This window comes from Bacillus sp. RE35 (assembly GCF_052146655.1).
Lineage (GTDB): Bacteria > Bacillota > Bacilli > Bacillales > Bacillaceae_G > Bacillus_A > Bacillus_A cereus.
This window is the reverse complement of the sequence record NZ_CP197377.1, coordinates 2,358,016-2,415,686: the sequence shown is the minus strand read 5'-3', so window position 1 is coordinate 2,415,686 and position 57,671 is coordinate 2,358,016. Positions and strand designations below refer to the sequence as shown.

Here is a 57,671-nt window from a genome sequence, read left to right as displayed (position 1 = left end):
GTGTGAGGGTCAACTATTTTTAACGATTTAAATAACAATTTAACATGTTATATTTATATAATTAAAAACCTATATTCCTGTTTTTATGACTACTGCAATTGACAATCCATCACTAGTTATTTTTCTCAAGACATTCATAAACCGCCATCATATCTCGGTTATCCAACTCACGTATGCGATTAAAAATTGGTATTTGTCCAACAGCTTCTGTTAATAAGCTTTCATTCACAACATCACTTACTTTTCCAGTTAACCATGTTTGTACATCCACGCCCTCGACAACTTCTTTTAACCCTTCGTCATTAATACCACTTGCATTACAAGTTACACATGGAATTGTTAGTTTAAAGACACCATCATGTAGATTATCTTCGGTTATCACTTTCTTACCTTTACAAAATGGACATGGATTATTCTTTTTAATTTTATTAATTTGGGTAACTAATTTTTTGTATCCAAACGCTTCGTATACATACGTAAGTTTTTTATATTTACCATTTGTGAAATACTTATCTATAATGGTTTCTCTCGTTTCATAAACATTAGGGAAATCACAAACAGTTACCTGATTATTAACACTAATGGATTCGATATTTCCTTTTATTTCGCTCCAGAATGGTAAGACATTTTGTAACACCATTTCATAGTTTGAAAAGCTTGCTTGTTCTAATTCAAACATTTTCAATGCAACTTGTGCTTTTCTTGGCAATAAAGAAACATCTTCTGTCAATACCATATCGCCACCAACAATAGACTTCAATTTAACAAGTGCCGGTAAATCACCAACTGTTTTCAATACTTCATTAATAGGCTGATTGATTATTTCACGAATATCTACGTTACCAAATTTAAGTGGTTTATGATGATTTAAAACCGTCCCCTCGCAAATTGGACATTTCATCATTTTTTTTGAACTTTTAATTTCTTCTTTAATAGGTGCTTTTGAAATAACAATATATCCACCAATAATTGTATTAAACCCTACCCATGTTCTACGTGTCTTTCCTTTTTTATCATAAAATGATTTTTCAAAATATCCGTACCAAAACGTATGCTTTTCTTCTTCTGACATATCATTATAGCTTTTTGACAAATCGTGACCAAGCTCATTTTTTATTTCTTCGAATAGAAATTCTATTTTTTCATGCTGATAAAATTTTAATACCTTCATGATTTCTGGATCGAATAGCCCATCCCAAAATGGAACACTTTTATCTTGAATGGCAATATCTTTATCAAAAACTTCAATTTGAAGACGTCCAGAACAAGATGGACAATGATTGTCCTGTGAATAGAAATCAAAACTTCTCGTATCTTTATTAATTGGATGAGCAGCTACAATATGATTAATTAATCCACCAATCTCATATAAGAAACTATATTGACTATATAAATGTCTTTCAAGATCAATAGCAATAACAGGTGCGATTGTATCAGATTCATATTCACCATAAATTAACCTAGCCATTGATGATAAACTTTTTAAAATACCGCCCTTATAAACATTTTCGGCATTTTTAAAATAGTTAATATGATTTCCTTCTAAATAGTGAACTCCTTTTTTCTGCTTAAGCATTGAAGAGATATTTATTTTCTCTGTGCTATTCACATTACTTTTTTGACGATAGTAATCCTCATGATTAACAACATCCAAATGCTCTACAGATTCATTCTGCCTTTTTCCAAAATCAACTATATAATCAGAGCTTTCTAACATGTAACGATTATGCTCAATCATAATGATAGAAACTGATTCATCTTGCAGAATACCTCTAATACTATCGATAAATTGATTTAAAATATTTTGTGATAAACCTTTTGAAGGCTCATCAAAAATGAATAATGTATGTGGATTTCTAGTGTTTGCAAATAATTCCGAAACTAAATGAACACATTGAAACTCACCTGTCGATAATGTTTGTGTTTTTCTCTCTAATGTTAAATAGCCAAGTCCTAATTTAATTAGTAGGCTCAAACGTTTATAAGCGATATCTTCATTTGGAAGTTCATCAATAATATCCTCAATCGAGCGCTCAAAAATATCATCAATGTCTTCACTATACTTTGTTAGTTTCTTTTTAATATCTAGGAAAGTTGCTACAGTTGATCGACTTGTAATTGATTGATTTCGGTCTTGTCCCACCATAACTAATTTATCTTTTGGATATCTTTTCAAAAAATCTGTAGCTAGACATTCATTGACAAGTGTAGATTTCCCACATCCTGATTCTCCTGTAACCGTTACAATCCTGTTTTTAGGAATTTGAAACTCCTCCATTTGGATATTACGGCAATATAAATCATAGAATGTATAATATTCTGTTGGTATTTCTTTATTTCGATCCCACAGTATTGACTTTGGTCTTGGTGATTCTTTCACAATTTTCCCGCCATATTTTCCGCTACCAGGTCCAAAGAACAATTGCTCATCAGATGTATCTAGTACTGTATCTGAATGATCAATAAGCCAAATTTGATTTTTACACCCTAATCGTTTAATCTCTTCTAAAATTTGTAATAAAGTTTCATGATCAAGTCCAACTGAAATCTCATCAATAATAATTACAGCATTTTCACTTACTGCCATGAATTCGGCCAAATAAAGTCGTGTTAACTCTCCACCTGATAACGTACCCATAATTCGATTTAATGTTAAATAACCAATGTTCATATTAATAATATTTTGCAGTATATGCTGTTTTTCTTCACTAATATTTAACTCTTTTGCTAGTGAAAGAATAGATTCAACACTTAAATCATTAATATTTGAAATTGAATGTGGCTTGGCCAACAAATCAATTTCATGTTGTTCAATTTCTTCACTATAACGTTTTCCCTTACATTTTTTACACTCAACATTTTTTGTAGTACCACGGCCTTTACAACCAGTACACCAGCCTAATTGATTATTAAATGAAAAGACCTCTGGAGAAAGATTAAATACTTCAGCAAGTTTTTCCCGAACCTCTGTAAAAACACCAGTATGAGTACCAATCGTTGAACGCGGATTAGACGAAATCGATGATTTTCCTAGAAAAAGTACTAAAGGCATTTCTTCCATCTTAATGGCACTAAAATTTGTTTCCATAATGTTAGGAAATAAATATTGATATTCAGCCTTTGGTAATAAAGAAACTAATCGTTTTTTTGATTCTTCACCAATTGTTTGGCAAAAAGTTGTTTTACCCGATCCAGATAAACCAGCAATTCCAAACGATTTATTAAACGGTATAGTTGCATCTAATTTATTTATGTTATTAGCAATTAATTGATTTACTTTCATATTAACCTCTATTCTTATTTATTCACAAAAGCATTTTTACAATATAATAATTACATAATTAATATTACCTATTATGCAATTATCCTCTCACTTCATGAATCTTATCCTTGTATATTTCAAACCACTGTTGCCATTCATCTTTAGAAAATTCTTTCTCTTCTCCTTCTAAAACGAAAGAAAAAAGATTTAAACAAATATGCCAACCAGCTACATCTCTCGGTGTATGATCTGTTAATTCATGAATGTACTCTTTAAGAAGTAAAAGAGTACCATTTTCCTCATTATGTATTTCAAATCTGACACGGTCTTTATCCCAAGTAAATTCAAGTACTGAGTTTAGTTGACACTCTAAAATATCAATATTTATGAATGAACCGTCCATCATGTCGAACTTTATTATTCCAGCAGTTTTAAGGCTTTCAATCTGTAAATTCGGCATCCATTTTTTCAGCTTACTGTTTTCTGTTAATACAGACCAAACTTCTTCTGCCGTATATGGAAATTGGCGTTCAAATTTTACAATATATCCATCAGTTAGTTTCCTAATTTCAGCTATCATTTTGATTGTCTCCTTATATAGAATATATGTTCCCATTTCATTTTACACGAATATAAATATAAAATAAATATTTATGTCAACGAAGTGTTAATTTAAAGTGAATGGTGCTGAGAAAAACTTAAATATTTTCTAAATCGAATTATATAATATTGAAAATTAAATATAGATTTATGTACAAATAAAAAAGCCGCATTTGCGACTTATGAAATCATAGGATTAACTCCTTTTTTTGTTGAATGATTAGCGCTTAATCGCATCGACAATTAGCGATGGAAAACCAAGTTTATCGCCTTTATTTCTAGAATCATACCTTTTCGAACGGAAAATAACACCGTCGTTTGCATCCCATTCGTTGTAATAAAACCGACCATTTTCATCACAATATTCAAGTAAAACTACCTCGAATCCAGCAGTTTCAAACATTTTCGTTAATGTTATATAATTATGAACGATTTTATGACTTGCTGCTGGATGATCTTTCGGACCGGGGCCCCCTATTTGAACTATATTTTGATATGCCTCATCCTGAAAGAATGCATCAGGGACTCCGCACCGAATATGACCAGATGGTTTTAAAAATTCATAACAAATTTCAGCTGCTCTTACACCTTCTTCAAAAGTAAGGTGTTCCCATACATGCTCAGCTAAAATAGCTGAAATAGAGTTGTATTCAAATCTTTCTTCCCACGTAGCTTTATCTAGTAAGTTAAGTTCATCTTCTTGCGTTTGAATCCAACCTGGATTATTATTAAACACTCCAGCTCCGACAACTACTTTAATTTCGTCTTGTTTTATTGCCACCATGTTCACCTCTTAAACATTTTAATTCATTAATATATTCTATGTTTACTATTATCCTTCCTCCTTTAACAAATTTAGTACCATGAGTCCAGTACAATACCGAACTCATGTCCTAAAAACTCTCTAACGTAACAATCTGTCTAACTCTATAAAATTAGTTCATAATATACGATTTTTCTTACAGAAATATAGCACACCAAACATTAGCATAATACCAATTACGTAAAAAATTGTTGTTCCGCTCCCACCAGTATTAGGAATTACCCAATTATTCTTCGCATTTTTCACTGTTATTTTTTTTGTCTTTACTGCTTCTGTAATTTCTATTTCTATTGGATCCCTAAGTAACATATATCCGTTTGGCGCTTTTATTTCTTTTATCGTATATTTTCCAAGTACTAATTGACTGGAAATCACCTTTCCTTTTTCATCCGTTGTTAATCTAGCCACTTCTTTACCCTCTTTATCTAAGACTTGAAATATAGCGCCTTGTAGTTTTAAATTGATATCCTTATCATCAACTTTCTCAATTTCAAATTGTCCAGTCGGATCTGGTAATTTCTTATTTCCTATTTTAATTTCTACTACTGCATCTTTTTCTACTTTTACAGTTATTTTTTCTTTTAATAATTCGTAACCTTTAGGTGCTTCTACTTCCACTAAGGTATAATTTCCTATTGGTAAGTCTTTTGATACTACTTCTCCTTCTTCATTTGTTACTAGTTCTCCAACTATTTTTCCTTTTGAATCTTCTATATGAAACTTTGCCCCTGCTAGTTTTTTATTTTTATCACTTATGTCTACTTTCACAAGCTTCATTTTCCCCATTGGATCTGGCAATTTCTTATTTCCTATTTTAATTTCTACTACTGCATCTTTTTCTATTTTTACAGTTATTTTTTCTTTTAATAATTCGTAACCTTTAGGTGCTTCTACTTCCACTAAGGTATAGTTTCCTTTTGGTAAGTCTTTTGATATTACTTCTCCTTCTTCATTTGTTACTAGTTCTCCAACTATTTTTCCTTTTGAATCTTCTATATGAAACTTTGCTCCCACCAATTTTTTATTATCATTATTACTATCAACTTTTTTTATTTTTACTTTTCCAGTACTAGGCTTGTTCCAATGTTGCCAGTTAAATTTGAAATTGTGAAATTCAAATCCACCAGTTTGTTGTACAGCGCCGACAAATGCTTGTCCATTAATCGAGCCGCCTTTTGTTTCTAATACAGCATTTGGGGCAAACACACTCCCAACGACACCATATCCCTCTGTTGTAATTTTTTTCGCATTTGGAAAAACCCAAATCACTTTCCCGTATAGCTCAGTAAACGGGGAATTAGGAGAATATGGTTGTGATGTAGGAATTATATCCGTAGCCCTTCCAATATTGTTCTTGTCATATAGAATAGCCCCATTTTTAAATGTAACCTCTGTTGCATCCGAATACATAACAATAAAATCTTTGTCCTTAGCACTCGGTAAAAATACATCTCTTATATCTAAATTAATTTTCCCTGTCAATTCTGATGAAACATAAATATTAGGATTGTTTATATCTTTTCCGATTCCATGACTCATATTTGGAATTGGGGTATTTGTTTTATATTGACCTGCATTTTTACTGACTTGGTTCACTATATTGCGAAATTCATTAAATTTCGCGTCAATTTCTAGTTTTTCTTTATAAACGATACGATCATAAGAGGATTGTATGATGCGATCTGGATCACTCTCTTTTGTCATTACGACTATTCCGTTTTGAATGATAAAAGATTCTTCTCTTGATTTCTTAAATTTTCCAGACAATAACAAGGACGGATATCCCTCATCAACCCATTTTTCACCTACTATATTAGATGTTCCCGCTGCAGCACCTACAATTGTATACCCCGATGCATCCATATCACCTTGAACTGCAATTGCTCCTTCAATGTCGCCACCTATTGCTTTATGGTTACCAAAGACAACAGCATTATAGCGCGATATATCACCTAGACCTTCTAAGTTTGTCGTGGATCCATATACTTCTTTTGGTACATATATGACAAAACTTACACTTAACATTAACAAAACAATAAAATGAATACTTACCAGCTTTAATCGTAGCCTCAATTCCTTTGTTCCCACCTTTACCGTATTTTTTCTATAGTCGAATAAAATGAAATTTTTATTAATGATGATTTACTTCAATCCCCTATATACCTTCTTTACTTATCTCTGAATTTACGGTCCCACTTCCCATTAATGCAGGATAAATACATACATTCTATCGAGTAAACCTTTTCTTATAAATTACGACTAGAAACACACATAACAATAGGAGTGGAACTATTACAGTCCACTTATTAAACATAAATATCTCTGTACTCACTTTTTGTTTTTCTTTCTCGTTTAACTCCACACGCTCACCTCGAACTAGCAATCTATTGGTGTTTACTCCATAAGGCGTACACGTAATTAAAGTTGTATAATCTTTTTTTTGTACAATTTGTAGATCGTCCGTTTCGTGTGGTAACACTACTTTAATTTGATCTACTTTATAAGCAAGAACTTTGTCTAAAGAATGAATATAAAAAAGATCTCCTTTGCTCAACTTATCTAAATCTGTAAATAATTTTGCTGATGGTAAACCACGATGCCCTGTTAAAATAGTATGCGTACTTTCTCCACCTACCGGGAGCGAAGAAAAATCTAAATGACCTATCCCGCGACCCAATACTTCCTCAGAGGTCCCTTGATAGATTGGCAGTTTTATATTAATTTTCGATATTTCAATATACCCCATTACATCTCCTAAATTTAACACATCAGCATACGCTTGATGATTACTTTTTTTTTCAGAAAATGGATCTGTAAATGTTTTCGCAGAAGTTTGAACTTGTTTATTATATTCGGCTGCTTCTTTTTCCCTACGTTCGACTTCTTTCTTTTGTAATGCTTTAATCTTCTTATCGTAAGAGCTAATCTCAGAATAATGTGCACGGGTCGCCAACCAATTACTAATAGTAGGATATAAAAAAATACCTAATCCAAATAAGAAAATACCTCCCAAAACAAGATTTCGTTTCATATTTCCACCTCTGTATACGCTTAAATATCGAAAAGAGGAAAGCATTTTGCTTCTCCCCTTTTCATATGGTTACATGTTCCTAAAATCTTAATTTCTAGCAAACTTTTTTCTAAAGAAAACAAATGCCGCTGTAAGCATTAAAGTAAGGCCTATTACAGTAAAAAGAGTCGTTCCTATACCACCCGTTACCGGAAGAATCCATCCACTTTTATTATTTTCAATCGTCAATTTAACTGTTTGATTATTTTCACTAATCTTTACATCAATGGGGTCTTTTAATAATTGATAAGATGCTTTTGTACCATCTTCTTTTGTATATGTTGGTGCTTTCGTTTCAAAAATTTGATAGTCTCCATATGGAATGTTAGACCATTTAATAACACCATTTTCATCTGATACACCTGTTACTTCTTTTCCTGCTACGACAACTATTTTTCCATTATTATCTTTAAGTACAAACTCTGCACCTTTTAATTTATTCTTATTAGCACCATCAATTTTTGTTAACTCAATTATTCCAGTTGTCGGAATAACAACTACGGGTTTAGATTCCTTTTCTCCAATTACATCATTTTTATTTGAAAAATGTATTTTTGCTGTATTGAAAATTTCCGAACCAGATGGTACTCCTTCTTTTACTTGAGATTTAATTTGCAAATGAAATTCTTTTTTACCATCTAATTTTGTGAAATCTTTTACTGTAGCTGTTACTTTTTGACCTTCTATAGCTACCTCTACAATGCTTGCATTTACTTCTGCTCCATCAATTTTCACGATTGGCTTTCCTTGAATCACTAAACGATTATCCAAAGTATCTGTTACCACATATTTTTTGTATTCCTTAATGTCTTCTGGAATTAATGTTTTAATATCATAATTATAATTAGTTAACGGATTGATTGGTAACGCTTCCAATTTTCCGTTAATCTTTTTATCAATTGTTGGTTCTTCATAGTTTTTCACTTCTAATTTAACTACTGTACCAGAAGTAATAGTTCCATCTTCATTAATTGTTCCGGAGTTCTTAACAAAAAACTCACGTTTAGTTGGATCTATTACATAGCCTTTCGGAGCTTTTGTTTCTTGGAAATAGTATTCTCCATACACCAATCCTTGCACGCGAATATGACCATTAGCATCTGTTACTAACTCTTTTTTCACTTCTGTACCGTCTTTTTTAAATAAAGAGAATAATGCACCTGCTAATGCTTTTTCATTTACACCAGTTTTTATTAAATCCACTGCACCACGTTTAATCTCATTTTTGGGATACATGTGAACATCATAGTTTAGCACCTTACCCTCTTTATTTGTTAATGGAATATCCACTGTATACGTATTGGGATTTAGATTAACATGTGGAGGTCCTGCCACTTCTTTCACCTCATAACGTCCTAGCGGAAGATCTTTTAATACAGCTTGTCCGTTATCATCTGTTACTACTTGATTTGGAGTGGCTCCCATTACAGGTTTCACGTCTTCTTTTACGATTTTCCCATCGTTTGAAATTTTTTCAAAAGAAGCAACCCTTTTTACTTCAAACGTTACACCTTTTAATGGTTTCACATCCTTTGGCACCTCTTGATTTGCAGAACCGTCACCTTCTAGTCCCTGCGCTCCATCTTTTTCTTGTTCATACTTATGAATCGTTAAAGTACCTTTAGATGGTGAATCTGCCTTTACTAATACACTAGACCATGTAGAAAATGTTAAGAATAACACTAAAAGCACACTAAATATTTTTTTCATTGCTCTTATCCCCTTTACTACTTCTATCATTTTAAAAATTTCTTTATTACTATTACCTTCTTAAAAGCAATAGTGTGCCAAGTATCAGATTTAAACGAATAACATAAAACATAGTCGTCCAACAATCCATTGTTTACAATCACTTATTCACTTTTCTTATCTTCTATTATTACGTTGTCTCTCCACATGATATATGTAATTTTCTCCCCTAAATTACACGTATATCCCTATTTCAAGAATCATTACATTTGTTACATAATAGCTTTCACCGCTAATTTCGACTATTCACTTACTGTCAATCTATTCATTTCTCACTTCCTATCCCTATTTAAAATCCAATCTTAATCATTTTTTAATACATATAAGTAATAACCAACAAATAAGTGTGACGATTCATATTTTACGTTACTGTCCAAAACTATTACCTGTATATTCAAATAATATGTGCTATTCATGTTAAATTATGGTATTATTCTTAGAAGTTTATAACTTTTATTTATATTTTTTTATTGATAAAGGTTTTCCGTATCTACTTATGAAAAAGGAATATATGTTTATTTAACTATTACGCATAACTGTAAGGAGGAAGAATATGACTAAAAAGCTCAGTCTAGTTGAGATAGAGTATATTTGCAATATGTTTTTTCAATCTTTCGAAATTCCAGTTTGTTTTTTAGATTGTAACAAAAATATTCTTTTAGAATTTAAATCAAAAAATGATTCACATTCGTTATATACATCAAAAATAGAAGAGTTACATATGCTTTTTCAGAGAAATGATACATATAATTCCCCCATCTTCAGAACTCACGAATATCTAGGGCACTTTATTTTAATTCACATAAAGAGCGATTATATGGTGAACGGTACTGTTATTATTGGGCCCTTGACACATGTGAATTCTTCTACAAGTAAAGCGGATAGTAACCTTAATTTTATTCCAAATTATAAAAGAACAAGAGACCATTATTTTTCATTGTCAGTCAAAGATCAAAATTTCTTTGTAAATATAGCGATATTGTTCTATAACATTCTCTATAAAAAAAATTCAGATGTAAGCACCTTTTCAAATAACAGTGACTCACTTCATATAAGTCATAGCAGCATCTTAAACGAAGATGTATATATTTCAATGCAAAAAGACGAATCCATTTATCATAATTTATATATAGAGCAGCAACTACTTAGTTCTATAGAACACGGGGATAAAGAAACCGTACTCAAATATTATTACGAATTCCAACAAGAGACTCTTTCATCTTTATCTTCATTCCATCAATTAAGACGTCATAAAAACATTTGTATTTCATCCATCACGCTCGCTACTAGATATGCGATAAAAGGGGGACTTCCATCTGGGATTGCTTACAAAATTTATGATTTACATATTCAAAGAACAGAAGATTTAAAAGACAAAGAATCTGTTTGGGATTTATTAAAAAATGCTTTTTGTACCTTTGCAGACCGTGTAAAGGCACAAAAAACACAGCAACATTCACAGACTATTGCTATTTGCAAAAACTACATTTTTAAAAATATTTACAATCCAATATCTGTTAAACAAGTTGCTAAATTTGCAAATGTGAATTCAGATTATTTATCTATATTATTTAAAAAAGAAGTCGGTATTTCATTAATTGAGTACATTCAACGTGAACGAATCGAAGAAGCAAAGAAATTATTAACTTTCACCACCTATCCTTTATCAGACATATGCGCTTCGCTTAATTTTAGCGATCAAAGTTATTTCACTAAAATTTTTAAAAAATTCACCAATGAAACACCTGGTAAATATCGAAAATCTCATGTTGTCATTTAGAGTGAAACTTCCATTAAAACAAAATGTTTTCAGTAACTCATCAATAGCAGATTAGAAGCACTCCCAGATTCATGAACTATAGGATTTATGCTTTTTCCAAACCAAAAAACACGTTACTATTCTTTTATTTTAATGAGAATAGTAACGTGTTTTTTATGTAATGTAGTTTTGTAGACAGAACATGATCCAACTACAAATTTTTATAGAAGCCAAATGCACCGCTTAACTACTAAAATCTTATTAAGTAAAAAATCCATATTTTGTTTTACTTACTTTCTACTTTATTTCTTTTGAATAATGAACTCTTTTCTTCAAACGAATGATCCCTACTATTATTTTTGTATCTTTCTAAATTTGCGAACAAAAGTGAGTACTGTGCCTGTAATAATCATCAATATGCCGATTGCTGCACTGTTAGTTGTACTTACACCCGTCTTTGGAAGCTCCTTATATGTATATTCTTTTTTATCGCTATTACTGTTGTTTGAGATATTACTCTTATTTTCCTTATTAGCAAGGCCATTAGCTTTGCTAGTTTCTTTATCTTTCACTAATACTTTTTGTATTGCATTTACCTCATTACCCACGGAATCTCTAACACTATATATTATTTCATAAGTACCAGCTTTAGTTGTATCTATAGTTCCTTCATACGCTACTTTAGAAATAAGGTCACCGTCCTCTTTATCAGTAGCTGATACCCCTACCAATGGATCAAATTGATCACCCTCAGTAATTGAAGTTGTAGCAGGTACTTTTAGTATTGGTTTATCATTTTTAACTTCTTCTCTAACTTTGACCGTTACAGTTTGCTTCGCCGTTACTTCATGACCTTTAGAATCTGTAACCGTGTACGTTAATACGTAAGTACCGGCTTTAGTTGTATCTACTTCACCATCAACTTTGATTTTAGAAGTGAGATCACCGTCTTCTTTATCGATAGCTAATACTTCTGCCATTGGAACAAATGAATCTCCAACATGAATTGTCGCTCCAACAGGCACTATTAATTTAGGTTCTAAATCTGATGTTTCTCCATTTCCCTCTACAATTACAGTCTGTCTAGCCGTTGTATTTCTCCCTTGGGAATCAACGACCAAGTATTCCACAATGTATGTACCTGGTTTTGAAGTATCTACATCGCCTTTATGCTTTACTTTATTTGTTAAATCACCATCTTCTTTATCAACAGCTTTTACATTTCTCATTGGATCAAACGTATCACCTACACGTAGTGTAATCGTAAACGGTACAGTTAACTCTGGAGCTTGGTTTTCTGCTGTTTTTTCGTTCTCTTTCACCGTTCCTGTAATTTTTGCCGCATCAAAAGCATTTTGGACTGCTTGAACTTCAATTGAGTTCGCTCCATATTTATTAGTTGCCACTTTAAGGCATGCCAATTTCAATTCAGAGAAATTAGAAGTCATATTTAATTCATCAGTATTTGCATAATAGAAAATATCAAACATTCTATCTTCACCAATACCATTTACATTTACACCGTTATGAGTACCACCTTGTGCCATTAAATACGCAACTTTATTAATAATACTTGAGTTAAAATGAACGCCTCCATAATCCTCTCCATTTAAATCATTATATTTACTATAATCATCCGGATACGGTAGTCCTTCTGAAAAATTAATTGCAGTTGGATTTTTCATATTACGAAAAGTCGATCCAGTTTGTTCTCCTATTGTCCAGTTAAATTCCCCATTATTTATGTATTTCTCTATAGCCGTTCCCATAATATCCGATAATGCCTCGTTAATTGCCCCAGATTCTCCTGAAAATTCAAGGTTAGATTCACTTGATGTAACTGCATGTGTAAATTCATGACCGGCTATATCGAACGCTTTTACCATGGGATCTCCATATAAAAGCATACTAATGTTATTAATATTAGTACTAAATGCATTCTCCCAATTTTCAGGATCATTTGTTCCTCCAGAATCCCATGCATGTACAACTGAAACTACTTTTTTTCCTTTATTATCAAAACTATTACGCTTATATTTTTCTTTATAAAAATCGTATACCTTTGTTGCTAAGAAATGAGCGCTTACCGCCTTTGGATCATTAAATGTTGTTGAAACACTAGTTGTTAGTATACCAGGATAATAACTTTCTTCATTTGTAATATCTCTATAATTTACATCATATGTCTCAATTCCTTGTCCTCTTGTGTAATCAGCAAGCGCATAATTCCCACTGGTCTGTTTAGAAATACCAAATGTACGAGTTACGCCTAAATCATCTTTTCCTGTTCCAGTTAATGATGTAAAATTGCTAGTTTTATTTTCCTTAACGGATTCAACATACTCTTCACTTATTTTCAAACTTGATTCTTGTACCATATCTTTTAACATTTCACCATTATGAGCATTCACTAAATAAGTTCCAGATACATAATTTGGTGTTGTAGCAGCAAATGTAACTTGATATGCATTGCTAGCCTGCCCATGATTTTCATCAACAAAAATAACTGCCTTAACTTCTGGCTCAGAAATAAATTTAGTATCGTTTCCGTACTTTTTATAAATATATTGTTTTGCTTCTTCTTTTGATAAATTAATAGGTTTCTTTAAATCTTCTTGTGTTAAATTTTGTGCGCTAGCTCCTGAAATGCTTTTAATAATACCTTTTTTATCTACGTGAGCAGTCAACTGGTGGCCATATACTTCTTTTCCTTCATATATTTGTTGCATGCGCACAAGTGTAGTTCCATCATAAGAACCACGTTTTTGAAGAACCTTGTAATCTACTCCTGTTTCTGCACTAACTTGTTTTGGAGACAAAGCATGCTCCGTATTTTCCTTAAGTGCATCTTTCACTACATTCTCTGGTGCCTTTTTTGATGGTTGTGTCAGATCACCTGTACGGAACGAATCCTCTTGAATTTCAACTTGCATTTGACCAGGTTCCTCTGCATGCCCTACTCCATATGGTGTTACACTTGTTAAAACGAATCCTGTTGTTAATGCAACTATAGCTATTTCTTTTTTATTTCCCATGATATTTACCTCGTATAAATTTCTATTATTTATATGAAACTGCTAAAATGTATACAATCTATTCCTAACATAAAAAGATGACTTTTGTAATCTACAAAAGCCACCTCTTCAATATGTAATATCCCTAAAATGTTTTTAATACATAATTTCTATACGAACAGAAAAAAGCATTCATTAACGAGCATTTTGCAATACTTTTATTAAGTCATTTATATTTTCAACTTTCTGCTGAAACTGATCAAGTCTGCTATGTAACAATGAAGGATTTTTATCTTCAGTTGAAATAACTTGTTTTAATTCGTTTTCTAATTTATCATACATATCAAAGAAATTATCAAATTCTACACTTACAAGCTCTTCATTTTCGCGATAGAATCTTTTTGCTTCTATATAAGTCATATATGATTTATTTAAAAATCCTAATGAAATTAAATATTTAGAAGTGTTTTCTTGATAAATAGCAATATCACACGCTATTTTAATATCAGAATAAGTCTTTTGAACGAGACAATGCAATTCAAAAATCTTAAACTTTAATCCATTATTCATTTCATCCCCTCCCATCGTATCTATTCTACATAAAATTAGAATATTATACAAAGAAAATTATTAGCATGAAATTGACAATTTAAAAAATAACTTAAGGATAAACAAAATCCCTCTCATTATAAATTATAGTTGCGGAGCATTTACCAACATAACAGCAAAATAAAAAGCGAAAAGAATAAATCTTTCCGCTCTTAGAGTAATAAATACATTTCATATTGCGCTAAAGAATTCTTTTCAAATCCACATTTCTTAAGAAAACCTTCCAGTAAATTATTGTTAGGAAACCCAATTGATAAACTTGATAAATTTAATTCTTCTCTTGCTACTTGTAATAATTTCATCCCAACACCAATATTTCTATAATCTTTGTCTACGAAAATAAAACTAATTTTACCTTGTTTATTTACACATAGAGAGCCTTTTAAGTCATTATCGACATATGCACCATAAAATACATTATTTGTTTTTTTGATATAATCAATATCATTTTGCCAATTTATATGGAAGTTTAACCATTTCTGAATTTCATCTTTAAAAGTTGGAAATTCTAATTGTTTTACTTCAATATCCTTACAATCTTTATTCATTATTTTAGTCAAATCATTTAAATTATAATAAGAAAGATCGTACACTTTTTCATAGCCCAACTTATTATAAAAATGAATCGCTCGGTCATTTCCTACAATGACTTCGAGAAAAAGTTGCTTACATCCATGTTGAATCGCCTCTTCTTTATGCAGTTCAAATAATTTTTGACTCACACCAATACCGCGGTAATTAGGATGAACCGCTAATGTTCCACAGCGCATAGTCTTAATACTTTCATAATCCTTTATACCACCTAGTATTACGCCAACAGGTTTGCCTTCTTCTAAAGCAAGAAAAGAATGTTCTAGCAAATTACCTTCTGGTCCCAAAAAACGTTGTATAAAATCCCCTTTTGAAACTTCCATTTTAATAATGTAATCTGAAAATCCAACTTTAAAAGCTTCATATACTAAATCAATATTTACATCACTACACCTTTTATATTGAATCATAATATAATTATGCCTCCAATTACTTATGTTAAAACCCTCTAACTATCTATTATTTACTACATTAATCTCATAAACACGTAAAAAGGCAATTAAATGCTCACATGCTCTTTCGCATGCTAGCATTTTAAAGATTTTTTGTTCTTCTTTCGTTTTATCATTTGCTTGATCTGAAGCAGCTTTTAAACAGAGAAATGGTTTTTTATTTATTTGACACACATAGGCGAAAGCTGCTACTTCTTGATCAACTGCCAATGCTCCATATACGGTATGGAGTAAATATCTCATTTCTGAACTACGAATACGTTGATCTCCGGATAAAAATGTACCGAAATGTATTGGATCATATGATCGTATTTTTTTTATTCTTCTTACAAGTGATTTTGTAGTTTCAATAGGTGCTGTTCTACCGTTATATAAATTAAAAACATCTTCCCCTGAGCCAGCTGCAGTAACATCGTGTTGTATTGCGTTTAGTGCCACTACAATATGACCGTTTTTCACCTTGTTTGATAAACTTCCGCATATTCCTGTCATAAACAACTCATCTGGCTGAAACTCACTAATTAACAATTGTACACAACTAGCGCAGCTTACTTTACCGACACCAGTAACAACTGATATAATTTCCAGCTCATTAATAGTATGAAAATGAAATTCCCAAGCTGCTCTTTTTTCAACACGTTCACTCGGATAATGTTGATGCAAATACGTCAGTTCTGGTTCCCATGCAGATACAATTGCAATACGTTTCATTACACGCTTCACTTCCCCTATTGTCATTTAAATAAGTTATCTATACTTTCTCGTTCATAATCTGGAATCCATTCTTTGTATTTCTTATATGAATCTCGTATTATTTCTTTATTCTTCGCAATTACTTCACATCCTCTATCATCATACATAAACATCACAATATCTTTCTTTGCATTTATGAGAAATACATCTGGATAAGAGATTTCTTTTTTTCGTCCAAATCGAAGATACAGATCAGAAAAATCCTCATGATTAGCAGCTTGTATCAGCGGTTCATATTTAATATCTTCCGCAAGACATTTAAAAGAAAATTGATATGTACAATATAAAGTGAAACTTTAATCAGTGGGGGGTCTTACTGCCCGGCAAATAGCGGGATAAATCTGCTTCTTCATCTTCAAATAAAAACGGTAACGTTTCTTATCTTATATGAAATCTTAAATCTCTTTTCTTAATATATTTATTGTATATATTTATTTTCTGTGAAGTTTTTATGTTTTCCTTTTTAAATCTATAAACATTTGTCACTACAAACACTACATCTTCTTTTGAAAATATGTCTTCAAAGTTGAGAAAAGTATTCCATATTTAAATCGTCGGTTCCTTCTACAATTTGATATTTATCTTTTCCGAAATCAAAATGTAAATGATTTTCCCACTGAGAATATAAGTAGGGTCCTAATGTAACTCCTGGAAATGTTTGATTCATATATTCTTTTAATTGCATTTCCTTGTCCTTTCTACTGTACAATTCTTTTTAAATCCCAATATGCTTCTTCTAGCCACGGATGTATAACTTTCAATGTATCTTTCCTTTCCCACAAATATGAAATATATACAAAAGCTGCTTTTTCCAAAGATTTTCCCAATTCTTTTTTTATTTCTATTAAATATGGTGGTGTCCCTTTTTGATCCCATTCTATTTTATCTGCAACAAATAATACTAAATCCATCTTCGTTGCATGTTTACGCAACGTTGTATGGCAACAAATTGCATTTAAAATCTCTTCATCTTCGATTTTAAATATTTCTTTTGCGATTACCCTCGATAATTTTTGATGAATAATCATAGGAAACTTTCTTTCCGCTTCCACTATTGCTACACCAAATTCTTCAGCAACTGCAATCCGCTCCTCGTTTGGAAAAATGCCACTAATATCATGTAAATATCCTGCAATTGCTGCTTTTTCTTTATCTACGTGAAACTTTTCTGCAATCTTTTTTGCCTCATTTGCCACACGAATTGAATGTTTATATGTAAACTCTTTATTATATTTTAGTAGAAAAGCTTTAATATCATTGTCTATTTTTCCAGTTGGAGTAAATGAATATATATCATTACATAACATAGAAAATCCCCCTTATAACTAACTTTCATTATAATGTAGAATCTAAATATCCTTGTTATTTTATATTCGTTATTAATCTTTTTACTCCTTTTTAATACGTTACATGAAATTTTATACAGAATCATCGCTACAAGTACATAAATGTTTGATATTATAGTAATGTTGATGATTTGTAAGGAAAGGAACTACACAATGAATAAAAATATATTAATTATTGATGATGATAAAGAAATTGTTGAATTACTTGCTGTTTATTTGCGAAATGAAGGCTATAACATTTATAAAGCTTATGATGGCGATGAAGCATTGCAAAAGGTTTCTACATATGAAGTTGACCTTATGATTTTGGATATTATGATGCCAAAACGAAACGGATTAGAAGTTTGTCAGGAAGTGCGTGAAAATAATACTGTACCAATTCTAATGCTTAGTGCAAAAGCAGAAGATATGGATAAAATATTAGGCCTTATGACAGGTGCTGATGATTATATGATCAAACCATTCAATCCATTAGAATTAGTAGCTAGAGTGAAAGCTTTATTACGAAGATCCTCTTTCCAAAATGCTACTTCGCAAAAGAATGAAGATGGTATTATTCGTATTCGCTCTGTTGAAATACACAAACATAATCATACAGTTAAAGTAAATGGAGAGTACATTAAACTAACCTCTATTGAATTCGATATTTTATATTTACTTGCGAGTAATACAGGAAGAGTATTTAGTTCAGAAGAAATTTTCGAACGCGTTTGGAATGAAGATGGTTATGGTTCAAATAAGACGGTAATGGTCCATATTAGCAACTTACGAGATAAACTTGAAACAGTAATAAATGGAGAAAAATTTATTCATACTGTTTGGGGAGTTGGCTATAAAATTGAGAAATGAAGCATTTGATATATTAAAAGATATTCCTAAATGGAAACTTATTTTTTGGCTTTTATTAGCTATCACACTCACTCCTATTACTGAACTAATTATTTATCGCCTCGTTACGAGTGTAATTGAAAGTTCACTTACTCTAACCGAACTCGGTAAAGAATTCATTCGAATTTTTGGTTATGAAAAGTATAAAGGGATTAAAGAGTCTTTATGGATGATGATTGTATCTTATTTGTTTTTATTTTCTATTTTTTCATCCTATCTTTACATTTTTTATCGTCACGAGAAAAAACTTTATTATGAAACTTGTATAAAAAAAATGATAGAAGAAATTCGTTATATTGCAAATGGAAACTTCAATCATAAAGTTTCTATTGTAAATCATAATTATCTAGAAGAATTAGCAATCGGGGTCAATGAAATTGTTGAACAATTAAAAGTCTCAATTGATGAAGAAAGACAAGCGGAACAAGCAAAAAGTGAACTTATTACAAATGTATCACATGACTTACGCACTCCCCTTACTTCTATAGTTGGATACGTAAATTTAATCCATCATGATAATTATAGAGATGAAGTGGAATTGCGATACTATATTCAAGTCATTTACGATAAAGTAACTCGTCTTAATGCATTAATGAATGACTTGTTCGAATATACACGTGTTCAAAATAAAGAATTAAGCTTGTATTCTGTTCCTATTGATATTGTAGAGTTACTTGGACAATTAACTGTTCAATTCCGCATACAGGTTCAAGAAGCTAATATAGAATGTCGGCCTTCTTTCCCGTCTCAAAAGCTCATGGTATTAGCTGATGGTGACAAATTAGTGCGTGTGTTTGAAAATCTTATTATAAACGCTATCGCTTATGGAAGCGAAGGTCGCTATATTGACCTTACTGCTTATGAAAGTAATAATATGATTACAATTGATATAACAAATTACGGACAACCTATTCCTAGTACGGATTTACCTCATATTTTTGAACGTTTTTATCGCGTTGAGAAATCTCGCTCTACAAACACTGGTGGATCTGGACTTGGATTAGCAATTGCAAAAAGTATAGTCGAATTGCATAAAGGAACAATTGAAGTATATAGTGATGACGAAAAAACAACATTCACTGTAAAACTACTCCCATACAAATGTTAATGTTACAAATAAAAAGTTCAATTTCTTACCATATAAGAAATTGAACTTTTTCCATAATTACCCTAAATTTAATAATCCTTTATAATTCTTTAGAAATTCTTTACCTTTTCTTTCTTCCTAATTAAGCATTCCTTTTTACAATACTATTATTGATGTCATAATAGGAGGATCGCTTATGCAATTCTTAAAGAAATTCGCTATTTTATTATTATCTTTTTTTATTACTGCACTTATCGTTTTATATTTTTATCTTTATGTAAATGGTCCGATTATTCAAGCTAAATCAGCTATTTTAATAAATGCTAATTCAGGTGAAATTGTTTATAAAAAAAATGAAGAAACCCCAGTACAATCAGCTGCTTTATCTAAATTAATGACAGAATATATCGTATTGGAGCAACTAAATGATAAAAAGATACAGTTAGATGACTTCGTACAAATAAGTAACGAAGTTTTCCGAGTAGAAACAAGCCCTATACAAGTAACATCGAATGATAAAACAACGGTTCGTGATTTACTTCATGCATTGCTACTGGCAGGGAATAATCGTTCTGCACTCGCTCTAGCAGAACACATTGCTGGAAATGAAGATAACTTTACAGTATTAATGAATAAAAAAGCAAAAGAACTAAAGTTATTACAACCATCTCCATTTCTAAACTCTACTGGAATTAATAATAATACAAATAAACAATCAACTACAACAGCGATAGACGCAGCTAAACTAGCAGCACGATTAGTAAAAGATTTTCCAGATGTATTGAATATTACGAAACTAACCTCTTACCAATTTACCTTCAAAGATTCCCAGGTTTTCAATACGAATAAAATGATATATTCCCTTAATGAAAACATTAAACTTCAAGGTGTTGATGGCTTACAAACTAGTTTTTCAACTAACGGTAATTATAGTTTTGTCAGTACAGCAAAACTTGGAGATACTAGACTAATTTCAGTAATATTAGATGCAGATGAAGAAAACATTTCATTTATTGAAACAAAAAAGTTGCTACAGTATGGTTTTGATCCTTCCTCGTACTCTGCACTCCAAGCTTTTAAAGACGCCCTTACATCTTGGACAATATTGCTTCAGTTTAAAAATTTAATTATACAAACTATAATGATTTTTTTAATCATTACCACCTTAATGTTTTTACATATACGTCAGAAAAAATCCGAGGATTTCAATTAAGAAATCTTCTTATATATAGAACCGACTTGCGCTTGAGATGCAAGTCGGTTTTTAATTCTATCATCCTCTTCCAAGCAAATTTGCTGAAACTGGTTGCAAGTTTAACTCTCTCGCCCATATAGATAGCTGACCAATATGATAAATTTAATATCCCATTACATGTCTTAAAACCTATGTTTTTTGAGGCATACATCCATCTCTGTTTCCTTTCGTTGTGTTCGTTTGTTTAGTTTAAATGGGTTAATCTATTAATTCTATTAAATCCAACAATTGAACTATTACACTTTAAAGTTCTACTCATATACTATAGTAGATTACTAGAAAGGAGGCTTAACTATGGATAGTTGCGTTGTATTTGTAAACGGACAACCTTTTTTAGTTCTTTCAGTAGCTGGTATTGAAATTGCTAGATTAGAGATTTCCCTTCAAGTAGCATTAGCTCTAAGAGTGCTTGGGATACCAATCTGTGATTAATTACCAAATTAATAAAAAAAGAGGGCATTAGCCCTCTTTTTTTATTTTCTTCTCACCTTTTCTTAAAAACAAACAAAATTTAAATTTTATTTTTTATATTGTAATGAAAATCCGAAAAATTAACCCATTTTATTCAATAAAAAAGAGCTCCACCCATACCTCATTATCCGTTTCTAAAAAATTAGAATTCGATTAATTACAAGAAAATTTAAATATACGAACGTTACATAAAATACTTGTTAGAATAGCTGTCCCTCACACTATTTATTTCGCCGACGTTATATAATCAAAGCACACAATGATTAACTTTTTATACGGCTTATTTTAAGTGTGCTAGCATTCTAGGCTAGATGATCATGACTGCAAAAAAAACTTCAAGTTCTCGTTTATATAAATCAGATAACGCTTTCACTTTTTGAATCGATTGATAATCTTTAAATTGCGGTTCTCTATCTTCTTATCCTTGAAGAGCACTAATCCAACTATACTCTACATCTACAATATGAAATAATGTTTCTAAAATACCCCCAGTTTGCAAAGTAAATCTTCCTCTGAAAGTTGTTCACACCACTTAAACCAATCATCTCTTACTTGCCAATTATATTGAAATAAAGTGTACACATTTATCTCTCTCTTACTTCAATTATCCACCTAACAGCATCTGTTATACATTTAACCATTGACAATCACTTCTCTTCGGCCAAGTTCCTCTACAGCGTGATTAATTATTTCACTTACAGATAAAGAACCATCCAATATGATATCTGAATTCGGCTTAACAGTATGAATTGCCTCTAAATAAGCTTTTCTCGCATATGTCATGTAATGTTCCAAATCATTATGTATTTCATCTATTGTACCTTCCTTAAAATCTCGCAAAATCCTTCTAGCCATCGCAATATCTAAAGGCGTATCAATAAATATAGTTACATCAATGAATTTTCGCATCTCACTATTTAAGTATGCAAAAGGATAATCTACAATAATATAGTCTAAGGTATTATTTTGTATAAGTTGCTCAATATCATGAATTAATGGTGTTAATACCCACTCGTCGTAATTCGCCCCATCATCAATCCATTTACAAATATCAGCAGGAGAGTTATCAAATGTATAACTATCAAAATATAGAGCTTTTGAGTTTTTAAACTTATGCTTTAATCTTTCTGTAATTGTAGTTTTACCTCCTCCCGAAACAGCTGCAATTGAAATTATTTTTGTTTTATTATCCACTATACCCACCAAACCCCTTTATTAACATAATATAATTATAAATTACTATCGTTGCTACTTCTTCCATTCATATTCTAACATACTCATTTCCCATAAATTCCAATACGTTTCTCCTACTCTTTTTGACTCTCTTAATAAGCCTTCTTTTACAAACCCTATTTTTTCGTAACATGAAATGGCCGATGTATTAAAATCATACACACCAAGAGTTACTCTATGTAGTTTTAATTCGTCAAAAGCAATATGAAGTACTGCTTTCATCATATGTTTTCCTATAGAACGTCCTCTCATCTTCGTATTACCAACTAATACTTTTCCAATTCTAGCGGACTTATTAATATTATCTATTTGGCCAAGCGAAATATGTCCAATAACGTCTGAAGTCTCTTCATCTACCACTTTGAAAGCGAGTGTATTTGCACTTTCTATATACTTCTCTAATTGCTGTTCATCTAAAGGAAATGTGAATGCATTTCCTGACCATTGTATTAGAAATTCTTCGGAATTAATCCAATTTATTAATTGTTTAAAATCAGATTTCTTAAAGCTTTCTAGTTTAATCACTTCCTTGCTCCTTTTGTACATCATGCTTTATAACCTCAAACTTATTTCTATATAAAGAATATATTCTCCTTTTATATAAAATTAAAATAAAGCCATTCATGTGAATGGCTTTACAAAAAAGCAGCATAATTATGCTTTGTTTGCTACATCAATAACATTAAAATCAAAGTCAGCAGTAACCGTTGTAACCGGTGGGAAAATTGCTTCAATTTTGCAAATGGAAATAATTACTCCAACCGATCCAGGAATAGCCGCAAGCCTAACTACATCACAACTTACAGACGAAACAGTACCTACATAAGTACGTCCCTCTGTATTAATTTGAACTGTTCGATTAATTAATTTCTTAAGTTCATCTCTAATTCCTTGTACACAAGAATTATCACATTTCTCATGCTGTTCTTTTTTACACTCTTCGAATACTTCCCAACAATCATCTTGTTTACATGTACACTTCTTTTTACAATTATTAAATCGAGAACCCAATACCTCACCCCCTAATCCTTTCTATTAGTAAAGTATGTCCACTAGCTTAAAAGGGTACGAGGCAAACACATAAAAAGAAAAAAACAAACAATTGTACCAAACTTTCTTTTCATTATTCATTATAAAAACAGACTTCTCCTAATTAAAAGCTTTTTAATGAGCGGCCGTGAATTTAGTCCTACTCCATTTAATGTTTAGACACCACTTTCTAAAACAAACCTTTTTTCTTTTAAATAAGACGCCCCTTAAAAACACACTAGATTTCCCCATTAACTCACATATACATAGACTTTATTTGTGGATTTCCCATTTTTCATTGTGAAATATACATTTAAAAAGCGTACTCGAAAATAAGATATTATTTGTAATCAGAACATTTTCTTCAACAAGTGTTTATTGAAAAATACCATAACTAGTAGTAGTTCTCTCCACTTTCTCTTAAAAATTAGCATAGTTTGTATGAATTCTATATCGAGTAGAAGACACTCTATCATATAAAGATAAAATAGTAGGTTAATAAACAAGCCATTTTTTTATTAAAACATAGAATAATATGAACACTATTGAAAGGAGGTAGAAATAAATGTCCTGGAAAAATGATTGCTGGAGTTCTCAGAAAAAGCATTGTTGTGATGATTGGTGGAAATCTAAAGAAAAGCATCATTGTGATGATAATTGGAGTTCTCAGAAAAAGCATTGTAATGATGATTGGTGGAAATCTAAAGAAAAGTGTCATTGTGATGACGATTGGAGTTCTCAGGAAAAACATTGTAATGATGATTGGTGGAAATCTAAAGAAAAGTGTCATCGTGATGATGATTGGAGTTCTAAACGAAATAAGTGTCGTTGTAAATGTTTCTTTATTTGTTGCCATTGTAAAAGAAAAAATTGGTAATATTTTTAATGTCAACGTAAAGGAAAGAATATGTCTTTTGGAACCAATCGGGCTTTTCCGGAAAGTTGATCCCTCACCTACTTCCTTGCTTTTGCTGAATTTTTAGATGGGGGCATTACTGCCCGGCAAATACTAGAATGTAATATATAAAAAGCTGACTGCTTATAGTCAGCTTTTTATATATTAACACGTAAAGGTTTAAACAGACATATAAGCAGTCACGCTTTGTCATCACCTTGTTGTTGTAAATTAGTATTTCTACATTGAATAGACATTCCATAATATCGTATTTTGATTAAAACTAAAAAACATACTTAACACTAATAGTAAAATTTTTCTTCTTCATCAAATTCACTTCTTTTCTTTTTATAAACATAAAAAAAAGGATCTCTATTTATATAGAGATCCTTTCTAACTTTATAATTTACTAGACTGTAACCCCTGAATAAACGGAACTACTTCAGGATTTACAAGCGATGATAAATCACCTAATTCTTTTCCTAAGTAAGCTGCTTTAATAACACGGCGCATTACTTTAGAATTACGTGTTTTCGGTAAATCTTCTACAACGTGGATGTCTTTAGGACACAACGCTTTTCCAATATGAGAGTTTACTAAACTCATTAATTCTTTCTTTAATTCTCCTGTGAATGTTACATGATCTCTTAACACTACAAAACAATGACAAACTTCACCTTTTACTTCGTCAGGTACACCAATTGCAGCAGCTTCGATTACATCGTTATGTTTCACAAGAATAGATTCATATTCAGCAGGTCCAATACGTTTACCTGCAATATTTAACGTATCGTCTGAACGCCCTGTGATGATATATTGTTCACCATCGTAAATGACCCAGTCACCGTGGACCCATTTATTTTCAAAACGCGACCAATATGTGTTTACGTAACGTTCATCATCTTCCCAGAAGCTTTTCGTCATACCTACCCAAGGTTTCTCTAAGCATAATTCTCCGACTTCATCTCGAATTGGTTTACCTTGATCATCCAGTACGACAGCGGCCATTCCTGGTAAAGATGCGTTAAAACTAATCGGTGCTATTGGCTTAATAAGAACATTACCGAAAATCCCACCAGAGATTTCAGTTCCACCTGAGTAGTTACAGATTGGGACATTTCCTTTTCCAACCGTTTCAAACAGCCACATCCATGGATCAGGATTCCAAGGTTCTCCTGTTGATGCGAATACTTCCAAACTCTTTAAAGAATGTTTATTGACATACTCATCACCTTTTGCCATCAATGCTCGGATTAACGTTGGCGAAATACCTAGATGAGTAATCTCATATTTATCAACTGTCTCCCATAACCGGTCTGCTTCTGGGAAGTCTGGAACACCTTCGTACATAACCATCGTTGCTCCATTAATGAGTGAACCGAATAATAGAAACGGCCCCATCATCCAGCCCATATCAGTTACCCATAATACACGATCACCTTGTTTAATATTCATTCCAAATCCTGCATCAAAAGCTGCTTTCAAAGGAAATCCTGCATGCGTGTGTACTGTTCCTTTCGGCTTACCAGTCGTTCCTGATGTATAAATGAGCATTAATGGATCATCACTTTGCATTTCCTCGGCATGTATGAATGGTTTTTCTTTTTCTAGCGTACTCCACGAAAAGTCATAGTTATGTGGTGTAAAATCATTTCCTGCATGACGAACGATAACAACTTTTTCAACAGTTGGGCAATGTTCACAAGCTTTATCTACTTCATCTTTTAAAGAAACAATTTTACCTCGGCGTGAAAATCCATCTGCGGTAATAATCATTTTTGAACCTGCCGCTTGCACACGTGTCATGACTGCATCAGACGCAAAGCCTGAGAATATTGGTGAAATAATTGCTCCGATTTTCATTACAGCTAGCATCGCAACAACTGTTTCTGGAATCATCGGCATATAAATTGTTACACGGTCACCTTTCTCAATACCCGCGTGTTTCAAACCATTTGCAACACGACTTACCCAGTTGTCAAGCTCTTCATATGTAAATGATTTTGAAGTTCCATTTTCCCCTTCGTACTGAAGTGCTGGCTGTATTCTCGTCTCTTCATCCGCAAGCCAGCGGGATAAAGCTGATTCTACAACGTTACATGTTCCGCCATTATACCACTGTGCAAACGGTGTACCATTTTCTAAATCTAACACGTCTGTATAAGGTTTCATCCATTGATAGCCTATTGCCTTTTCTGCCTCTCCCCAAAACCAAGCTGTTTCCTCGATAGATTTATTATAAAAAGTTTCATAATCTTCATATCCCAATGATTTCATCCAACCATATAAACGTGTTTTTTCCTTGTACTCTTCTGTTGGAAACCAAACTGCTTGTTTCAATGTTTTCCCCTCCTTAACTTTTTGAGCAAGAAAGCCCTAAATAGGGCTTTTAAACTGGATATACAGGATGTTTACGATCCGTGAATACTTGATATTTACTCATATACATTTCGAAACGTCCTTTTAATTCTTCACGTAAATTGTTTGGATGAACAATACCATCAATCACCATCTCTGATGCTAAATGATAAATATCAATATCTTTCTTATACTCTTCACGTTTTTCAGCAATGAAGCTAGCACGCTCTTCTTCTGGTAAAGCTGCAATTTTATTTGCATATACAGCATTAACCGCAGCTTCTGGACCCATTACCGCAATAGAGGCTGTCGGTAATGCCAGGCAACAATCTGGTTCAAATGCTGGACCTGCCATCGCATATAAACCAGCACCATATGCTTTACGAACAACGATAGAAATCTTCGGTACAGTTGCTTCACTCATTGCAGAAATCATTTTTGCACCATGGCGAATAATACCAGCACGCTCTACTTTTGTTCCAATCATAAATCCTGGTACATCCGCAAGGAATAATAATGGAATATGATATGCATCACATAAATTAATAAACTTAGCAGCTTTATCAGCTGAATCATGGAATAATACGCCGCCCTTCATACGCGGCTGATTTGCAATAATACCAACAGGCTTACCATCAATACGTGCTAAGCCTGTAATTAGCTCTTGAGCAAATAATTTTTTTACTTCATAGAATGAACCTTCATCAATAACTCTATTAATGAGATCTTTCATATTGAAAGGAGCATTTTGATTTTCTGGAATGATTTGTTCTAACGTTTTATCGAATTGTTTCGGTTCTTGAGGTGTAACCAATGGAGTCTTTTCTAAGTAGTTATTTGGAAAATATGAAATGTATTGTCTTGCTTGTGTAATCGCATCTTCTTCTGTCTTGCATAAAACATCTCCGCATCCTGATACAGAGCAATGCATACGAGCTCCGCCCATCTCTTCTAAAGTTACCTTCTCACCGATAACCATCTCAGCCATACGAGGAGATCCTAAATACATAGATGCATTTCCTTCTACCATCATTACAACGTCGCAAAAGGCTGGAATATAGGCACCACCAGCTGCAGAAGGTCCAAATAATAAGCATACTTGAGGAACTTTACCTGATAATTTCACTTGATTATAGAAGATTCTTCCTGCACCACGGCGCCCTGGGAACATTTCTACTTGATCTGTAATGCGCGCTCCAGCAGAGTCGACTAAATAAAATAACGGAACACGTAGTTTTTCAGCTGTTTCTTGAATACGTAAAATCTTTTCAACTGTGCGTGATCCCCATGATCCAGCTTTTACAGTAGAATCATTGGCCATTACACATGCAGTACGACCATGTATTTTACCCGTTGCCGTTACAACGCCGTCCGCAGGTAAGCCTGTTTGTTCACAGTTAGCAAATAATGCATCTTCTACATATTCGCCATTATCAAATAGAAGCGCTAAACGATCTCGAACAAATAATTTTCCTTTTGCTTTATTTTGTTCATGATACTTTGGTGCGCCGCCTTGTTTAATCGTTTCAACTCGTTCTTCAAATGAATTAGATTGTTGTTTTTGATCTAACATATTTACTCCCCCTTATACGTTGGTGTGCGTTTTTCCTTGAATGCTTGTAATCCTTCTAATCTATCTTTCGTATGGATTACACCTTCATACGCTTGTTTTTCCATTTGTAATCCGGTATGTAAATCAACTTGAATACCATTTGAAATTGCCTCTTTTGCTAATCGAACAGCAATAGGTCCATTACTAGCAATTTTCTCTGCTATTTCAATCGCTTTCTCTTCAAGTAAATTAGCTGGTACAACAAATTCTACTAAACCATATTCTTTTGCTTCTTGCGCTGAAATACGTCTACCTGTATAAATTAATTCTTTCGCTCTACCAACACCAATTAATCTCGGTAAGCGCTGTGTACCACCCGCTCCTGGTATAATTGCAAGTGTCGTTTCAGTAAGACCAAGACTTGCAGATTCAGCAGCAATTCTAAAATCACAAGCTAAACTTAATTCCGTACCACCACCAAGTGCGATTCCATTTATAGCAGCAATAACTGGCTGTGGTAATTGTTCAACCATCTCCATAGTCGTGCGAATCATACTAACAGCATGGCGAACTTGTTCCTCATTCATACCAGCACGTTCTTTTAAATCAGCACCAGCACAAAATGCTTTTTCACCAGCACCTGTTAGAATAACTACACGCGTATTGGACTCTTCACTTATTTGAGTTAATATGTTTTGTAACTCTTCTAATAACGCTAAAGATAATGAGTTTGCTTGTCTTTCACGATATAACGAAATCTTTACAACGTGAGGTGTTACATAATCAACTGAAATGTTTTGTAATTGTAGCATCTTCTCACCTACTTATCGTTTTATGTTGAAGCGCTCTATACACATGACTCGGTAATTGGATATTTAGCTTACTTTGAATAAATTGACTAGCTCGCAATAACTTTTCTTCGTCTATATTCGTTTGAACTCCTAATTTATGGAGCATATGTACTAGGTCATCAGTAGCAACATTACCTGATGCTCCTGGTGCATAAGGGCAGCCCCCGAGTCCACCACAAGAACTATCAAATGTTGTAATACCGTATTCTAATGATTTAACTACATTTGCTAGAGCCATTCCATACGTATTATGAAAATGCATGGCAAACTGCGAAGCATCATACTTCTTTAATAGATGTTCTAATACTTGTTCTACTTGTAATGGATTCGCTACACCGATTGTATCCCCAAGAGAAACTTCATAAATGCCGTATGAAAATAGTTGATTACATAATTCGTCAACTGCTGTGACACTTATATCCCCTTCATAAGGACATCCAAATACAGTAGAAACATAGCCTCTTACCTTTTTCCCTTCGAATAATGCCTGTTTTGTTATATCTTCGATTACAACTAACGCTTCTTTAATCGATTTATTAATATTACTTTTATTATGAGATTCACTTGCTGATAAAAAAACATTCACCTCATCTACATTTTGCAAAAAAGCTCGTTCCAAACCATTTTGGTTCGGAACAAGCGCAGCATATGTAACATTTGGATCTCTTTTCAGCTCAGAAAACACATCATTTGCATCCGCTAATGCTGGGACCCATTTTGGGTGAACGAATGAGGAAACTTCAACATACGACAATCCTGCTTCTGTAAGTAGTTGAATCCATTTTACTTTATCTTTTGTGCCAACAATCTTTTTTTCATTTTGTAAACCATCACGTGGTCCTACTTCTTTAATGACAGCAAAATTAGGTAGTTTCAATTCGCTTCCCCCTATATCTCCCTATTCAATTTCTAATAATACATCTCCTTCATTTACAAAATCGCCTTCTTGCACATTAATTTTCATAACTGTGCCGGCTTCTTCTGAAATGATTGGAATTTCCATTTTCATAGATTCTAAAATGACGACATCCTGCTCTTCCTCTACTGTATCTCCTACTCCTACAACAATCTTCCAAACGTTTCCTGCCATCGATGCGTATACTTTCGTCATCATTTTTTCCCCCTTAATATTGTTAGATCTTATTTTTTAACGAGTTGTTTCGTTACAAAACCCGTTGTATAAATACCCGCTTTGAACACTTCGTCTTCCAAAACTTGCAGTAGCATTGGCGTGTTCGTTTTAATACCTTCTACTTTCAATTCTTCTAGAGCATCATGTAATTTCGAAATTGCTTCTTCACGAGTCTCGCCATGTGCAATGACTTTCGCAATCATTGGATCATAGAAAGGTGTAATCGTTACATGATTTTCTAAGAAGTGATCAATTCGTACATTTGACGGTAATGTTAAATCTGTAATTTTCCCAGGTGACGGGAAGAATGTTTTCGGATCCTCTGCATAAATACGAGCTTCAATGGCATGACCACTACGTTTTACATCATCCTGAGTAAATGATAGTTTCTCTCCACTTGCGATAAGGAGTTGCTGTTCTACAAGGTCTAATCCCGTAATTTCTTCTGTCACTGGATGCTCTACTTGTAATCTCGTATTCATTTCTAAGAAATAGAAATTTTTCTGATTATCTACAAGAAACTCAACTGTACCTGCATTTGTATAGCCAAGTGCTTTGGCAGCTTGTACAGCAACTTCTCCCATCGCCTTTCGTGTACCTTCATCTAAAAATGGTGAAGGTGCTTCTTCGATTACTTTTTGATTTCGGCGCTGTACCGAACATTCACGCTCCCATAAATACACTGTGTTACCATGTGTATCTGCTAAAAGCTGAATTTCAATATGATGCGCATCTGCTATATATCGCTCTAAATACATTTCTCCGTTACCGAAGAAGTTTTGCGCTCTTGTTTTATTACTTTCAAACGCTTTGGTGAGCGTTTGCTCAGTTTCCATCAACTGCATACCAATGCCTCCGCCGCCTGCGGATGCCTTAAGCATTAATGGATAACCAATTTGTTTTGCAATTTCAATTGCTTCTTCAGCAGTTTCAATATTTGTAGTAATACCTGGGACTACTGGGACATCTGCTGCTTGCATTGCGATACGTGATTCAATTTTACTTCCCATCTTCGTAATGATTTCTTCTGAAGGACCGATAAATACGATTCCTTCTTCTTTGCAGCGAACCGGAAAAGACGGATTCTCTGATAATAAACCATAACCCGGATGAATGGCTTCTGCATTTGTCTTCTTAGCTATTTCAATAATTTTTTCAAGGTTTAAATAGCTTTCTTGAACACGCGGTCCACCTACTAAGTAAGCTTCATTTGCCATTTTCACATGAAGGGCATTTTCATCTGCTTCAGAATAAATAGCAACAGTGCGAATGCCAAGTTTTTGACAAGTTTTCATAATACGAACAGCGATTTCCCCGCGATTCGCAATTAATATTTTTTGAAACATAGTGATTCCTCCCTTTTATCTACATCCTAAATGTCTAGCAATTACGAGACGTTGAATTTCAGAAGTTCCTTCACCAATTTCTAATAGTTTCGCATCACGAATATGTCGTTCAACTTCATATTCACGCATATAACCATATCCACCATGAATCTGTACTGCTTGATTCGCAATACGGCTTGCTGCTTCCGATGCAAATAGTTTTGCCATTGCCGCTTCTTTGCCGAAAGGTTTATCGTTATCTTTTAACCAAGCTGCTTTATGTACTAAATTGCGTGCTAGCTCTACTTCAGTCGCCATATCAGCTAATTTAAATTGAATCGCTTGGAAATTAGAGATTGACTTTCCAAATTGTTGACGTTCTTTCGCATATTGTAATGCACGTTCAAAGGCTGATTGCGCAATACCAACTGCCAATGCTGCGATTGAAATACGCCCTCCATCAAGTGTATATAAAAATTGTTTAAAGCCTTTATTTACATCACCAAGAATATTTTCTTTCGGTACACGAACGCCATCAAGTACGATTTCACAAGTATTAGAAGCGCGAACACCCATCTTATCGTAAGAACTTGAAATCGTTAATCCTTCACTCGTAGTAGGCACGATAAATGCAGAAATACGTTTTCTACCATTCTCTTCAATACCGTTGACAGCGGTTACAATAATTGTATTTGCATACTCTGCGTTTGTAATCCAACACTTCTCACCACTGATTACATACTCATCACCATCTAATACCGCTTTCGTTTGAGTACCACCTGCATCTGATCCAGCATTCGGCTCCGTTAATCCGAAGGCACCTAATGTTTTACCTGACGCCATTGGAACTAAATACTTTTGTTTTTGTTCTTCTGTACCGAAATAATAAATTGGAGAAGCACCTAATGAAATTGTTGCAGCATAGCTTAAACCGGTGCCACCACAAGCGCGACCAATTTCTTCAACTGCTAACGCATACGATACCGTATCGCCACCTGAACCTCCATATTCTTCTGGGAATGGGATGCCTAATAATCCTAGTTCGCCCATTTTTTGAAATGTTTCATATGGAAACTCTGCAGTTTTGTCATAATATACAGCTTTCGGTGCGATTTCCTTTTCAGCAAAGTCACGTACCATTTCTTTAATCATTTGTTTTTCGCGAGTTAGAGTAAATTCCATTCCGCTACACACCCCTTATCGAATATTGAGTTTCGACAGCGTGCGAGTTTCTACTACAAACATAACAACTTAAAAGACAAGAATATTAGTTAGACAATTGCTACAATTCTGTCATAACTTAATTTTAAAACAGATTCTGTACTAATGCACAAAAAAATTCCTACATTGTTCTACAACAACATAGGAGATTTTGTGTCGAATTATGTAATTTATTGTTTAATAATCTCTACCTTTTCCCGAATCAGAAATTTCTACTAATGCTTCAGGGTATGGTTCGAAATACGTTTGTCTTAATAAATACTTTTCATCAAATCGAATAGCCCATGATTTTAATATTGTAAGTAAACTACTAAGTGGTATTTTCTTTTCTGCATACTTTTGTAACAGTTCTATAAAATGATCTTTTTCTTGTTTTTTTAACTTTGTTTTAAAATATCCAAAAATGTGCTCGCATACATTTACATTCGATGTATAACGGGGCGCACGCATAAATAATTCATATAAAGTCTTCTCATAGTTTTCAAATACCACTTCAATCTTTTCATTTTTTTGATTTGCAATTATACGACCTAATTCCTTTTGTTTCACCTGATTATATGCCATAAATAAATATTTATTGTCCGACTGAAACGATACAAGTTCTTTCATATTTTTATTGTGTTTAATCATTTTGTAATATGCGATTGTAAATAACCTTGTAAAGAAATGCTCTCTAATAATAAAATTCGACAATCTACCTTCCTCTTCAATAGGAAGATGCGAAAATTTTTTTACTACTGCTCCGCCAAATAAGCCAGCTCCTTTTCCCTTTGCTGGCGCTTTTTCAAAACCAGAATAAATTTTCACATCACGCGTACCACAACTTGGTGAACGATTCTTTAAAATAAAACCATCTACATCCGGTATCGTTTGTAAAAAGTCATTTGAAAACTGCTCCATTTTTTCAGTTACATCTTCTCGTGTCGACGGTTGCACAAGTCTATTCTCACCATTTTCTTCTACAATTCGTATCGTTTCACGAGGAGTCCCCAATCCAATCTCCACTTCTGGACAAACAGGTATAAATGTAACAAATGGCTGCAAATTTCGTATTGTTACATCTGGAATCATCTCTCCATTATAACGACAAGCATCAAATTCTAAACATTTACTTACGACGATTGTAGGTTTTGCAAATTGTCGCATCTTATTACCTCCTTATTGCTAGCCCGTATAATATAAATTGTACTAAGATTAACATTTTAAGCAAAGTTTGATTCAGTTATTTTTATGAGAAATATATATCCAATGATATATTAACAATCATTCAACTCTATTTTCTATAAATGTGCGCCCTATTAATGAGGGTTTAGATATTGTGAAATGAATAATACACACATGCTTCGGAGAAATTAATGATTAAGAAAGGAGGGATTGTTATGAAAAAGAAATTATCATCTATTTTAAGTGTTTTAGCACTATCTATTATGTTTTTAGGTACATCTACGCAAGCTGAATACGATGGAAATAATATGAATAGAGTTAATAACACTGATATTTCAACTCGAGTAAATGACAATAACTTAGACAGAGTTAATAATGATGTAAGAACTCGAAATGTAAATACAACAAATGATTTAAATGATAATCGTGATAAAAATAATAATTGGGCTTGGCTTGGTTTATTAGGACTAGCAGGATTATTAGGTCTTAGAAGAAGAGACAAAGAAACACGCTGATTTAGAATGTTTTTAGTAAACAAGTACTTATTTATCAAAAATATATAATGAAAATAAATCGCCTTTTTAAAGGCGATTTATTTTTACTTAAAAGTAATGTATGTAATTCACACTTCAACGATTAAAATCGTGGAGTTAATCCATACAATATAAATTGAATCGTATTTTCAATTTCCGCTTCATCATTCCATTTTTCTTCAGGCAATAATAAAAATCGTGTTAATAATAAACCTAATACAGCTGATAAAGTAAGACGTAGTACGGAAGATGGTGGTATCTCAATAATTTCCCCTTCTTCTTGAAATTTCACAATCAACTTTTTGAAATGTGAAAACAGTTCTGTTTCTACTAATTGCTGTATTTCATTTTTCAGTTCTGGTTGGAATGGCACCTCTTGAATTAATATTTTTATCATAGGAAAGTGTTTTTGAGCAAATTTAAACCTATTATGAATTACAACCCTTAAAAGTCCTTCGTATGATTCATAATCCGATTTAAATATTTCTTTTGCAAAGGTTTGTACGAAAAATGGTGCAGCGAACTTAGTTAAAGTTGGCATTACGACCGCTAGTAATAAATCTTTTTTTGTTTTATAGTAGCGGAAGATGGTTCCTTCCGCTACACCAGCACGCTTTGCAATTTCACTTGTTGAAGTTGAAGCGTATCCTTTTTCTCCAAACATATCAACAGCCGCCTCTAATATACGCATTTGACGTTCATTTCGTTTATCCGTATTAGTTGCAGCTATTAATTCCTCCAGCCAATCCTTCTGCATTTATAAAGCTCCTTTTTGTCATTATTATATTTTGCGATGTTTCTTTAAAGCAAATACATTTCCTACTGCAAATAATATTGCAAAAAGTAATAACACAGTAAGATCTAATGCAATCTCTGTAAACCCTTGATTCCGAATCATCACTTGTCTCATTGCGTCAGCGCCGTATGTGAGTGGAAATACTTTCCCTAACATTTGTAGCCACTTGTTCATAGATTCCATTGGAAACAATCCAGAAAAGAAGATTTGTGGCACAATAACAAGCGGTATAAATTGAATCATTTGAAACTCATTATTTGCGTATGCCGATAAAAACGTACCTAATGTTAGTGCAGTTAAAGAGAGCATACATGTAATAAGTAACGTTAGCCATATGGAGCCAGCTACGTATAAATCTAAAATATAAACGGAAAAACTTACGATAATAATGGATTGTATAAAGGCAAAGATTCCAAAACCAATAATATAACCTGCGACTATTTCCCATCTTCTTACTGGGGTGGATAATAACCTTTCTAGCGTACCACTTAAACGTTCTCTTACGAAAGATACACCTGATAATATAAATACAAAGAAAAATGTAAAGAAACCAATTAATACAGGACCAAGCCCATCAAACATCGTAAAGTCTTTAGAGCCATGTAAATAATTTACTTCAGGTTTCATAATCGATACATCATTCTTCTCTGTGCTTTTTTGCAATACTTGAAGTACAGCACGATTTTTTGACGAATCACTACCTTCCAACAGAAGTTTCATTTTTCCATTCTCTATTCGAAATACTGCATCTACCTTTTGTTTTTCCAACTCAGAAATCGCCTTTTCCTTACTGTATTCATAAATTGACGCTTCTTGATTTTTCATCACTTTTACTATTTGAGCGGGCATATCAACAACAGCAATTTGCGGTATATAGTCTTTCTGTGTAAACACTAGTGACAAAAGCCAAAGTAATAACATCGGTGCTCCAAACATCATTGCTAACGAACGCTTATCTCGAAAAAATTGACGAATAATACGTATGATTACACCAGTAACTCTCATGATGGCACCACCTCTTCTAGCAAAAAGACATCTTCAATCCGTCCAGATGACACGCGTTTTTTCAATTCTTCAGTTGTTCCAACCGCAACTAGTTTCCCTTCTCTAATTAACCCTAGACGCTCACAAAATTCAGCTTCATCCATAATGTGCGTCGTTACAATAATCGTTGTGCCTTTCTTTTTAAGATCATAAAATTTTTCCCAAATCGTTTTTCTAAGAAGCGGATCTATCCCCACTGTAGGCTCATCTAAAATTAATATTTCTGGTTCGTGAAGGAGCGCTATTGCTAATGATAAGCGTTTTTTCATTCCACCTGAAAATTGTTGTACTTGCTTTTTCATATACTGTGACAATTGTACAAGTTCAAAAACCTCTGCAATTCTTGTCTTTTTACGTTTTCCCTTTAGTCCATACATCGTTGCTATAAAATCTGCATTTTCATATGCTGATAATTCTTCGTATAATGCATCCGCCTGGGCCATATAACCAATTCGTTTCATCTCATTTAAATTAGGCATATTAGTATTATTAACAAGCACTTCACCTTTCGTTGCCTCATTAATACCTGCAATCATTTTAATGAGCGTTGTTTTCCCCGATCCAGAAGGTCCAACAAAACCAAAAATCTCTGCTTTTTCAACTTGCAATGAAAGATTGTGTAACACTTCTTTTTTTCCAAAACTTTTTGATACAGTCCGTAAAATAATTGAAGGTTGTTGCACGTTTCATCCTCCTTTTCTAATAAAAATGAGTGAGTACTCACTTTTATTTTACTCTTGCTTAATTATATGTCAAACTTCGTTGATTAGTATGTATGTTCAATCACCGATATTAAACAATGAAACAGAGTCGACATTAGAATTTCATTTCCTAAAGTCGACTCTGTTTCATTTAAACTATAAATTTCACTTTACGTTTTTAAATTCATATACTTCCGAATTCTAGCAACGTCTAAAGAATATTCGATAACTAATTGCTGTAACGGTAAAATAACTGTGTCAGGATATAAATGTGCATATTGTAATGTTTCTGCATATTTTTCTAACCTTTTTTCTAAATACTTTATTATTTGATCAGGATGACTTACTAATAAACATTTACAATAATAATGGATTTGTTCCTCAATCGCCGTGTATTCTTCAATTTCATATTCTTTATGCATGTGTACACCCCTTTAAGTTTTTTATATGAATTATTTATCACAATTTTCACTCGACAAATTTTAAGTTTTTTGATTATTTACACTATAACAAACACTGAGGGTCAAATTTTGTTACTTTATGTAACGTAGAAAATTTTTAACAAAATTGTAATGTTTACTCCTACAAAATACAGAAAGCCCCTTTACTCATTTTTGTATAAAAAAATCGTACAGCTTAATTTAGCTGCACGACTACAATTTCTGGCCTATTCAAAATCCTTTGCGGAATGATACTATTTCCTAATCCTCTACTCACTACCATTGATGTATTTTGTTCTACATATAAACCCGCTGTATATTTAGGTAAAACACCTTGATTTGGAGCAACTAATCCACCGATAAATGGCAATCTAACTTGCCCTCCATGAGCATGTCCCGATAAAACCAAATCCAACCGCTCATTCGTATATTCCTTTATAAATTCAGGCCTGTGGGATAATAATACATTATATCTATCTGGCTGCATTTCAATTTTTGCTTTTTTAATTTCATCTATTATAATATTTCCTTCATCACGGTTTCCAGTACCAAACTCTGGATCATCAATACCTAGCAAGTTTATCTCTTGCTCACCCTTTCGAATGCCTACATGTTCATTCCTTAAAACATTGACACCATATTTCTTCAACTCTTTTTCTAAACTGTTATACTTTCCAGACCATTGTTCATGGTTTCCTGTCACAAAATATACAGGATATTTCTTTACAATTTCTCGTATTAATTGCATACTAACTTCTGCATCGTATGATTTACTGTCAATTAAATCACCCGTAATCGCAATAATATCTGGGTCTATACTTTTTATTTTTTGAATTAACACATCTTGATTATCGCCAAATTTTTTATTGTGTAAGTCTGAAATTTGTAGAATTTTATACCCTTTAAAAGAGGATGGTATTTTACTAGAGGTTATTTTAACCTCAGTTATACTTATTAAATTGTTCTGTAAATATAAAAAGATTGTAAAACCTACTAATATACAAATAATCATTACAATTCTATTAATCTTCTTTTTCATATTTTCTCCTTTACATTCTCATCAAACACTTCTATATGCTAACTGAATTATATTATACTTTCTTGAAATTTATTTAAATTAATAAAATAATACAGTACATGAAATTTCATATGAGATATGTCATATATATTCGTTATATTTTTACTTTTACCTTTTTAATAATAAGAATACAAAAACGACTCTTATCACACGAAAAGAGTCGTTTTCTAACTTTATACTTTTAATACTTTCATGTTAAAAATGCGAAAACTAAAATACTATTACCTAAGAGCCTTAACTATAACTTTAGTTGCCTCTGCAATGAGTTGATTATCATAAGTTGCCTCTTTCTCATCTTTACTAGATAAAATTGCGATGATAATTGGTGCTCTATTTGGAGGCCAAACGATAGCAATATCATTTCTTGTCCCGTAACTGCCAGCACCTGATTTATCTCCAACTACCCAGTCAGTTGGTACGCCTGCACGAATAAGTTTGTCTCCTGTAGCATTTCCTTTCATCCACTCTGTAAGAATTTTACGTTTTTCAGCAGGAAGTGCATTTCCGACCGTAAAAGCTTTAAGATTCGTAGCAATAGCTTTCGCTGTACTAGTGTCACGAATGTCTCCTGGAATAGCTTCGTTTAATTCTGTTTCAAAGCGATCAGACATAGTAATCCGATCCCCCATATGCCTAAGCGCTTTTTCATATCCTTTAGGTCCTCCTATTTTATTAAATAAAATGTTCCCTGCAGTATTATCACTTGAACGAACAGCTGCCTCAGCAATTTCTCCTAGTTTCATTCCAGTATCTACATGTTTCTCTGTAACAGGTGAATAATCCACTAAGTCTTCTTTCGTATATGTGATTACTTCATTTAATGAATCAATTGAGTTTTGCTGTAGTAATACTCCTGCTGCTAAAGCCTTGTAGGTTGATGCGAAGGCAAATCTTTCGTTAGATCGATAAGAGATTGTTTGATTTGTACCAGTATCAATCGCATATACACCTAATCGAGCATCAAATTTTTTCTCAAGTTGAGAGAACTCTTTATGCGTCGCCTGATTTTTATGTTTCACTTGTCCAGTCTTTTCTTTCGCTTCAACTTGCAGTGCCCCTCCTGTAAAAGCTTCTAGGCTTGTAATACTTAAACCTAATATACCAACGCATATTCCTATTTTTAGCATCCTCTTATTTTTCAAAATCATCATTCCTTCCAAATTTTTAGTACCTTTTTATACGTACACATAATAGACAATCACCGAACCAAATTTGTTCCATAAACTGAAAAAAATTTTATAGCTAGTATGAGAGTTATTAACAAAATAAGAGATAGTAGCTATGATCGCCGCTATCTCTTATTTCACATTTCATTTTTTCTTATAAATGGCTTTATACAAACAGGTTCTCTTCCCTGAGAAAAGTATCTTAATTTTGCTTAGAACTACCTGTACTAGTAGATTCACCATGTATACGTTGCTGTTTCAAATCAAAGTATACATCTAAAACTTCCTTTCCAATTATAGAATTAATTCCATTTTTATCATCATGAAGCCATGGAACTACTACAGAAAATGCTACTTCTGGATTATCATATGGAGCATATCCAATTAACGTTAAGTTGTAACATTCCATACGTTCTCCTTTTGCATTTCTGCCAATCGGGTCATCTCCACCATATACAGTTTGGGCTGTCCCTGTCTTTCCTGCTGGTTTATATGGCGCGTTTTTGAAATACTTCACGCCAGTTCCATCACCTTCTTGGAATACCCATCTAAACCCTTCTTTTATCCGATCAATATGTTCTTTCTTCATATCAATTCGATTTAATACGACAGGCTCTATGGACCGTATAACTTTGCCAACCTCTTCTTTTATTGATTGTTCTCGTATTTCTTGTACAATTTGAGGTTGCATTCTATAACCACCATTCGCAATCGTTGAAATATATTGTGCTAATTGCAACGGCGTATACGTATCATACTGACCGATAGAAAAATCTAGTAAAAAACCAGGTTGACTATCTACTTTTCTCGTTTGTCCAATTATTTCATTCGGTAAATCAATACCTGTTGGGACACCTAAACCAAATTGCTTGAAATAATAGCGCATCGTATCAAATGCTCCTTGTTTAATATCCAATGAGCCATTTGGTACGTAATTAACTCCCGCAATTTTTAAAGCTGTTTGGAACATGTATACATTCGAAGATACTTGTAAAGCCCGTAAATCATTAATATTACCAAATCCGGATACATTCCACGATTTCTTAGCTTGTGTACCTTTAAATTTCATCGGCGCGTCATAAAATTGATCTCCTGGATGTATTGCCCCTGTCTCATATCCAGTTAATAAAGTAGCACCTTTTACAGCTGACCCTAGCTCATACGAAGTTGTCATGTTACCTAATGCCAAATCCTCAACCTCTATTCTTCCTTCTTTTTCTACAATCTTTTTGCCTGCCATTGATAAAATTTGTCCGTTATTTGGATTCGTCATGACAACAAAAGCTCGATCGAGCAGTGGCTCTGAACTCTTAAAAGCTCTCAAGTTTTTCTCTATACTTTCTTCCACTTTCTTTTGTAATTCCATATCAATCGTTAATGTTAAACTATTACCACTTTTTCCTTTAGAGATTATTTCTGTGCTAACAATGTTTCCTGATTTATCAGTAATATTTTTCACTTCTTCTTTTGTGCCGTGTAATACATCTTCATATCGTTGTTCAATATAACTTTTTCCAACACGATCATTACGGTTATATCCACGTACTAAATAAGAATCTAAATTTTCTTTCGGTAATCCTTCTTCACTACTCGTAATATTTCCTAATACAGAACGAAATAAATTACCATTTACATAATTACGTTCCCAATCAACAGTTGCATCTACTCCTGGAAAATTCGCAAGGTTTTCACTTATCCGCGCATACTCTTCATCTGTTACATCTTTTTTAATAATTTGTGGTGTTAGTTGATAACCTGAACTCATTTTACTTTTAATAGCTAACACCTTTAAATCTTGTGCTGTTAATTCTGCTAATTCTACCTCTGTAACACGACCTCGTCTTAAGTCTTCTATTTTTTTATCTAACTCTTTTCCCTCTATACCCTTTTCTTTAAACTTTTCTATATCTTTCTTAGTAATCTTTGTCTCCGCACGTTTCAAATTCAACCGCATCCAAAAATCTTTTTTATCGATATCTGTTAATTTATTTATATCTTGTTCAGGCATTTCAAGTACTTTCGCCAAGTCTTTTGCTGTTTTTAAAATATCTTCACTCGTAATTCCCTTCACCCTTGTATACGTAATTGTGCGAAGAGATTTATTATTAACAACTGTTTTCCCTTCTCGATCTAAAATTTGTCCACGTGGAACTGGAATACTAGTTATTGCATTTTGACTACTTTCCACTTGGTTCTTATAAGCCTCTCCCTCAACGATTTGTACCTTTCCTAGCTGCATAATAATAGCTGAGAATAGTAAAAATATGCAAAGGAACATAATATTTAACCGAATAGATATATATGTCTTCTGTTTCTTTCCTTTTTGTTCTTTCATAAATCCTCCATATAATTCTTCCGGAACTCCTCACTAATACTTAAACGTTCCCTATATATTTGAAACCATTATTCGGTTATAAATAGTGTCTTATCTTTTTTTCTAAATCTTTGTAAGTATTAATTCCTTTTTGTATAGCCGCGTAATTGATAAATCTCCCTTCCTTTTTTCTCACTTGTTTTTTGTCGCTTGCAATGTGACTCATATTATATTTTACACATAGGCTTGCTAGTAACTTTTCATATTGATTATTCCTTTCTTCATGTTGTAATACTTAATAGACAACCTAAACAATACAGTTGTTCCACATTTACAAAAAAAATAATTAAATATAAGATGAAGTAAGCTACATAAGGGAGGGTTATATGTTACATACAAAAAGATGGAGATTATTTGCGGTTCTTTCTATTGTAGGTTTGATTTTACTAATTTTATTAAAAATCAACTTCATTTCAATTACTATCGCAACTTCTTCAGCTGAAAGAGGAAAGATTTTTGATCGAAATGGTGCAATACTAGCTACAAATAAGAAAGCTAAGTCTCTATATTGCACTTCTAATGATGAAAAGCTATCGAAACAAGATACATCAAGCACATTAGCTTTTTTTAATCAATTTTCAAGCGAGTTTCAACATGATATTTCTACAGAGAACATAAAATCTCAATTACAACAATCTTGTAAAAAGCAGACTATGAATGATATACCGTTATACTCTGATATAACTGAGAATGAACTTGCATTCATAAACAAAAACAAACCCAATAATGTAATAATTAAAGATGAATGGATTCGATATTATCCTAAACACGAAATTGGTTCACAAGTAATTGGGTATGTAGAAAATGACCTTAATTCAAAGCATATGGCTGTTGGAAAAAGCGGGATTGAGCTGCAATATGAAAATGATTTAAAAGGAAAACCAGGTAAAACTCTTATTTTTAAATTGAATAATAAAAAGTTCTTATGGAACATTCAAAAAGTACAAAAAGGAAAAGATGTACGGCTAGCTTTAGACTCTGAGTTGCAGCAAAAGGCAGAAGAAGCATTAAGATCGCAAATTAAGAAAACACCTGATGCTAAAGCTGGTTATGCTGTAGTGAGCGATGCAAAAACTGGCGCGATTTTAACTATGGTCAACTCGACAGTTTTTGATCCAAATATATTAAATACACATGTATCTTCTAGAAAAGAAAATATTAAATCTCTTTCGCAAAATAAAGCGATTCAAAAATTAAAGTATGGTGAATCTTATGTAAATATGGCTTCTACTATAAAACCACTTACTATTTTAATTGGATTAAACGAAAAACTTTTTCAACCCGAAGATACTTATTTAGATAAAGGTACTTTTCAGTATGATAATCAAAATAACATTACGAATGCACCTGGAACACCAACAGGTGAGATTACACCGAGGCAGGCTATCATTAATTCATCTAACACATTTATGACAGCAAAAGTAGCTCTACCATTATTTAACCAAAATAATGGAAATGTAGAAAAAGTGGCACATATATGGACAGATTATTTAATGCAATTCGGCCTACGTTCTAAAACCGGGATTGATTTACCCTTTGAAGAAGACGGTCAGTATGAATTCCATCCTTCTAATAAGTTTGAAAATGGAATCTCCGCTTTATTAAATGCCTCGTGGGGCGGAAATGAAGTGCATACTCCTCTTCAACTCGCTCAATATGCAGCAACATTGGCAAGTAAAGGTGATAAATATAAACCTCAAATCGTAAGTGCGATTATTGGTCAAGATGGTAAGGAAACCAAAAAGTTTAAAACCATTTTAGAAAGTTCAAATCGTTACCCGATGAACTTTTGGAGTGTCGTGCAAGGTGGAATGAGTCAAAATATAGAGGAAATTAAAAAGTTGCCCTTTGACGTCGCAGGTAAAACAGGTATTACAGGTTTTCCAAATGAGCAAGAAAGAATGATAAATCATTCTCTTTTCATTGCATATGCTCCTACTGAAGATCCACAAATTGCCGTTTCTGTCGTTATTCCTGGCAGTAATTCCGAAAAAAACATTGCCGCTCTCGTTACATCAGAAATTTTAGAGTACTGGAATACTCTTCAAAAAGAGAATAAAAACAAAGAGGAAGGTTCATTAAAGTGAACCTTCCTCTTTTACCATATAGAATCTATATTTATTATTTTCCATATACCTTCATTATTCTTTTCGAACATAAATGAATATTTAATATCAGTTAAAATGTACTCTTTCTGTACATATCCAGTATTACCGTTAATTGTCGATATTTTTATATATCCATCATTCTGCACTTTTTCTGGAATCCAAGCTTTTACCATTTCATTAGATACTTCATATAAAACTTGTGATTCTCGCTTTGGTTCTGCTAAAATTTTTGTTTTATTTCCAGTAACAGTTGCATATATAAAATGTGCTTGCTTTGGTTGGTTACTTTCCGTCAATCCACTTGGTACTTTATATACTTGCTTTGTATCATTTCCAAACTCTCCCCCCATTGTAAGGGCGACTTGCAACTCATGAAAAATATCTTCATCAAACTTCAGTTCATCCTTCTTATAACTCTTCCCTTTAAATAGAACTTCATCATTTAACGCTTTGTACAGGTCATTTTCATTTTTTGAGTTCGTACTTTGATATAGTTCATTCATAAATTGTTTTAATGATGGATCTTGAGCAGACTCATCTTTTGTTTTAGGCTTAATTTGAGTACTACTTTGTACTGGTGATTTATTATCATCAAGCCAAGGTTGTTGAACAATAAAAAATAACATTGTACAAACTAAAACAACTACAATAGGTAATGCTTTTTTACGAAATGGTCTTTTATGTTTTACAAAATCCACTTCATTATTTTCGTATATAGACTGCTTTATTTTAGAAATAAATTCTTCTTCATCTTTACGATTCTCCATTGGGCCTTTTTTTATTTTTCTATACCAGTCAGGATTTTGTTTATTGTTCATCACTACTACCCTCCCCTATTAATTTTGAAACCTTACTTCTCGCTCTACTTAATCTCGATTTTACAGTTCCAATGGATACTCCTAATGTTTCAGCCATTTCTTCATATGATAATTCATATTTTGCGTCCAATATAATTATTTCACGGTGCTTTTTAGGTAGTTTTAATACAACCTTCCACACCTCATTCATCTCTTCTTGGTTAAAAAATTCTTGTTCTGCTGACAGGGATTGCTTATCGTCACTAAAAAATCCTATTAAAGATATCCTTTTAAAATAGGAGGATTTCAAATAGTTTATTGCCGTATTTCTTGTGATTTTTAAAATCCACGTTTTAATAGATGACTCCTTTCGAAATGAATTCCAATTTTTAAACACCTTTATAAATACATCTTGCGTGATATCATCTGATAAGTGTGGATCTTTCGTAATAATAAATGAATAATTCCATACATCTTGCCAATAGTCTTTTATAACATAGTCCAGCTCATCATGATTACACTTTTCAATAAACGTCTGTTCCATTTCCACACCTCAAACTTATTTGAATAAACATAAAAACTGCCCTCACTTTTATTATGGTTTCAATATATAGACAAGATACAAGTTTCATTTGTTCCATTGTTTATCTTTTTTCAAGCAGAATAATACTACTAAAAAACAAGTAAAGCATACAATGATAAAATTCTACTCATGAAAATCTGTTTTTTGAATTTAACGTAACACTCCACTTGTCCATTTCAACTTGCTATACTCTTCTATTTACCATTAGCAATGCCAACTTTTCAGAAATGAAAATTAAGATAAGGTATTAACTTTCTAGAGTCGCAACAAAAAAGCATTCTCGATTAGAAAGAATGCTTTTTCGAAATTTCATTGCTCTATATTTTCCCCAATTTATATCTTTGAGTTAAGCAAACATGTAATAAATGTAGTCAAAAAATTCACCTTATAATTAAGTATTATTTCTGAAATACATGTTTTACTTTTTCACCTGGAACGTTACTTCCCCCTCTTCCTTTTACATCTTCAATCATCATTGTAACAATCATGTCTGGCGCATTTGCATCGAAAGCTGCGAACCATCCCAGTTCTTTTCCGTCTGCTTCTTTCGACTCTTTCAGTTCTGCTGTACCAGTTTTACCAGCAAGCGTTACACCATCAACCTTTGCAATTCTCCCTGCACCATCAGGGTCATTAATGACTTTGATTAATGCACTCTTTAATATTTCTTGATTCTTTTTAGAAACCACATTTTCTTTCCAATTCCCTGCTACTTTTGCTTCTTTTAAAAGATGTGGCGACGGAATATTCCCTTCATTCACAATCGGTGCATATGTTAATGCTAAATGAAGTGGTGTCATTAATACTTGTCCTTGTCCATAGCCTGTGTCTGCTAGTTGGATATCGTTTCTTATCCCATCTCTTGCAATGATTGAAATAGGAAATTCGTATTCGATTAGTAATTTTTCATGAAAACCGTATTTCTTCAGTTCATTTACATACTGATCTTTTCCTATTTTCAAAGCTTGTTGAGCAAAATAAATATTATCAGAGTACTTCATTGCCTTATCAAAATCAATTGGACTTGCATCCTTTACACGCGTTACATAGTAATTTCCCCAAGATGAATCTTTTGTCCACTTCAATCCTTGAATTTTAAATTCTTCCTTCGGATTTATTGTGTTTGTTTCCAAACCAATTGCACCTGTGATCGTTTTAAATACGGAACCTGGTACAAATGCTTGTGTAAAGCGATTCGTCATTGGTAGTTTCGAGTCGTTACTCCATGCTTCTCGTTGGGCTTTCGATGCTCCTCTAACTATTATATTTGGATTATAAGCAGGGCTACTTACAAGTGCGATTGTTTCACCTGTTTTAGGATTGACCGCTGCACTAGACCCTGCTTCAGTTTTCATCTCATTAAAGATTTTTTCTTGAATTGCAGCATCAATTGTTAACGTAACATTTTCTCCTTCTTTTGCTTCTTTTTTTGCTACGTTTTTAATCTCTTTCCCCTTCTCATCTTCTATAAATACGCGTCCACCCTTTTCACCACGCAATTTATTTTCTAACACTTTCTCTAAACCAGTCTTACCTACTAAATCATCTGCTTGATAACCTTGTTTTTGAAGTGATTTTAACTCCTCCGCATTCACCTTTCCTATATATCCAGTTAAGTGTGCCGCTGCTTCACCTAATGGATACGTACGAATATTTACTGGGTGAGATGAAACTCCTTCTAATTCAATATAATCATTCTGTCTGGTTCCCTCTTTTAAAATGCCAATTGGTACAAAGGAGTCTGGTTTTATCCATTTCGCTGTGAGCTTTTGTTCGACCTCTTCTATAGACATATCAAGTAATTGTGCTACTATTTCTTTCGTTTGCGCTGCTGTTTCGCCTAGTTTCTCTGGAATAATTCCAACCTCAGTCGCTTTACCATTCGTTGCAAGCCCTTTTCCATTTCGATCATATATTTCTCCGCGTTTTCCTTGCTCTATTTGCATACGTACTTTGTAATCTTTTTTCATACCTGGGAAGATGAAGTCTGGTGTCCAATCTATTTCCCAAGACTCTTTATCTTTCACAAGTTTTGCTTCATGGATGAATGAAACTGGTCCTACATCCGTATCCATCTTAACTTCAAAAAGAAAAAGCTCTTTATCTTTCGTATTCTCTCCTTTCATTTTAACTTTTAAATTATTAGCTCCAATCCCCTCATAGATTTTTTGATATTTTTCTGTGAATTCTTTTTTAGAAATCGATTTTTTGGCATGGTCTGATAAATGATCATACATATTTGCAAATTTTCTATCATTCCATAAATTGATATATTCTTCAAATGCTTGTTTTGGTGGTTCGTTTTTATTACATCCTACCAACAAAACTGCGAAACAAACGAAAAGCAGCATCCATAATTTTTTCAATTCAATCTTCTCCCTTAGTTAAAAATGATGATTCCTTTCGTAATTTATTTAATAAAAAATGTTTTAACGCTTAATAGACAGTGTAAGTAATGACATTGTTCCATATTTACAAAAAAATTAATATCTATGTTCATTTTAATACAAAAAAGGCAGGCATAAATATATGCCTGCCTTCCGTTCCCAAAATCAATTACACCCTAAAACAACGTGTGGTTAACCAAATCCAGATACTCTTCTACACCCTATTTTTTACTTTTCTAAAATAATTCCTGCTATTTCATTAGCATATTTTTTAGAGTCAAATCCATCATAGTTACTTAGTACTACAACAGTCAAATATTCTTTTGGAAACCGCATGAAGTATGAACGATAACCTGCCCAGCTACCTGAATGTTCCAAGTATCGACAGTTAAAACCTTCTGCAAGCCTTAGCCCAAAAGCATAATCTTCATTGTCAATAATCGTTTCCCTAGTTGGAGAAATTTCCGGACCTATTTCGCTCATTCTTTTAACAAGTTCTTTTCCGCCAACGGTACCTGTAGTTAAATTTTCTCCCCACTTTACCAGGTCTTCGACTGTTGCATGAACTGCCCCATCACCTGTATGTTCCCAAGGGCTTTCATAGACCATATATGCTCCTTGTTCATTCTTTGAATACCCCCTAGCAATTGATATAGTAGTTGGGTAGCAATCTACAATTGTTGTGTCTTTCATATTTAAAGAATCAAAAATACGTTCTTTTGCAAACTGACGTAAAGACTTCCCGCTTACCTTCTCTACCACCAATGACAATAAAAAATATCCTGTATTGCTATACTCAAATTTTGTGCCAACAGGGAACCTTGCAATTTGATGACCATTAAGGTGTTTTAGCGATTGTTCCACAGTTAATATATCAGTAAATTCAATATTTTCCGCATGAGCCAATTCCATATAATCAACTAGTCCGCCAGTATGATGAATTAGATGCCTCAATGTTACTGGTTCAGCATATGTTCCTATAGAAGGGACAAACTTTACAATTGAATCATCTAAACTCAATCTTCCCTCTTGTTCTAAGAGTAATATAGAAAACGCTGTAAATTGTTTAGAAACTGAGGCGATATTAAAAACGCTCTTTGTGGTTATCGGTAGATTTTCCTCTATAGAAGCTAAGCCAACTGCACCTTTATACGTTACTCCGCTATCAAAACTGGCCATATATGCAAAGCCAGGAACTTTTGGTGAAAACTTTTTTAATAATTGTTTAATCAATGTATGCGTCTTTTCATTATATGTATTATTCACCTTAATCACATCCCCTTCTCTTTGAATGGTTAGGAATACAATAAAAAATACTATATATATAAAATGTCAAATTCTCCTTTCAAAATTTAAACTTTTTAATGCATTATGCCAAGTACTAAAGGAAAGCAAAAATTATTAAAGAAATTAATAGTCTACCTTAGGATTGCTCTTAACAGGTTAAAAGCTTTTACAAACAAATTTTAGCAAACAATGTCTTCCCCCTCTTTTTTTATGACAGTTTTTTGATTGGAATGAAAGCCAATAGAATTAATTATTGAAATATACAAAAAATCTTAATATAAACAATATTTTACAGCGCTTCTTCTATAACGTAAATATTCATTTTACTTTATTTTCCACATAACAAAATATTCTACTTGAGAAATTATTGTTCCATGAAAATTTTTTCCTTTTCACCAAATGGAAGAAGAATCCTGACTGTTAGCGCTTTTCGTATTACTCAAACCTGATAACAAGCATGCGTTCTCCGTCAAGTGTACTTCAGCAAAAGTACTAAATCCTGGAGTGTCACCTGTATGCCTCCCAATCGGAACACAGGTTGGAAGCTTAGTTTCATCCTTATAAATAAAAAAATAGGGGGAGCCTATCGTGACAGACTCCTCCTAAAATACAACTCTCGTATACATATCGGAAATGAATTTATTTTACTAATAGTGAATATTCACCATTTTTATCATCAAATTTATGCACATTCAGATAATATTTCCCTGGTTTCGCTACGAATTTTCCCTTTATAGTATTTCCTTCATCTTCACCACAAGCTACATAATTTTGCATATCTGATTCATGATAAAGTACCCATGTCATCCCAATATTTTGTTCATTTACCACAGAAATCTCTACTTCTTTTGGATCTGTAACATTAAACGTATAAACATCTGTTTGATCAGGAGTAACCAGATTTCCTTTTACAAGCGTATTAAACGGGAGTATCTTCTCTTCTTCAAGGGACCCGCCTGTTTGCGGATCTTGTTTTACAGTAACTTTTGTCTGTTCTATACTTTCTTTTCCTCTACTATCTTTCACAGTTAGTTCCACAGTATATGTTCCTTTTTCTCCATATATGTGGGTAGGATTCGCTTTTGTACTTGTTATACCATCCCCAAAGTTCCATAGATAAGAAATAACTTTTCCATTTTCACTTGTTGTACCATTGCTATGGAATTGAATTTCTTCATTTACTATCCCGCTGTATGGTCCATTCATATTTACTATAGTAGTCGTTTTTTCTTTTTCCTCTGTCGCAACACCATGGAAAACAATATCATATTCAAATTGATTAGCTGCATTCACACGATAGTTTACAAAATAGGCTGTAACTGTTTTATAACCGCTCCACCCTTTTTGGGATAACTGCTCTAAAGTTTGATTTACTTGTTTACTCATCGTTTTCCAATCTTCAGACTCACCTTTTGATATCCCACCAACGTACGTGCCTTCCACGCTAAATGTGTTAAAGAATTGCGACTCATGTTTTGTAATTTTTGCATCTTTTATATTTGCTACATCTACAATTTCGTTTTTCACTTCAGCTAACGGCTTTGGTGCGTGTTGAATTAAATAATCATTTGTTACTTGAGGTACATTATATTTACCTTGATTATCAGTCAACTGCTGCATATATGCTTGATATTCTGCATTCAATTGTGTATTTTTGCTTAATAATTCACGATACGCATCATAATTTTTCACATCGTTTGCACGGATTAAATCTTGAAGCTTATCAAATGTATCAAATTGATGATTATACAAATAAGACTGTAGTGCAAAAGAATACTTATAAAAATCCCAAGATCCATATTTGGCGAACAAAGTTTGCTTTGCTGTATAACGGCTTGCTGGATCAGATGATAAGCCACTTATTATACTTTTACGTGGAACAACATTGTTTGTACGTGTAGATCCTGCAAAAAATTCTGCATTCCCTTCTTGGAACCAAGTTAACCGTTCATTTTGATACATTTCTCCGCTTCCAAATAAACCAGGAACCTCATATCTTCCTTGTAAATAATGAGTGAATTCATGACGGAACAACTCTTCTAAACTATAAATACTCTGCTTTGGCGTACGCTCATATGTAAAGAAAGTCCCCTTCTCTTCAATATAAATTCCACCGTTGTTTGTTTCATATCCATATAATTGTCTATTTAATTGATATTCATCTGGATTATTATAAATTACTATTGTTAGTACATCATCAGCATTACCCGGTTCTAGTGCTTTATCATTTCCAATTACACGGTGATATTGTGCTTTTACTTCCTTGGCTGCCCAATATAATCTCTTAATTTTTTCTTCTGTTACTTTATCTCCCGTCTTAAAGACAATAGATCCGTCATCAAATATAATTTTTTTCAAATACGTAGAAATATGGTTTAACCAGTAATCAATGATCAGATCTTCTTAACTTAAGTAAACCTAAATCTATTTGTCTCCATACAGAAAGAGATAAATAGTTTTGTTCCTATTCATGAAATAGTACAATATATGCAAAATTACATATCTAATTAATTGCTTTTAATGTTATATTTTAATAGCGATGAATGCTATTATTTCATAAGTTGTCAACAAGCGTTATGTATGTATGAGAAAAAGGAAGGAGCCAAATAGGCCCCTTCCTTTTTCTACTAATTAACTAAATTACTCTCTGGTAAAAATTTAAATAGTAATGCTCATTTACAGGCGTCTCATTATGCATTAAACATGCTAACTTAGCTTGCTGTCGGAAAAAATAAAAACGATAGCATTAAGTTATTAAGAGACAAAAATTCATCAACACGAAGACAGATTTGTCTTGGCTAGATAAATTTGGTGATAAATACAGGAAGTAACTCTTACGATTCAATGATTCTTTTTCCTGCCTTCTACCCTTGCCACTTCTGTTTCATGACTTGTAAATAGAGATCTTCAAACTCGTTAAAAGGGACGCGAAAAACACCTAATGTATCGATATAAGCAGAAATCACATCTTTTTCATTAAAATGGATACCTTCCTGTGCTAAGTCATAGCTATCATTAAGGCTGTATAAATCAAAATATTCTTCTTCCCAATACAGGCCTCTATTTACTAGTAATCGAGTAGAGCAAGTAATAGCTTGTTTAATATTCCATTTCTGAGCTACTAACTTTTCATTTAAGACTGAAAGAAGGATGTTTACCGAGGGGTTTTCATCAACTATGCGGCTATATGACAGTAAAGCCGATTCTATATATATCAGCTTTGCTTTAGACATTAAAGATATCTCCATAATTTCATATGGCGGGTGATCATTTGCTTCAATCAACCTATCGCACCATGAAATAACCTCCTCTCTATTCCAAAGTCCGCAGCCTAGTCCTAATGCATACAAGTGGGCTAAAGTTTGATAAGATTTCAATATGGTTCACCTTCAATTTAACTGTATAGTGGTATTGCATTCATTTTGGAAATAATCACGCTTAGTAATAAATATAATAAGCTGCCCAAACGGACAGCTTATTTGCATTAAAAACGCTACACATGAACTTTTTCTTTTTTTCGACGCACAAGCCACCAAACTAAAGATAGCAGTACTAGGGGAAACGGAAATATCTGAATAAACAAAAATACTTCCCAAAAATCGTGCATCGTACTACCAGGGGAATCTGTTGCCATCCCGCCAATAAAAAAAGACAATGGAATGACAAGTATATTTATACCTAAGCTAATCATTAGGAATGATAGATTTTTCTTCCAGATTACTGGTAATGCAGCCGCGATTAATAAAACCAATGCAGTACCCAGTATAAGAAACAGTGCTCCAAATAAAAATACAAAGTATAAAATAGCATTGATTAAAGGTTCCACAATAGCCCTCCTAAGGATTCATTCTATAGAAACACTCATGTTATTTAGAAAGTCAGGATGCTATACCTCTTAGTTGTCTTTCAATTTCTTCATCGCTATAGTCTTCATTTATCTGCTTAGAATACTTAATCTACTTGCTTATATTCTGGACTGCGTTAGGACATATGTTTCTATTGTACAACCAGCTAGCAAGAAACCCACACTTATCCCTGCTAATACGGTACCTTTAAAGGCTCTGTTCATATTCATTTGCCCCTTTTATCTTTTCGTATTTTTTCTCCATCCATAGACAGTCCATTATGAACGTTTTCATTATAAGTATTGTCTGCTCCTTACTATCTGTTTCGGCCCTGATTCTTCTCGTTTACCGTTTCAGTATTACGCTTCAATTCGCATTATCATCACATAAAAAGGACATACCTATTCATATATATACCTTTATTATTTTATATTGAAATAAATAATGGTTCAAAGTTATTTTGTGAAAATTATACAAAAATTAACAATTCATCAATTACCCAACAATAGATAATATGGATAAAGAAAAAATACTAGAGAATATCACATTGTAGTAGTCTCTAGTATCTTTTCATAGTATTTTAGCGGCTATGCAATACGGAGGGATAAAAAAGGACCTCTTACGGAAAGATAAGAGGTCATCAAAAAGATAAAAATGTTGTATTTGAAACACGCGAGTTTCTAATTCACATCATAACACAATATATTTGTATATTCAATATATACATTAAAGATAAAGAATATTACATCATTGAAGATTACGGTGAACCAGGAGATAGTGTTGAAAATGAACCTACTTTGCGCAACATTTTCCCGAAAAAGTATGCGGATGTAGCACCTGCTAAGACATTTTGAATAATCTTTGCAGCTGCTACATCAACGGGTAATTTATTGTATTTCCAATCTAGAGAATCAATTGTCCAATCCCATACTTTTAAAACTAGTGAAATAGATCTTTTTAATTACATACTTAATTTATTTTTTAATGTCCAATATTTTTCTCCATTAGCTTCAAAAGAGAATTCTACCCATCCATTCGGATCTTCACGATAAATAAAGATGGTTGTTCCAGGAGTTACTGTACCAACTTTATTCTCCTCGACAGCTACATCTGGTCTACTTTTAATTTTTAAATTAAATGGATAAGGTACCTGATAGTAAGTAGCTGATGATACAACATTTGAGCTTGAACCGTCTGCATACATTTTATATGGAATTTCATTAGATAACGCGTCGACATCTAATGTTTCAGGATTCTTTGGTAATTTTTTTGCATATGTATAGTCTTCTACACGAAACGGTTTAATACGTTCCATAATACCCGCAATTTTCTTAGCCCAGCCTTTATCTGATGCATATTTCACGTTCATGCCAGTTAATGTTGACCCGTTATAATACATACCACTTTCTTCTAAATATCTTTCTCGTACATAATTAGCGTTATAAGCAATACTATCGCCGTAGCTTGGTAAATATTTCGCATATTTAAACGGATCTCCATCATATGCACGTAGACCGAATAAATTATGTTTTTGATATGCGATTTCTGATTTTCCGTATCCAGATTCTAAAATCGCATGCGCCGCTAAATAATGAGCACTCACGCCATATTGATTTTGCGCATTGATAAAATCTTGTCCATGTCCAACTAAGGGACTATCTGAATGATATTTTGCAATAAAACTATCAATCTCTTGAGCTGTAATTTTCGAAGCCACTGTTAAATTTAAATCTTCATATGAGGTAGCAGTAATAACCTCTTTTTCATCGTTTAAATTTTGTTGTAACATATCTGTTTTTGCAGTAAGTTGAGCAGCTTCAGCACGTGTTATAAATCTATTTGGTTGCCAACCGTTCTCGGTACCATTAGAAATTTTTAAATCTATTAAAATATTGGCATGTTTTTCTCCCCAATGCCCTTTTAAATCTTCAAATCTAACCTGCTCGTTATGATTTGCTGTGCTTTGTAGTTTATATGCATTTACTAGCATGGTAGCCATAGCAGCACGAGTTACTTTTCCGGATGGATTAAAGATTCCATTACCTTCACCTTTAACAATACCAGCTTTTTCAGCAGCAGCAATATAAGGAGTAGCCCAGTGGTTTTGTGAATCTGTAAAAGATGGTTTTGCATTAGGCTCAATTTTTATACCTAAAACTTTTGTCATAATTTTTGTAGCCGAAGCTCTGTCTAAGGAGTCATTTGAACCAAAAGTTCCATCTGGATAACCATTTAATACCTGTTTATCAACTAAATAGTTAACGGATTTATCAGCCCATGTAGGAACATCAGGGAATTTATGAGTATCTGCTAAAATATTAGAAGAATAGGATAATATAGCTCCTGCAAGGATACCTGTTGCAATTAATTTGTGCTTCATTAAAATAAACACCTCTACCATTGTATTTATCAAATTGAGATTTTCTATTTTTATATTTACATGTTTGTAATAATAATAAAATCGTATTATCACGCATTCAATTTGATGTAACGAGTATAGTTACTTATATACACAAGTGTCAATGAATTTCTTTTACAAAAATACATAATATTTACATGATTTTATAATTGACTTATGTATAAATTTTGTAAAGGACCTTTTGATAGATTTTACCTGAAGAAATCTCTTTAGTTGTTAATTTGCCAATCTTTCTCGTTTACTATTAATCAATTAAAAAAAGAATTTTTTGTTTGAAAATCTTAAGTTGATGGATGTGTGAACGTACCGCTACTAAAATTCTTGCTTTTAATTTATTATTACTGTATTATATTTACGTATCAATATAAGGATTATATTATATAAAAAGGAATCAAGTCTATAAGTAAGATTTAAATCCTTTTCCAATTCAAAAAGATTTTGCCAAAATCTAATATAATTTATGCTTATCTTTTTAGTATGTATCTAGTAAAAACATATTTTTTATCCATAGAATTCTGTTTTCAATGATATTAATTAGTGTTCTAAACAAGGAATCCTACAAAGTGATCTGAAAAACCTGAGAGATATTGTATGTAGTTTGCTCATCTCCAGGTACTACAATAAAAGAGCCTTACCTCTCTAGGCAAGACTCTACTAGTTTAGTTGTATACTATTTACATGATAACTAAGAAACAGAAAACATATAACACCAAATAACAGCACCCTATTACTCCTCCTACAGCTAATACCTGTTTAACCCAACTCTTAAATTTTTGATTACTGTAAATCGCTTGCACTCTTTCCATATTTCCTCCTATTAAGGAGAACCCTTAAAGACTCTCACCTCGCTATAGTACCATTAAAAAATGAATAATAGAGATCTAATGTATAAATATGCAATATTGCATACGGAAATGTATTGTTATTATTGTAAGCGCTTACTATAATAAAGTTATAAAGATTTATTACATCTTAATACGAAAAAGAGGAGAGAATAATATGGAAATCGCAATGGCAGTTTTAAAATTTATAGGTGGAGCAATCCCATTAATTCAAGAACTACTAAAAGCATTTATGTAAATTCACTATTTAGCAATTATTTATAAAAATTATTATACAAATGATCTGTATATCAAAAATGAATTGGTTTACAGATCATTTGCGTGATCAAGGTCCCTTTAACATGACTAAGGGGCCTTTTTTAAATTTTTAAATAATTAAGGTTACGTCACATCACCATCAAGTTAGCAAAATAAAACGAAACTTTAACTTGATGGTGATGGGGTAACAGTTGTGATTTAGAGATAAGATCAGATTATACAAAGTTTTGCACGTCAGCGATACCGGAAATAAACTTCGCCTTTAGTAGCAAGAATCCCCAATAAAGATAGTCAACTTGCCTATTTAGGAATAAGAGTGTCAATTTAAATAATGCATTCTGAAACACTACTCTTCTTCTAAAATAGCGTAATAATATTCATCCCACCATTCATTCCCATGTGGTATACACTTCCTGAAATAGCCTTCTCTTCTCATTCCAATCTTCTCCATTACTCGATATGATGGGGTATTTTGTGGCTGACATGTAGCTATAATCCTATGTAATTTCATTTCCTTAAAGCCA

General features: G+C 32.8%; 46 protein-coding genes and 6 pseudogenes (1 of these 52 running past the window's edge). 10 read left to right on the top strand and 42 right to left on the bottom strand.

Annotated elements, in window-relative coordinates; all coding sequences use genetic code 11:
- Positions 1 to 112: 112 nt before the first annotated feature.
- From ACTL4X_RS12405 to ACTL4X_RS12380, 6 genes are all read right to left on the bottom strand, one after another.
- Complete coding sequence (locus ACTL4X_RS12405) at positions 113 to 3,283, bottom strand: ATP-binding cassette domain-containing protein (protein WP_441395046.1); 3,171 nt, start codon at positions 3,281 to 3,283, stop codon at positions 113 to 115.
- Positions 3,284 to 3,362: 79 nt separating this feature from the next.
- Positions 3,363 to 3,842 carry an SRPBCC family protein gene (locus tag ACTL4X_RS12400; protein WP_000559863.1) on the bottom strand — a complete coding sequence of 160 codons (480 nt, stop codon included), beginning with the start codon at positions 3,840 to 3,842 and terminating at the stop codon, positions 3,363 to 3,365.
- A gap of 240 nt (positions 3,843 to 4,082) precedes the next feature.
- Positions 4,083 to 4,646, bottom strand: a complete 564-nt coding sequence (locus ACTL4X_RS12395) for a class I SAM-dependent methyltransferase (protein WP_000225721.1) — start codon at positions 4,644 to 4,646, stop codon at positions 4,083 to 4,085.
- Positions 4,647 to 4,802: 156 nt separating this feature from the next.
- Positions 4,803 to 6,758 carry a SpaA isopeptide-forming pilin-related protein gene (locus ACTL4X_RS12390; RefSeq protein ID WP_441395045.1) on the bottom strand — a complete coding sequence of 652 codons (1,956 nt, stop codon included), beginning with the start codon at positions 6,756 to 6,758 and terminating at the stop codon, positions 4,803 to 4,805.
- Positions 6,759 to 6,912: 154 nt separating this feature from the next.
- The gene (locus ACTL4X_RS12385; protein ID WP_080016464.1) at positions 6,913 to 7,716 is read right to left on the bottom strand and encodes a class C sortase; all 804 of its coding nucleotides are present in this window, start codon (positions 7,714 to 7,716) and stop codon (positions 6,913 to 6,915) included.
- Positions 7,717 to 7,803: 87 nt separating this feature from the next.
- Positions 7,804 to 9,465 (bottom strand): SpaA isopeptide-forming pilin-related protein, encoded by a 1,662-nt coding sequence (locus ACTL4X_RS12380; RefSeq protein WP_000719302.1) that lies wholly within the window; start codon positions 9,463 to 9,465, stop codon positions 7,804 to 7,806.
- A gap of 592 nt (positions 9,466 to 10,057) precedes the next feature.
- Between ACTL4X_RS12380 and ACTL4X_RS12375 the strand changes: the two genes are divergently transcribed.
- Positions 10,058 to 11,284: a helix-turn-helix domain-containing protein gene (locus ACTL4X_RS12375; RefSeq protein WP_000162828.1), complete on the top strand. Its 1,227-nt coding sequence runs from the start codon at positions 10,058 to 10,060 to the stop codon at positions 11,282 to 11,284.
- 332 nt (positions 11,285 to 11,616) lie between these two features.
- Here the strand turns inward: ACTL4X_RS12375 and ACTL4X_RS12370 are convergent, their stop codons facing one another.
- The 6 genes and pseudogenes from ACTL4X_RS12370 to yqeK all read right to left on the bottom strand — a co-directional run bounded on the left by ACTL4X_RS12370 (position 11,617) and on the right by yqeK (position 17,989).
- On the bottom strand, positions 11,617 to 14,298 hold the full coding sequence (locus tag ACTL4X_RS12370; RefSeq protein ID WP_000527069.1) for a M4 family metallopeptidase: 2,682 nt from the start codon (positions 14,296 to 14,298) through the stop codon (positions 11,617 to 11,619).
- A gap of 174 nt (positions 14,299 to 14,472) precedes the next feature.
- Positions 14,473 to 14,847, bottom strand: coding sequence for a hypothetical protein (locus ACTL4X_RS12365; protein ID WP_001059022.1), 375 nt, complete (start codon positions 14,845 to 14,847; stop codon positions 14,473 to 14,475).
- 191 nt (positions 14,848 to 15,038) lie between these two features.
- Positions 15,039 to 15,887, bottom strand: a complete 849-nt coding sequence (locus ACTL4X_RS12360; protein WP_000617041.1) for a GNAT family N-acetyltransferase — start codon at positions 15,885 to 15,887, stop codon at positions 15,039 to 15,041.
- A 42-nt stretch (positions 15,888 to 15,929) separates the two neighbouring features.
- Positions 15,930 to 16,667, bottom strand: coding sequence for a 5'-methylthioadenosine/S-adenosylhomocysteine nucleosidase (gene mtnN, locus ACTL4X_RS12355; protein WP_000151939.1), 738 nt, complete (start codon positions 16,665 to 16,667; stop codon positions 15,930 to 15,932).
- A pseudogene (locus ACTL4X_RS12350) lies at positions 16,664 to 17,367 on the bottom strand (DUF3885 domain-containing protein). Before ACTL4X_RS12350 ends, mtnN begins: the two are co-directional and overlap by 4 nt.
- A gap of 13 nt (positions 17,368 to 17,380) precedes the next feature.
- Positions 17,381 to 17,989, bottom strand: a complete 609-nt coding sequence (gene yqeK, locus ACTL4X_RS12345) for a bis(5'-nucleosyl)-tetraphosphatase (symmetrical) YqeK (RefSeq protein ID WP_000882440.1) — start codon at positions 17,987 to 17,989, stop codon at positions 17,381 to 17,383.
- A gap of 192 nt (positions 17,990 to 18,181) precedes the next feature.
- On the opposite strand from yqeK, the gene ACTL4X_RS12340 reads away from it, so the two are divergent.
- The 3 genes from ACTL4X_RS12340 to ACTL4X_RS12330 all read left to right on the top strand — a co-directional run bounded on the left by ACTL4X_RS12340 (position 18,182) and on the right by ACTL4X_RS12330 (position 21,216).
- Complete coding sequence (locus ACTL4X_RS12340; protein ID WP_001038807.1) at positions 18,182 to 18,877, top strand: response regulator transcription factor; 696 nt, start codon at positions 18,182 to 18,184, stop codon at positions 18,875 to 18,877.
- Positions 18,867 to 20,024: a sensor histidine kinase gene (locus tag ACTL4X_RS12335; protein ID WP_001243312.1), complete on the top strand. Its 1,158-nt coding sequence runs from the start codon at positions 18,867 to 18,869 to the stop codon at positions 20,022 to 20,024. Before ACTL4X_RS12340 ends, ACTL4X_RS12335 begins: the two co-directional genes overlap by 11 nt.
- A 175-nt stretch (positions 20,025 to 20,199) precedes the next feature.
- A complete protein-coding gene (locus tag ACTL4X_RS12330) occupies positions 20,200 to 21,216 on the top strand; it encodes a D-alanyl-D-alanine carboxypeptidase family protein (RefSeq protein WP_001160045.1) in 1,017 nt (338 codons plus the stop codon).
- A gap of 60 nt (positions 21,217 to 21,276) precedes the next feature.
- Here ACTL4X_RS12330 and ACTL4X_RS12325 read toward each other — a convergent pair.
- Positions 21,277 to 21,387 (bottom strand): annotated as a pseudogene (locus ACTL4X_RS12325) (DinB family protein); the annotation flags it as partial.
- Positions 21,388 to 21,552: 165 nt separating this feature from the next.
- Here ACTL4X_RS12325 and ACTL4X_RS12320 point away from each other — a divergent pair.
- Positions 21,553 to 21,690 (top strand): DUF3956 domain-containing protein, encoded by a 138-nt coding sequence (locus ACTL4X_RS12320; RefSeq protein ID WP_000376554.1) that lies wholly within the window; start codon positions 21,553 to 21,555, stop codon positions 21,688 to 21,690.
- A gap of 358 nt (positions 21,691 to 22,048) precedes the next feature.
- Here ACTL4X_RS12320 and ACTL4X_RS12315 read toward each other — a convergent pair.
- The 4 genes and pseudogenes from ACTL4X_RS12315 to ACTL4X_RS12300 all read right to left on the bottom strand — a co-directional run.
- Positions 22,049 to 22,311 (bottom strand): annotated as a pseudogene (locus ACTL4X_RS12315) (DinB family protein); the annotation flags it as partial.
- 51 nt (positions 22,312 to 22,362) lie between these two features.
- Positions 22,363 to 22,932 carry an AAA family ATPase gene (locus ACTL4X_RS12310; protein WP_000513268.1) on the bottom strand — a complete coding sequence of 190 codons (570 nt, stop codon included), beginning with the start codon at positions 22,930 to 22,932 and terminating at the stop codon, positions 22,363 to 22,365.
- Between the two features lie 45 nt (positions 22,933 to 22,977).
- Positions 22,978 to 23,511, bottom strand: a complete 534-nt coding sequence (locus ACTL4X_RS12305; protein WP_002164537.1) for a GNAT family N-acetyltransferase — start codon at positions 23,509 to 23,511, stop codon at positions 22,978 to 22,980.
- A gap of 105 nt (positions 23,512 to 23,616) precedes the next feature.
- Entirely contained in the window at positions 23,617 to 23,973 is a 357-nt protein-coding gene (locus ACTL4X_RS12300) for a hypothetical protein (RefSeq protein ID WP_000535578.1), read from the bottom strand.
- 596 nt (positions 23,974 to 24,569) lie between these two features.
- Here ACTL4X_RS12300 and ACTL4X_RS12295 point away from each other — a divergent pair.
- Complete coding sequence (locus tag ACTL4X_RS12295; RefSeq protein WP_000560135.1) at positions 24,570 to 24,974, top strand: hypothetical protein; 405 nt, start codon at positions 24,570 to 24,572, stop codon at positions 24,972 to 24,974.
- Between the two features lie 311 nt (positions 24,975 to 25,285).
- Here ACTL4X_RS12295 and ACTL4X_RS12290 read toward each other — a convergent pair whose 3' ends face one another.
- The 8 genes from ACTL4X_RS12290 to ACTL4X_RS12255 all read right to left on the bottom strand — a co-directional run bounded on the left by ACTL4X_RS12290 (position 25,286) and on the right by ACTL4X_RS12255 (position 34,471).
- The gene (locus ACTL4X_RS12290) at positions 25,286 to 27,226 is read right to left on the bottom strand and encodes an AMP-binding protein (protein WP_000806468.1); all 1,941 of its coding nucleotides are present in this window, start codon (positions 27,224 to 27,226) and stop codon (positions 25,286 to 25,288) included.
- 49 nt (positions 27,227 to 27,275) lie between these two features.
- Positions 27,276 to 28,817 (bottom strand): acyl-CoA carboxylase subunit beta, encoded by a 1,542-nt coding sequence (locus tag ACTL4X_RS12285; RefSeq protein WP_000886744.1) that lies wholly within the window; start codon positions 28,815 to 28,817, stop codon positions 27,276 to 27,278.
- A 2-nt stretch (positions 28,818 to 28,819) separates the two neighbouring features.
- Entirely contained in the window at positions 28,820 to 29,608 is a 789-nt protein-coding gene (locus ACTL4X_RS12280; RefSeq protein WP_000939818.1) for an enoyl-CoA hydratase, read from the bottom strand.
- A gap of 4 nt (positions 29,609 to 29,612) precedes the next feature.
- On the bottom strand, positions 29,613 to 30,524 hold the full coding sequence (gene mvaB / locus ACTL4X_RS12275; protein ID WP_000775436.1) for a hydroxymethylglutaryl-CoA lyase: 912 nt from the start codon (positions 30,522 to 30,524) through the stop codon (positions 29,613 to 29,615).
- 21 nt (positions 30,525 to 30,545) lie between these two features.
- Positions 30,546 to 30,761: an acetyl-CoA carboxylase biotin carboxyl carrier protein subunit gene (locus ACTL4X_RS12270; RefSeq protein WP_001987345.1), complete on the bottom strand. Its 216-nt coding sequence runs from the start codon at positions 30,759 to 30,761 to the stop codon at positions 30,546 to 30,548.
- A 26-nt stretch (positions 30,762 to 30,787) separates the two neighbouring features.
- A complete protein-coding gene (locus tag ACTL4X_RS12265; protein ID WP_000486749.1) occupies positions 30,788 to 32,125 on the bottom strand; it encodes an acetyl-CoA carboxylase biotin carboxylase subunit in 1,338 nt (445 codons plus the stop codon).
- A 15-nt stretch (positions 32,126 to 32,140) separates the two neighbouring features.
- Positions 32,141 to 33,286 (bottom strand): acyl-CoA dehydrogenase, encoded by a 1,146-nt coding sequence (locus tag ACTL4X_RS12260; protein ID WP_000397280.1) that lies wholly within the window; start codon positions 33,284 to 33,286, stop codon positions 32,141 to 32,143.
- A gap of 216 nt (positions 33,287 to 33,502) precedes the next feature.
- A complete protein-coding gene (locus tag ACTL4X_RS12255) occupies positions 33,503 to 34,471 on the bottom strand; it encodes a YbgA family protein (protein ID WP_001248638.1) in 969 nt (322 codons plus the stop codon).
- A 233-nt stretch (positions 34,472 to 34,704) separates the two neighbouring features.
- Here ACTL4X_RS12255 and ACTL4X_RS12250 point away from each other — a divergent pair, with 233 nt between their 5' ends.
- The gene (locus ACTL4X_RS12250) at positions 34,705 to 35,004 is read left to right on the top strand and encodes a WGxxGxxG family protein (RefSeq protein ID WP_000728157.1); all 300 of its coding nucleotides are present in this window, start codon (positions 34,705 to 34,707) and stop codon (positions 35,002 to 35,004) included.
- A gap of 121 nt (positions 35,005 to 35,125) precedes the next feature.
- On the opposite strand, the gene ACTL4X_RS12245 is transcribed toward ACTL4X_RS12250, so the two are convergent.
- The 7 genes from ACTL4X_RS12245 to ACTL4X_RS12215 form a co-directional block, all read right to left on the bottom strand.
- Entirely contained in the window at positions 35,126 to 35,779 is a 654-nt protein-coding gene (locus ACTL4X_RS12245; protein ID WP_001168184.1) for a TetR/AcrR family transcriptional regulator, read from the bottom strand.
- A 24-nt stretch (positions 35,780 to 35,803) separates the two neighbouring features.
- Positions 35,804 to 36,823, bottom strand: coding sequence for an ABC transporter permease (locus ACTL4X_RS12240; protein ID WP_001266727.1), 1,020 nt, complete (start codon positions 36,821 to 36,823; stop codon positions 35,804 to 35,806).
- Positions 36,820 to 37,545, bottom strand: a complete 726-nt coding sequence (locus ACTL4X_RS12235) for an ABC transporter ATP-binding protein (protein ID WP_001187071.1) — start codon at positions 37,543 to 37,545, stop codon at positions 36,820 to 36,822. The genes ACTL4X_RS12240 and ACTL4X_RS12235 overlap by 4 nt, the downstream gene beginning before the upstream one ends.
- Before the next feature lie 188 nt (positions 37,546 to 37,733).
- Entirely contained in the window at positions 37,734 to 37,985 is a 252-nt protein-coding gene (locus ACTL4X_RS12230) for a hypothetical protein (protein ID WP_000548621.1), read from the bottom strand.
- A 214-nt stretch (positions 37,986 to 38,199) separates the two neighbouring features.
- Positions 38,200 to 39,042, bottom strand: a complete 843-nt coding sequence (locus tag ACTL4X_RS12225) for a metallophosphoesterase (protein WP_000727191.1) — start codon at positions 39,040 to 39,042, stop codon at positions 38,200 to 38,202.
- Between the two features lie 260 nt (positions 39,043 to 39,302).
- Entirely contained in the window at positions 39,303 to 40,229 is a 927-nt protein-coding gene (gene bla, locus ACTL4X_RS12220; protein ID WP_002164538.1) for a class A beta-lactamase Bla1, read from the bottom strand.
- Positions 40,230 to 40,449: 220 nt separating this feature from the next.
- Positions 40,450 to 42,582, bottom strand: a complete 2,133-nt coding sequence (locus ACTL4X_RS12215; RefSeq protein WP_440035498.1) for a peptidoglycan D,D-transpeptidase FtsI family protein — start codon at positions 42,580 to 42,582, stop codon at positions 40,450 to 40,452.
- A 365-nt stretch (positions 42,583 to 42,947) separates the two neighbouring features.
- Here ACTL4X_RS12215 and ACTL4X_RS12210 point away from each other — a divergent pair, with 365 nt between their 5' ends.
- Positions 42,948 to 44,708, top strand: coding sequence for a peptidoglycan D,D-transpeptidase FtsI family protein (locus ACTL4X_RS12210; protein WP_000903362.1), 1,761 nt, complete (start codon positions 42,948 to 42,950; stop codon positions 44,706 to 44,708).
- 11 nt (positions 44,709 to 44,719) lie between these two features.
- Here the strand turns inward: ACTL4X_RS12210 and ACTL4X_RS12205 are convergent, their stop codons facing one another.
- The 7 genes and pseudogenes from ACTL4X_RS12205 to ACTL4X_RS12175 all read right to left on the bottom strand — a co-directional run bounded on the left by ACTL4X_RS12205 (position 44,720) and on the right by ACTL4X_RS12175 (position 53,609).
- Positions 44,720 to 45,547: an SH3 domain-containing protein gene (locus tag ACTL4X_RS12205; protein ID WP_001060762.1), complete on the bottom strand. Its 828-nt coding sequence runs from the start codon at positions 45,545 to 45,547 to the stop codon at positions 44,720 to 44,722.
- Complete coding sequence (locus tag ACTL4X_RS12200) at positions 45,537 to 46,070, bottom strand: RNA polymerase sigma factor (RefSeq protein ID WP_000438330.1); 534 nt, start codon at positions 46,068 to 46,070, stop codon at positions 45,537 to 45,539. Before ACTL4X_RS12200 ends, ACTL4X_RS12205 begins: the two co-directional genes overlap by 11 nt.
- A gap of 437 nt (positions 46,071 to 46,507) precedes the next feature.
- Positions 46,508 to 48,475, bottom strand: a complete 1,968-nt coding sequence (locus tag ACTL4X_RS12195) for a penicillin-binding transpeptidase domain-containing protein (protein WP_000737757.1) — start codon at positions 48,473 to 48,475, stop codon at positions 46,508 to 46,510.
- A 249-nt stretch (positions 48,476 to 48,724) separates the two neighbouring features.
- On the bottom strand, positions 48,725 to 49,762 hold the full coding sequence (locus ACTL4X_RS12190) for a serine hydrolase domain-containing protein (protein ID WP_001066665.1): 1,038 nt from the start codon (positions 49,760 to 49,762) through the stop codon (positions 48,725 to 48,727).
- Positions 49,763 to 50,422: 660 nt separating this feature from the next.
- Positions 50,423 to 52,138: pseudogene (gene colA / locus ACTL4X_RS12185) on the bottom strand (collagenase ColA); the annotation flags it as partial.
- A 509-nt stretch (positions 52,139 to 52,647) separates the two neighbouring features.
- Positions 52,648 to 53,160 carry a hypothetical protein gene (locus tag ACTL4X_RS12180; protein WP_000844535.1) on the bottom strand — a complete coding sequence of 171 codons (513 nt, stop codon included), beginning with the start codon at positions 53,158 to 53,160 and terminating at the stop codon, positions 52,648 to 52,650.
- A gap of 116 nt (positions 53,161 to 53,276) precedes the next feature.
- Positions 53,277 to 53,609, bottom strand: coding sequence for a hypothetical protein (locus tag ACTL4X_RS12175; RefSeq protein WP_000433519.1), 333 nt, complete (start codon positions 53,607 to 53,609; stop codon positions 53,277 to 53,279).
- A gap of 747 nt (positions 53,610 to 54,356) precedes the next feature.
- On the opposite strand from ACTL4X_RS12175, the pseudogene ACTL4X_RS12170 reads away from it, so the two are divergent.
- Positions 54,357 to 54,464 (top strand): annotated as a pseudogene (locus ACTL4X_RS12170) (peptidase M56); the annotation flags it as partial.
- On the opposite strand, the pseudogene ACTL4X_RS12165 reads toward ACTL4X_RS12170, so the two are convergent.
- Positions 54,452 to 54,565 (bottom strand): annotated as a pseudogene (locus ACTL4X_RS12165) (polysaccharide deacetylase); the annotation flags it as partial. The pseudogenes ACTL4X_RS12170 and ACTL4X_RS12165 overlap by 13 nt on opposite strands.
- Before the next feature lie 24 nt (positions 54,566 to 54,589).
- Positions 54,590 to 56,008, bottom strand: a complete 1,419-nt coding sequence (locus tag ACTL4X_RS12160) for an S-layer homology domain-containing protein (RefSeq protein WP_000680977.1) — start codon at positions 56,006 to 56,008, stop codon at positions 54,590 to 54,592.
- A 933-nt stretch (positions 56,009 to 56,941) separates the two neighbouring features.
- Here ACTL4X_RS12160 and ACTL4X_RS12155 point away from each other — a divergent pair.
- The gene (locus ACTL4X_RS12155; protein ID WP_001987408.1) at positions 56,942 to 57,127 is read left to right on the top strand and encodes a hypothetical protein; all 186 of its coding nucleotides are present in this window, start codon (positions 56,942 to 56,944) and stop codon (positions 57,125 to 57,127) included.
- 366 nt (positions 57,128 to 57,493) lie between these two features.
- Here ACTL4X_RS12155 and ACTL4X_RS12150 read toward each other — a convergent pair whose 3' ends face one another.
- Positions 57,494 to 57,671, bottom strand: the 3' end of a protein-coding gene (locus tag ACTL4X_RS12150) for a GNAT family N-acetyltransferase (protein WP_000470150.1). The gene runs 329 nt beyond the window's last position; the window shows 178 of its 507 coding nt (coding positions 330–507); its start codon lies off the right edge, out of view; the stop codon is at positions 57,494 to 57,496.

Coding starts and splice junctions, on each gene's coding strand:
- ACTL4X_RS12160 (WP_000680977.1), bottom strand. CDS start 56,008: ATGAAGCACAAATTAATTGCAACAGGTATCCTTGCAGGAGCTATATTA.
- ACTL4X_RS12295 (WP_000560135.1), top strand. CDS start 24,570: ATGATTGCTGGAGTTCTCAGAAAAAGCATTGTTGTGATGATTGGTGGA.
- ACTL4X_RS12205 (WP_001060762.1), bottom strand. CDS start 45,547: ATGAACAATAAACAAAATCCTGACTGGTATAGAAAAATAAAAAAAGGC.
- bla (WP_002164538.1), bottom strand. CDS start 40,229: ATGATTTTGAAAAATAAGAGGATGCTAAAAATAGGAATATGCGTTGGT.
- ACTL4X_RS12230 (WP_000548621.1), bottom strand. CDS start 37,985: ATGCATAAAGAATATGAAATTGAAGAATACACGGCGATTGAGGAACAA.
- ACTL4X_RS12285 (WP_000886744.1), bottom strand. CDS start 28,817: ATGTTAGATCAAAAACAACAATCTAATTCATTTGAAGAACGAGTTGAA.
- ACTL4X_RS12330 (WP_001160045.1), top strand. CDS start 20,200: ATGCAATTCTTAAAGAAATTCGCTATTTTATTATTATCTTTTTTTATT.
- ACTL4X_RS12395 (WP_000225721.1), bottom strand. CDS start 4,646: ATGGTGGCAATAAAACAAGACGAAATTAAAGTAGTTGTCGGAGCTGGA.
- ACTL4X_RS12250 (WP_000728157.1), top strand. CDS start 34,705: ATGAAAAAGAAATTATCATCTATTTTAAGTGTTTTAGCACTATCTATT.
- ACTL4X_RS12245 (WP_001168184.1), bottom strand. CDS start 35,779: ATGCAGAAGGATTGGCTGGAGGAATTAATAGCTGCAACTAATACGGAT.
- ACTL4X_RS12340 (WP_001038807.1), top strand. CDS start 18,182: ATGAATAAAAATATATTAATTATTGATGATGATAAAGAAATTGTTGAA.
- ACTL4X_RS12360 (WP_000617041.1), bottom strand. CDS start 15,887: ATGATTCAATATAAAAGGTGTAGTGATGTAAATATTGATTTAGTATAT.
- ACTL4X_RS12365 (WP_001059022.1), bottom strand. CDS start 14,847: ATGAATAATGGATTAAAGTTTAAGATTTTTGAATTGCATTGTCTCGTT.
- ACTL4X_RS12405 (WP_441395046.1), bottom strand. CDS start 3,283: ATGAAAGTAAATCAATTAATTGCTAATAACATAAATAAATTAGATGCA.
- ACTL4X_RS12210 (WP_000903362.1), top strand. CDS start 42,948: ATGTTACATACAAAAAGATGGAGATTATTTGCGGTTCTTTCTATTGTA.
- ACTL4X_RS12155 (WP_001987408.1), top strand. CDS start 56,942: ATGCAATATTGCATACGGAAATGTATTGTTATTATTGTAAGCGCTTAC.
- ACTL4X_RS12270 (WP_001987345.1), bottom strand. CDS start 30,761: ATGATGACGAAAGTATACGCATCGATGGCAGGAAACGTTTGGAAGATT.
- ACTL4X_RS12370 (WP_000527069.1), bottom strand. CDS start 14,298: ATGGGAAATAAAAAAGAAATAGCTATAGTTGCATTAACAACAGGATTC.
- yqeK (WP_000882440.1), bottom strand. CDS start 17,989: ATGTTATGTAATGATATATATTCATTTACTCCAACTGGAAAAATAGAC.
- ACTL4X_RS12375 (WP_000162828.1), top strand. CDS start 10,058: ATGACTAAAAAGCTCAGTCTAGTTGAGATAGAGTATATTTGCAATATG.
- ACTL4X_RS12265 (WP_000486749.1), bottom strand. CDS start 32,125: ATGTTTCAAAAAATATTAATTGCGAATCGCGGGGAAATCGCTGTTCGT.
- ACTL4X_RS12260 (WP_000397280.1), bottom strand. CDS start 33,286: ATGGAATTTACTCTAACTCGCGAAAAACAAATGATTAAAGAAATGGTA.
- ACTL4X_RS12215 (WP_440035498.1), bottom strand. CDS start 42,582: ATGAAAGAACAAAAAGGAAAGAAACAGAAGACATATATATCTATTCGG.
- ACTL4X_RS12305 (WP_002164537.1), bottom strand. CDS start 23,511: ATGATGTACAAAAGGAGCAAGGAAGTGATTAAACTAGAAAGCTTTAAG.
- ACTL4X_RS12385 (WP_080016464.1), bottom strand. CDS start 7,716: ATGAAACGAAATCTTGTTTTGGGAGGTATTTTCTTATTTGGATTAGGT.
- mtnN (WP_000151939.1), bottom strand. CDS start 16,667: ATGACAATAGGGGAAGTGAAGCGTGTAATGAAACGTATTGCAATTGTA.
- ACTL4X_RS12400 (WP_000559863.1), bottom strand. CDS start 3,842: ATGATAGCTGAAATTAGGAAACTAACTGATGGATATATTGTAAAATTT.
- ACTL4X_RS12280 (WP_000939818.1), bottom strand. CDS start 29,608: ATGCTACAATTACAAAACATTTCAGTTGATTATGTAACACCTCACGTT.
- ACTL4X_RS12380 (WP_000719302.1), bottom strand. CDS start 9,465: ATGAAAAAAATATTTAGTGTGCTTTTAGTGTTATTCTTAACATTTTCT.
- ACTL4X_RS12225 (WP_000727191.1), bottom strand. CDS start 39,042: ATGAAAAAGAAGATTAATAGAATTGTAATGATTATTTGTATATTAGTA.
- ACTL4X_RS12200 (WP_000438330.1), bottom strand. CDS start 46,070: ATGGAACAGACGTTTATTGAAAAGTGTAATCATGATGAGCTGGACTAT.
- ACTL4X_RS12255 (WP_001248638.1), bottom strand. CDS start 34,471: ATGCGACAATTTGCAAAACCTACAATCGTCGTAAGTAAATGTTTAGAA.
- ACTL4X_RS12240 (WP_001266727.1), bottom strand. CDS start 36,823: ATGAGAGTTACTGGTGTAATCATACGTATTATTCGTCAATTTTTTCGA.
- ACTL4X_RS12320 (WP_000376554.1), top strand. CDS start 21,553: ATGGATAGTTGCGTTGTATTTGTAAACGGACAACCTTTTTTAGTTCTT.